The organism is Flavobacterium sp. FlaQc-48 (assembly GCF_044007335.1).
GTDB lineage: Bacteria > Bacteroidota > Bacteroidia > Flavobacteriales > Flavobacteriaceae > Flavobacterium.
Genome location: NZ_JBIPCR010000005.1, coordinates 173,014 through 230,684 on the forward strand (window position 1 = coordinate 173,014; position 57,671 = coordinate 230,684).

At 34.9% G+C, this 57,671-nt stretch carries 35 protein-coding genes and 1 tRNA gene (1 of these 36 running past the window's edge); 24 read left to right on the forward strand and 12 right to left on the reverse strand.

Going from position 1 to position 57,671, the window contains the following annotated elements; all coding sequences use genetic code 11:
• Nucleotides 1–206: 206 nt before the first annotated feature.
• Nucleotides 207–440, reverse strand: a complete 234-nt coding sequence (locus ACHRWY_RS10225) for a DUF2007 domain-containing protein (protein ID WP_395354310.1) — start codon at nucleotides 438–440, stop codon at nucleotides 207–209.
• Nucleotides 441–589: 149 nt separating this feature from the next.
• Between ACHRWY_RS10225 and rnr the strand changes: the two genes are divergently transcribed.
• Genes rnr through ACHRWY_RS10240 form a run of 3 tightly spaced genes read left to right on the forward strand, consistent with a single transcriptional unit; the run spans nucleotide 590 to nucleotide 4,155 of the window.
• The gene (gene rnr / locus ACHRWY_RS10230; protein ID WP_395354312.1) at nucleotides 590–2,770 is read left to right on the forward strand and encodes a ribonuclease R; all 2,181 of its coding nucleotides are present in this window, start codon (nucleotides 590–592) and stop codon (nucleotides 2,768–2,770) included.
• 24 nt (nucleotides 2,771–2,794) lie between these two features.
• Complete coding sequence (locus ACHRWY_RS10235; RefSeq protein WP_395354314.1) at nucleotides 2,795–3,463, forward strand: head GIN domain-containing protein; 669 nt, start codon at nucleotides 2,795–2,797, stop codon at nucleotides 3,461–3,463.
• A gap of 14 nt (nucleotides 3,464–3,477) precedes the next feature.
• Nucleotides 3,478–4,155, forward strand: coding sequence for a LysE family translocator (locus ACHRWY_RS10240; protein ID WP_395354316.1), 678 nt, complete (start codon nucleotides 3,478–3,480; stop codon nucleotides 4,153–4,155).
• A gap of 199 nt (nucleotides 4,156–4,354) precedes the next feature.
• On the opposite strand, the gene ACHRWY_RS10245 is transcribed toward ACHRWY_RS10240, so the two are convergent.
• A tRNA-Cys gene (locus tag ACHRWY_RS10245) sits at nucleotides 4,355–4,425 on the reverse strand.
• Nucleotides 4,426–4,518: 93 nt separating this feature from the next.
• Nucleotides 4,519–4,878 carry a dihydroneopterin aldolase gene (gene folB / locus ACHRWY_RS10250; RefSeq protein ID WP_395354318.1) on the reverse strand — a complete coding sequence of 120 codons (360 nt, stop codon included), beginning with the start codon at nucleotides 4,876–4,878 and terminating at the stop codon, nucleotides 4,519–4,521.
• Between the two features lie 107 nt (nucleotides 4,879–4,985).
• On the opposite strand from folB, the gene ACHRWY_RS10255 reads away from it, so the two are divergent.
• The 5 genes from ACHRWY_RS10255 (at nucleotide 4,986) to ACHRWY_RS10275 (ending at nucleotide 9,961) form a co-directional block, all read left to right on the forward strand.
• Entirely contained in the window at nucleotides 4,986–7,103 is a 2,118-nt protein-coding gene (locus ACHRWY_RS10255) for a glutamine--tRNA ligase/YqeY domain fusion protein (RefSeq protein WP_395354319.1), read from the forward strand.
• 1,225 nt (nucleotides 7,104–8,328) lie between these two features.
• The gene (locus ACHRWY_RS10260; protein WP_395354321.1) at nucleotides 8,329–8,808 is read left to right on the forward strand and encodes a hypothetical protein; all 480 of its coding nucleotides are present in this window, start codon (nucleotides 8,329–8,331) and stop codon (nucleotides 8,806–8,808) included.
• A gap of 91 nt (nucleotides 8,809–8,899) precedes the next feature.
• Nucleotides 8,900–9,226 carry a YtxH domain-containing protein gene (locus ACHRWY_RS10265; protein WP_395354323.1) on the forward strand — a complete coding sequence of 109 codons (327 nt, stop codon included), beginning with the start codon at nucleotides 8,900–8,902 and terminating at the stop codon, nucleotides 9,224–9,226.
• A 127-nt stretch (nucleotides 9,227–9,353) separates the two neighbouring features.
• Nucleotides 9,354–9,704, forward strand: a complete 351-nt coding sequence (locus ACHRWY_RS10270) for a competence protein (RefSeq protein ID WP_395354325.1) — start codon at nucleotides 9,354–9,356, stop codon at nucleotides 9,702–9,704.
• A gap of 2 nt (nucleotides 9,705–9,706) precedes the next feature.
• Complete coding sequence (locus ACHRWY_RS10275; protein ID WP_395354327.1) at nucleotides 9,707–9,961, forward strand: DUF6327 family protein; 255 nt, start codon at nucleotides 9,707–9,709, stop codon at nucleotides 9,959–9,961.
• A 20-nt stretch (nucleotides 9,962–9,981) separates the two neighbouring features.
• Here the strand turns inward: ACHRWY_RS10275 and ACHRWY_RS10280 are convergent, their stop codons facing one another.
• Nucleotides 9,982–10,962 carry an SPFH domain-containing protein gene (locus ACHRWY_RS10280; RefSeq protein ID WP_395354329.1) on the reverse strand — a complete coding sequence of 327 codons (981 nt, stop codon included), beginning with the start codon at nucleotides 10,960–10,962 and terminating at the stop codon, nucleotides 9,982–9,984.
• Between the two features lie 204 nt (nucleotides 10,963–11,166).
• The gene (gene gltX / locus ACHRWY_RS10285; RefSeq protein ID WP_395354330.1) at nucleotides 11,167–12,672 is read right to left on the reverse strand and encodes a glutamate--tRNA ligase; all 1,506 of its coding nucleotides are present in this window, start codon (nucleotides 12,670–12,672) and stop codon (nucleotides 11,167–11,169) included.
• A 163-nt stretch (nucleotides 12,673–12,835) separates the two neighbouring features.
• Here gltX and ACHRWY_RS10290 point away from each other — a divergent pair, with 163 nt between their 5' ends.
• The 8 genes from ACHRWY_RS10290 to ACHRWY_RS10325 all read left to right on the forward strand — a co-directional run bounded on the left by ACHRWY_RS10290 (nucleotide 12,836) and on the right by ACHRWY_RS10325 (nucleotide 24,869).
• Complete coding sequence (locus ACHRWY_RS10290; protein WP_395354331.1) at nucleotides 12,836–16,231, forward strand: hypothetical protein; 3,396 nt, start codon at nucleotides 12,836–12,838, stop codon at nucleotides 16,229–16,231.
• On the forward strand, nucleotides 16,228–16,647 hold the full coding sequence (gene ybeY / locus ACHRWY_RS10295; protein WP_395354333.1) for an rRNA maturation RNase YbeY: 420 nt from the start codon (nucleotides 16,228–16,230) through the stop codon (nucleotides 16,645–16,647). Before ACHRWY_RS10290 ends, ybeY begins: the two co-directional genes overlap by 4 nt.
• A gap of 546 nt (nucleotides 16,648–17,193) precedes the next feature.
• Nucleotides 17,194–19,065 (forward strand): tRNA uridine-5-carboxymethylaminomethyl(34) synthesis enzyme MnmG, encoded by a 1,872-nt coding sequence (gene mnmG / locus ACHRWY_RS10300; RefSeq protein ID WP_395354335.1) that lies wholly within the window; start codon nucleotides 17,194–17,196, stop codon nucleotides 19,063–19,065.
• A gap of 341 nt (nucleotides 19,066–19,406) precedes the next feature.
• Nucleotides 19,407–19,877, forward strand: a complete 471-nt coding sequence (locus ACHRWY_RS10305) for a GNAT family N-acetyltransferase (protein WP_395354337.1) — start codon at nucleotides 19,407–19,409, stop codon at nucleotides 19,875–19,877.
• Nucleotides 19,878–19,961: 84 nt separating this feature from the next.
• Nucleotides 19,962–20,810 carry a class I SAM-dependent methyltransferase gene (locus ACHRWY_RS10310; RefSeq protein WP_395354625.1) on the forward strand — a complete coding sequence of 283 codons (849 nt, stop codon included), beginning with the start codon at nucleotides 19,962–19,964 and terminating at the stop codon, nucleotides 20,808–20,810.
• Nucleotides 20,811–21,057: 247 nt separating this feature from the next.
• Nucleotides 21,058–21,639, forward strand: a complete 582-nt coding sequence (locus ACHRWY_RS10315) for an OmpH family outer membrane protein (protein WP_395354338.1) — start codon at nucleotides 21,058–21,060, stop codon at nucleotides 21,637–21,639.
• Nucleotides 21,640–21,739: 100 nt separating this feature from the next.
• Entirely contained in the window at nucleotides 21,740–24,019 is a 2,280-nt protein-coding gene (locus ACHRWY_RS10320; protein ID WP_395354339.1) for a helix-turn-helix domain-containing protein, read from the forward strand.
• Between the two features lie 91 nt (nucleotides 24,020–24,110).
• The gene (locus ACHRWY_RS10325) at nucleotides 24,111–24,869 is read left to right on the forward strand and encodes a hypothetical protein (protein ID WP_395354340.1); all 759 of its coding nucleotides are present in this window, start codon (nucleotides 24,111–24,113) and stop codon (nucleotides 24,867–24,869) included.
• A gap of 72 nt (nucleotides 24,870–24,941) precedes the next feature.
• Here the strand turns inward: ACHRWY_RS10325 and ACHRWY_RS10330 are convergent, their stop codons facing one another.
• The gene (locus tag ACHRWY_RS10330; protein WP_395354341.1) at nucleotides 24,942–25,910 is read right to left on the reverse strand and encodes an SPOR domain-containing protein; all 969 of its coding nucleotides are present in this window, start codon (nucleotides 25,908–25,910) and stop codon (nucleotides 24,942–24,944) included.
• 256 nt (nucleotides 25,911–26,166) lie between these two features.
• Here ACHRWY_RS10330 and dprA point away from each other — a divergent pair, with 256 nt between their 5' ends.
• Nucleotides 26,167–27,267, forward strand: a complete 1,101-nt coding sequence (gene dprA / locus ACHRWY_RS10335) for a DNA-processing protein DprA (protein WP_395354342.1) — start codon at nucleotides 26,167–26,169, stop codon at nucleotides 27,265–27,267.
• A 154-nt stretch (nucleotides 27,268–27,421) separates the two neighbouring features.
• Here dprA and ACHRWY_RS10340 read toward each other — a convergent pair whose 3' ends face one another.
• The gene (locus ACHRWY_RS10340; protein WP_395354344.1) at nucleotides 27,422–27,829 is read right to left on the reverse strand and encodes a hypothetical protein; all 408 of its coding nucleotides are present in this window, start codon (nucleotides 27,827–27,829) and stop codon (nucleotides 27,422–27,424) included.
• A 30-nt stretch (nucleotides 27,830–27,859) separates the two neighbouring features.
• Nucleotides 27,860–28,834: a tryptophan--tRNA ligase gene (trpS, locus tag ACHRWY_RS10345; RefSeq protein WP_395354345.1), complete on the reverse strand. Its 975-nt coding sequence runs from the start codon at nucleotides 28,832–28,834 to the stop codon at nucleotides 27,860–27,862.
• 229 nt (nucleotides 28,835–29,063) lie between these two features.
• Here trpS and ACHRWY_RS10350 point away from each other — a divergent pair, with 229 nt between their 5' ends.
• Entirely contained in the window at nucleotides 29,064–29,810 is a 747-nt protein-coding gene (locus ACHRWY_RS10350) for a lysophospholipid acyltransferase family protein (RefSeq protein ID WP_395354346.1), read from the forward strand.
• A 564-nt stretch (nucleotides 29,811–30,374) separates the two neighbouring features.
• Here ACHRWY_RS10350 and recA read toward each other — a convergent pair.
• The 4 genes from recA to ACHRWY_RS10370 form a co-directional block, all read right to left on the reverse strand.
• Nucleotides 30,375–31,382: a recombinase RecA gene (gene recA / locus ACHRWY_RS10355; RefSeq protein ID WP_395354627.1), complete on the reverse strand. Its 1,008-nt coding sequence runs from the start codon at nucleotides 31,380–31,382 to the stop codon at nucleotides 30,375–30,377.
• A 176-nt stretch (nucleotides 31,383–31,558) separates the two neighbouring features.
• Nucleotides 31,559–32,068, reverse strand: coding sequence for an acyl-CoA thioesterase (locus ACHRWY_RS10360; protein WP_065451819.1), 510 nt, complete (start codon nucleotides 32,066–32,068; stop codon nucleotides 31,559–31,561).
• A 121-nt stretch (nucleotides 32,069–32,189) separates the two neighbouring features.
• Entirely contained in the window at nucleotides 32,190–32,573 is a 384-nt protein-coding gene (locus tag ACHRWY_RS10365; protein WP_395354347.1) for a DoxX family protein, read from the reverse strand.
• Between the two features lie 7 nt (nucleotides 32,574–32,580).
• Nucleotides 32,581–33,729 carry an ATP-binding protein gene (locus tag ACHRWY_RS10370; protein ID WP_395354349.1) on the reverse strand — a complete coding sequence of 383 codons (1,149 nt, stop codon included), beginning with the start codon at nucleotides 33,727–33,729 and terminating at the stop codon, nucleotides 32,581–32,583.
• A 434-nt stretch (nucleotides 33,730–34,163) separates the two neighbouring features.
• Here ACHRWY_RS10370 and ACHRWY_RS10375 point away from each other — a divergent pair, with 434 nt between their 5' ends.
• From ACHRWY_RS10375 to ACHRWY_RS10400, 6 genes are all read left to right on the forward strand, one after another.
• Entirely contained in the window at nucleotides 34,164–34,616 is a 453-nt protein-coding gene (locus tag ACHRWY_RS10375; RefSeq protein WP_395354350.1) for a hypothetical protein, read from the forward strand.
• A gap of 192 nt (nucleotides 34,617–34,808) precedes the next feature.
• Nucleotides 34,809–36,101, forward strand: a complete 1,293-nt coding sequence (locus tag ACHRWY_RS10380) for a hypothetical protein (protein ID WP_395354352.1) — start codon at nucleotides 34,809–34,811, stop codon at nucleotides 36,099–36,101.
• 102 nt (nucleotides 36,102–36,203) lie between these two features.
• Nucleotides 36,204–36,614: a hypothetical protein gene (locus ACHRWY_RS10385; RefSeq protein ID WP_395354353.1), complete on the forward strand. Its 411-nt coding sequence runs from the start codon at nucleotides 36,204–36,206 to the stop codon at nucleotides 36,612–36,614.
• Nucleotides 36,611–38,038 carry a gliding motility protein SprC gene (sprC, locus tag ACHRWY_RS10390; RefSeq protein ID WP_395354355.1) on the forward strand — a complete coding sequence of 476 codons (1,428 nt, stop codon included), beginning with the start codon at nucleotides 36,611–36,613 and terminating at the stop codon, nucleotides 38,036–38,038. The genes ACHRWY_RS10385 and sprC overlap by 4 nt, the downstream gene beginning before the upstream one ends.
• Before the next feature lies 1 nt (nucleotide 38,039).
• Nucleotides 38,040–42,578, forward strand: coding sequence for a PorP/SprF family type IX secretion system membrane protein (locus ACHRWY_RS10395; protein WP_395354357.1), 4,539 nt, complete (start codon nucleotides 38,040–38,042; stop codon nucleotides 42,576–42,578).
• A gap of 127 nt (nucleotides 42,579–42,705) precedes the next feature.
• On the forward strand, nucleotides 42,706–57,671 hold the 5' portion of the coding sequence (locus ACHRWY_RS10400; RefSeq protein ID WP_395354359.1) for a T9SS type B sorting domain-containing protein. It continues 1,681 nt past the right edge of the window; only the first 14,966 of its 16,647 coding nucleotides appear in the window; it begins with the start codon at nucleotides 42,706–42,708; its stop codon lies off the right edge, out of view.

Here is a 57,671-nt window from a genome sequence, read left to right on the forward strand (position 1 = left end):
ATAAGTATGTTGATAACTCACGATAACTAAGAGAAACTTCATTTCAATACATTTAAAAATAAATTTATAGCACATATTAACAAGCTATAATAACAACCAAAAATTAATTTAATTTAAATTTTTCTTTTTGTTGTATTTAATATATGTTGACAACTTTGAAAGTTTAAAAGAAAAATAATTTTTTGAAATTGAAAAAACAGATGAGTTTAAACAATTTTAAGTGGGTTATTAAGATTGTCCAGAATTTGCTGAACTTCATCGAAATCGTTTGGATGAACTTTGAGTTTGATTCCACCCAGTGCTGTCGTGTACATTGGCACGACAGATAAGGTCATTTCGTTCTCAAAGTAATACGGAATCTGTTCTTGCTCTAGTAAGTGCTTTAGAACGACTGTTTCGTGCTGATAATTGAATATTGCAATGGTTTTAAAGCTTTCCATAAAGGGTCTTTTTGTAAATATACGAATTACAAACGACCTTTGGAAATCAATAAATAGCTCTCTTTGAAAGTTATATTTTTAATAATTTATTTGTTAAAATCTATAATCTGATATCTTATTCGTAATTTTAACTTTTTAAGAAAAGATATATGAATAAGAAAATTAGAAAACCGATAAAAAATGAGAAAGATTTCTCAAGTAAAATAATAAAAATTTTATCGCAAAGTCCTAATAAAGCATTTAATTACAAACAGATAGGAGCAAAGCTCGAACTTGATGATACAAAAAGCAGAAACCAGATTATAAAAGATTTAAAAATTCTGGCTGCTTCAAAGAAAATTATAGAATCTGAACCTGGCAAATATTTAGTAAAAGCAGAAAGTCAGGATTATTACGAAGGAACGATTGATATGACCAGCAGAAAAACGGCGTATTTTATTTGTCCTGATTTCAGCGAAGATGTTTTTATCCCGACTAACAATTTGAATCGTGCCTTAGACAAAGACAAAGTAAAAGTTTATGTTTATAACCGAAGAAAAGGGAAAAGACCTGAAGGTGAAGTAATTGAAGTTGTAGAAAGAAATAAAACAGAGTTCGTAGGAGTAATAGACATTCAGGCCAATTTTGCTTTTGTATCTACCGCCAATCCTAAAATGTATACGGATATTTTTATTCCAAAAGATAAAATAGGAGAAGCAGAAAACGGTGATGTTGTTTTAGTTACGATTGAAGACTGGCCAAAAAGAGCTGATAGTCCGTTTGGATCTGTGATCAGAGTTCTAGGAAAACCGGGAGAACACAATACCGAGATTCATGCTATTTTGGCTGAATATGGTTTACCATCAGATTTTCCGGTAGAAGTAGAGGTGTTTGCACAAAAGATTGATACCTCAATTCAGGAATCTGAGATTGCAAAACGTCGTGATATGCGTGATACCCTTACGTTTACGATAGATCCAAAAGATGCAAAAGATTTCGATGATGCTTTGTCTTTCAAAAAGTTAGAGAACGGAAATTACGAAATTGGTATTCATATTGCCGATGTTTCGTATTATCTTGAAGAAGGAACAATCCTGGATGATGAAGCGTATCAAAGAGCAACTTCGGTTTATTTGGTCGATAGAGTAGTGCCAATGCTTCCGGAAGTTTTATCTAATTTTGCATGTTCGTTACGTCCGAATGAAGAGAAATATACCTTCTCGGCTATTTTTGAAGTTTCAGAAAATGCACAAGTTATCAACCAATGGTTTGGCAGAACAGTAATTTATTCAGATCAGCGATTTGCTTATGAAGAAGCACAATATATCATTGAAACAAAAGATAATACGATTCCGGTTGATATTTCAATCACAGGAGAATCTTATGTTGTTTCGGATGAAATTACTCAGGCGACTTTAAAATTAGATGAATTAGCTAAAATTCTAAGAAAGAAAAGAATGGCCAATGGTGCTATTTCTTTTGATAAAGTAGAAGTAAAATTTAACTTAGATGAGCAAGGAGAACCTGAGGGGGTGTATTTCAAAGTATCTAAAGATGCCAATCATCTGATCGAAGAATTTATGCTTTTAGCCAACAGAAAAGTAGCGGAATACATTGGTAAACAGAAGAAAACATTTATTTACAGGATTCATGATGAACCAAATGAAGACAAATTGATTGCGATGCAAACCGTAATTGCTAAATTTGGTTATAAAATTGATTTCCGTAACAAAGGCGATATTTCTAAGTCTTTAAATGCATTGATGGAAGAAGTAAACGGTAAAAAAGAGCAAAATCTAATTGATACTCTTGCCATTAGAAGTATGAGTAAAGCCAAGTATTCGACAGAAAACATTGGCCATTACGGTTTAGCTTTTGATTATTACAGCCATTTTACTTCGCCAATTCGTCGTTATCCGGACGTTATGGTACATCGTTTGCTGCAATATTATTTAGATAATGGCGCTTCTGTAGATGAAGAAGTTTATGAAACAAAGTGTTTACATTGTTCAAATATGGAAAGTTTAGCAACCAATGCTGAACGTGATAGTATCAAATACATGCAGGTTAAATACATGCAGGATCATCAGGATGAAGAATTCCTTGGAGTTATTTCCGGTGTTACAGAGTGGGGAATTTATGTTGAAATTGTTTCAAACAAATGTGAAGGAATGGTAAGAATCAGAGAAATCAAAGATGATTATTATACATTCGATGAAAAGCAATATGCCTTAGTTGGAGCTACTTCAAATAGTATTTTACAGCTGGGAGATGAAATATATGTAAAAGTTAAAAATGCAGATTTAGTTAAAAAACAACTGGATTTTCATTTTTTACGACGAGCAGAATAGAAGTTTAATTTAAAAAATAAAAGTATGAAAAAGTTAATTATAGGAGCTGCAATTTTATTTATTCAAATGTCTTTTGGTCAGGTTACCAAAGATATAGGTGATTTTGATTCGGTTAAAGTATTTGATAAGTTAAGTGTAAAATTGGTACAATCTTCAGAAAATAAGATTGTGATCAAAGGGGCACGTGAATCAGAAGTTGAAGTTGTTAACAAGAAAGGTTTATTAAAATTAAGAATGCCTTTTCCGAAATTATTATCCGGAAATGATTTAGATATTACTGTTTATTATAAACATTTAGAACTGATAGATGTTAATGAAGGTGCAGAAGTAACCAGTAAAGAAGCTATTAAAGCTACTGTTTTTAAAGTAAGTGCTCAGGAAGGCGGCAAAATTAATGTTGCCTTGGATGTTGATAAACTTAATGTAAGTTCAGTTTCAGGTGGCGAAATCACATTATCTGGTAAAGCTTCTAACCAGGATGCAAGTCTTGGAGCAGGCGGATATCTTCTGGCAAGTAAATTAGCCACGTCTCAGACTAAAGTAAGCGTTTCTGCGGGAGGAAAAGCAGATGTGAATGCTTCTACCCTTGTAGATGCAAAAGTAAGCGCAGGAGGCTCTATTTACATTTATGGAAAACCGAAACAAATTAATCAAAAAACGGTTTTTGGAGGTAAAATAGAAGAGGTAAAATAAGAAATCGTATTTGAATGATAAATGATATTTTGGCTGGACTGCCATGGGGACTTTTTTTAAGTTTTATGGTAGGTCCGGTATTTTTTATACTACTTGAAACCAGTATTACAAAAGGATTCAGAGCTGCAATAGTTTTTGATTTTGGAGTAGTATTAGGTGATATTTTTTTTATAGCAATTGCTTATTTAGGAAGTTACAGATTAATTCAGAGTTTAAAAGATAAACCGGCACTTTTTATATTTGGAGGAATTATTATGCTCGCTTATGGTATTATTTCTTTCGTGAAATTAAGAAACGAGGAAAAAATTGATGATGAAGAAATAGATCGCGATATTATAAAAAGAAACTATGGCAGTTTGTTTATAAAAGGCTTTTTATTGAACGTTATTAACATTGGCGTTTTGGGTTTTTGGTTAGCGGTGATTATTTCTGTAGGACCAAAATTAGAAATGCAAAACTCCAGAATGTTTACTTTTTTTACCTCTGTAATTATTACTTACTTATTGGTTGATTGTCTTAAAATACTATTAGCCAAACAATTAAAGTCAAAAATGACACCAACTAATATCTTAAAAATAAAAAAAGGAATTAGTATTGTTTTAATGGTTTTTGGAGTTGTGTTAATAACTCAGGGATGGTTTCCAAAAGAAAAAGAAATGGTTAAGCATGCTTTCGATAAAATTGATAAGTAGTTGTTAATAACTCAAAATTATAAAATTAAACCTCTGAATTTCAGAGGTTTTTTTTGTTCATAATGTTCATGTAGAACTTTGTCATTTTGATTTTTTTGGAGGTTTTAGAGACATCGTCCGGATTTGAACATAAATCTTTATCTAATTTTTTCTAAAAATTAACCATAAAAAAACCTCTAAATTTCTTTAGAGGTTTTAGAGGCATCGTCCGGATTCGAACCGGAGTAGGAGCTTTTGCAGAGCCCAGCCTAGCCGCTCGGCCACGACGCCGTAGTTGAACGGATGGCAAAAGTAACTAAAATCTTTAAATTTCAAAAGTTTAAAATGAAGTATTTTAAAAAAATACTTTTTTTATGGAAAGAATTACTTTTTAATTTCCGTCATTTTTATAGTAACTGATTCAACATCACCACCAATAGGAGGATTTATTTTAGAAACCCAAACTGTAGTTTTTTCTGCAGTTTCTATCTCAGCAAGTACTCTAATATTGATTCTTTTGGCTACATGCTCTAATAAATGCGAACGAATGGCCATTTCTTCAGTCACAATTTTGTTCAAATGTACATAATCAACCGTATCTGCAAGATGATCTGTGTTGGCTGATTTTTGCAAATTGGTTTTAATTTTCAGATCAACAGTGTAGTCAGATCCAATTTTTCCTTCTTCAATCATGCATCCGTGGTAGGAAAAAGTACGAATGTTTTTTAATTTTATAACTCCCATTTTCTTGTTGTTTCAAGTTTAAAGTTTCAGGTTTAACGCCAGTTAAGTAACTTTAAACCTGAAACCTGAAACCTTTTTTTTATCTTTGCTAAAATTACTATAAAATAATGGCATCAGAAGAGAAATCACTCAATTTTATTGAACAAATCATAGAAGAAGATCTTAAATCTGGTCTTTCGCAAAGCAAACTTCATTTTCGTTTTCCACCGGAACCAAATGGTTATTTACACATTGGTCATGCAAGTTCTATTGCATTAAATTTTGGTTTAGGAATTGATTATCAATCTCCTGTGAATTTACGTTTTGACGATACAAACCCTGAAAAAGAAGAACAGGAATTTGTTGACGCTATTAAAAAAGATGTAGAATGGTTAGGGTATACCTGGGCAGAAGAACGTTATGCTTCAGATTATTTTCAACAATTGTATGATTGGGCAGTTTTATTAATTAAAAAAGATAAAGCTTATGTGGATAGTCAGTCTTCTGAAGATATGGCGATTCAAAAAGGAGCTCCGTCTACAATTGGAACCGATAGTCCATACAGAAACCGTTCTGTTGAAGAAAATTTAGGTTTATTTGAAAGAATGAAAAACGGTGAATTTGAGGCTGGAACTCATATTCTTCGTGCAAAAATAGACATGAAATCAACCAATATGCTGATGCGTGATCCTATTATGTACAGGATTTTACACAAAGAACATCATAGAACAGGAGATAGTTGGAAAATCTATCCAATGTACGATTGGGCACACGGACAAAGTGATTATTTAGAAGGAATTTCACACTCATTTTGTACGCTTGAATTCCTGCCTCACCGTGAATTATACGATTGGTTTTTAGATCAGATTTTAGAAGAAAACAAACTGCGTCCAAAGCAAAGAGAATTTGCAAGACGTAATTTATCGCATACCGTTGTTAGTAAAAGAAAATTACAGCAACTGGTTAAAGAAAAGCATGTTAACGGTTGGGATGATCCCAGAATGTCAACTATTTCAGGATTAAGAAGACGTGGTTATACAGCTGCTTCATTACGTAATTTTGCTAATACAACCGGAATTGCAAAACGCGATAATTTGATCAATGTATCGGTTTTAGAGTTTTGTATTCGTGAAGATTTAAACAAAATTGCACCCCGTGTAATGGCGGTTTTAGATCCTGTAAAATTGGTAATTACCAATTATCCTGAAGGAAAAGAAGAGTGGTTGGAAGCTGAAAATAATCAGGAAGATGAAAATGCTGGTTTTAGGAAAGTACCTTTTTCGCGTGAATTATATATCGAAAGAGAAGACTTTCTTGAAGAAGCTCCGGCTAAGTTTTTCCGTTTGACTTTAGGTAAAGAAGTGCGTCTTAAAAATGCCTATATCATTAAAGGAGAAAGTGTTATAAAAGATGCTGAAGGAAATATTACAGAGATTCATGTAAGGTATGATACTGATTCTTTAAGCGGAAGCGGAACAGAAGCAAGCCAAAGAAAAGTATCCGGAACCTTACATTGGGTTTCAATTCAACATGCAATTGAGGCAGAAGTTCGTATGTATGATCGTTTGTTTACAGATGAGGCTCCGGACAGTTATAAAGACAAAAATTTCTTAGATTTTGTGAATCCAAATTCGTTAGAAATTATAAAAGGTTTTGTTGAACCAAGTTTAGCAACAGCTCAGAATGAAGATAAATTTCAGTTTCAACGTTTGGGTTATTTTACTGTTGATAAAGACTCAACTGCTTCAAAATTAGTATTTAACAAAACGGTTGGATTGAAAGATGCCTGGGAAGAAAAAGGTAAAAAAGAAGAAAACAGCATCAATAATTCTTTAAAAGACATTAATAAATATTTTAAAGTTGAAAGCAAACCGGAACGTATTGCAATTGAAAGTGCAATAGGGGAGAGTATCAAAAATGTTTCCAGTTTTTCTTTATTACAAAATTCATTGAAGAAGAATATCAACAATAACAAAGGTTCATTGTTGTTTGCTCAGTTTATTTTGAAATATTCTAATTTGAAATCAGCAGATTTTGAAGAAGAAGATATTAAAAAATTATATACGATGTCGCTTAGGAGTGAGTCAACTTATGTTCGATCTAAAGCTCTTTTAAATTTAAGAGATATAGAAGATTTAAGTTTGAGAAATCAGTTTCAAGATGATATTTTGAAGTTATATTCAAATCCACCAAAAAGTGCTTCTGAAAGAGAAATTGAAATCCTTAAGGAAATGGTAAAAATATAATATAATTATAATCTATTGAAAAGCGCTTTTTATAAGCGCTTTTTTTATTATTTATGTTTTCTATTAAAAAATAGAAAATTATAGTTTTAGTAAATTAAAAACGACCTTCATAAATTGATTTTAAGCTATTTTTTTATTTCTTTTAACTCATTAATCATCTTTCTAAAAAAGATTTAATGTGAGCTTTTATTTTGATTTTAGTGTTGATTGTACGTTGTTTTTCGCGTTGTTAACATACAATTGTTTATAAAGTTGGCGTATAATTATATTTTTCTAAGATCTTATATTTTTAAGTTTTTCATTCCGACAATTTTCAACTGTAAGTTTTTTAAAATCAATTTTTATGATAATCAAAGTATGATTTATAATTTTTTATTATAATATATTAAAACTATCATTTTTATATTTTTTATAATATTTATCAATTAAAATTAACTTTCATAAATTAATTTTAAGCTATTTTTTTTATTCTTTCAACTCATTAATCATCTTTTGAAATATAATCAAATAGAAGTCTTCATTTTAATTTTGGATTTTATTTTGCCCTATTTTATGGCTTTTTGACATAAAATTAATTGTTAAGATAAATCGATGATTATTTCAGTTGAGATTTTAAATTTTACTTTTTATCATATTTTTTTTTCAAATTGTGCTCTTTTGTATAATATATAAAAAATATTTAAATTATTTTTTTAATTGTTTTTATTTATTATTTATAAAAACTATATAATATTCTATTTTGATAGATGAATATAATTAAAATTGGCTTTCATAAATTGATTTTAAGCTATTTTTTAATTTCTTCCATGTCATTACTCATATTTTAAATTATTGTTTATTTTTAAGCTTTATTTAAGTTTTAGACCTCATTTTTCTTAGTTTAACGCGTTGTTAACATACAATTGTTTATAAAGTTGGTATTTTTATCCAAAGGTCAAATCTAAAGTGTCAAATTTCGAATTTCACTTAAGAATCGAATCTGAATTTTTCTAAAATCTAAAAATGAATAATTTTTGGTTTTAGAGTCAATTCTAAATCTGAATTCTGAAGATTGATTTTATGGTCAATTGTAATTGTGATTGTATTTTGATAATATTTCCAGCGTAAAAGTATTTTTCAGAGGGTAGTTCATAATTTAAAAATTTCATGAAATTAGTTTTATGGGTATTTGAAATTTTATCTTTCATTTTGACGGAAACAATTTTAATCCTTAAATTTTAATATTATGAAAATTCTATTTTTTACGCTATCTATTTTATTTGCAAATATGGCAATTTCTCAGACACACCAAATTATCAAACACAATGGTGAAGAACTGGATGTTAATTTTATAAAACTGGAAAATGATTTGGTTTATTATTCCTTCAACGGAAGTGCCGAAGAACATAAAATTAGCAAATATGCCGTTTCAAAAATTACCAATAAACAATCAAATCAGACTCAGAAAGTTTCGGATAAAGTTATAGTAGATTCAAAATCAGATTATAAATTCGTAACTGTTTTATCTCAGGATAAGACAATAGGTTTAAAACAAGTGGCTAATTTTTCAGGAGTCTCGACAAAGACAAAAGGTGAACCGCCAATTGCTAATAAAAACCAAACCACTATGAGAATCAAAACACAATCTGCCTCAAATGGATATCCGTTTGTGAGTATTATCGAAAAAGGAGATGGTAAATATGAGGCTGTAGCTTATGTGTATTAAATTTAGTGTTAATTTCTATTAAATTGTAATTATTCAATAATTTATAATTCAAAAAAAGTGTACCTTTAGTAATCATTAAAATTTTAATATTATGTCAAAAAATGTAAATACAGTTGCAGCAATTTTAGCTGGTGCTGCAGTAGGAGCAGCAATCGGAATTTTATTTGCTCCGGATAAAGGATCAAAAACCCGTGCTAAACTTAAAGAAGGTTTAGATGATGCTAAACATAATTTACAAGATTCACTCTCAGCAAGTTCTGAAGTTCTGCGTGAAAAATTTGCTCATGCAAAAGAAAACCTCGATGGAACTTATGGTGAATTACTTTCGAATATGAGTTATAAAACAGAAGAAGTAATCAGTTTTTTAGAATCTAAGTTAGCTGATTTAAAAACTCAGAACGCTAAACTTCAAAAATAATAATCCAGGAAGCACAAAGCTGAATGTGATTTTGATGATTGGAAAGGTTATTTTAATTTTAGAATAATCCGTATGCAATTGTTGGATCATGAGTTTTGTGCTTCTTTTTTTAATTAAAATTACAATTATGGCTTTTGAAGAATTAAAAGAAAACACCGAAAATATTCAGGACCAGGCTAAAGTTTATCTGGACAGTCATTTAGCTTACTATAAACTTTGGGGATTTAAGGTTGCCATGAAATCGACAACTTTAATTTTTAAGTTTACTTTGATTTTATTGTGTTTTAGTATGTTTATGATTTTTGGATCTTTTGCGGCAGCTTATGCTTTTGGATCTTTATTCGAAAGTACCGCACTTGGGTTTTTAACAGTAGGAGGGATCTATTTACTATTCACAATTTTACTTTTCTTCCTGAAAGATAAGGTTGTTGAAGGTCCTATATTGGAGAAATTTTCAGAAATCTTTTTTAATGATTAATTATGGAAACTAAAAAATACGCATCGTACGCAGAAATCGAAAGAGATTTAGAAATTCTTAAACTGGAGAAAGAGATTAATTATCAAAAATTAGTTTTAAGTTTTCAAAGAACCAAAGAATCTATTACGCCGCAAAGTATAGTTAGCGGAGTTTTTTCTTCTTATAAAGAATACTTCACCAACTCATATCCACGAATTTTACAATCCATTTTACCCTATATTATCAATTGGTTTATCAATAAAAAAAGAGGCAATTAAGCCTCTTTTCTTTTTGGTAATTATTTTATTTCAGGTTGAATGTCATCTTCATAACCAGATTGAGGTTCAATAGGTTTTGGTTTCTCTATTTTTTTATTGTTTTTCTTCATCATTTCGCCTACCTGATTCGATGCTGTGAATGATGCCACCATATTATTTAGCATATCGCTTCCGGCTTGTGGAGAATTTGGCAGCAAGATTAAATTCGAATTGGCATCGGCACCAATTGCTTGTAGTGTATCATAATGTTGCGTTACTACAATCAGGGCAGAAGCTTCCTGAGAATTAATTCCAACATTGTTCAAAACTTCGACACTTTCTACCAAACCTCTTGCAATCTCACGACGTTGATCTGCAATACCTTGTCCTTGTAAACGTTTACTTTCTGCCTCAGCTTTTGCTTTTGCCACGATTCTGATTCTTGAACTTTCAGCTTCAAATTCAGCAGCAGTTTTTTCTCTGTCGGCAGCGTTGATTCTGTTCATGGCATTTTTTACCTGAATGTCCGGATCAATATCGGTTACCAAAGTATTGATAATATCATATCCGTAAGTAGTCATGGCTTCGTTCAATTCTCTTTTTACTGCAATGGCGATATCATCTTTTCTTTCAAAAACATCATCCAGTTTTAGTTTAGGAACTTCGGCACGAACGACATCAAAAACATAAGCGGTAATCTGATCGTGTGGATATTCTAATTTATAAAAAGCATCGTATACTTTTTCCTGAATCACTTTAAACTGAACCGAAACTTTCATTTTGATAAAAACGTTGTCTTTGGTTTTGGTTTCGATGATAACATCTAATTGTTGAATTTTAAGATTTACACGTCCGGCCAATCTGTCAACTATCGGAATTTTTAATTGTAATCCTGAATTTCTCACGCTGTGAAATTTTCCAAATCTTTCTATAATTACCGATGATTGTTGTTTAACGGTAAAGAAGGAAGACATTAAAATAAATAATCCTAAGACTATAATGATAATAAATGCTGTACCCATGATGATATTGATTTAGTTTTTATGATCTGGTAAATTACGAATAATCTGCCAAATTCAATTTTTTTAAGCGTAAAAAAAACGCTAAGATCATTGATAAAATGATCTTAGCGTTTAATTAAAATTTAGAATTTTTCTTTTTACCATTAAGAGATTAAGAAAAATTAAGCCAAGCTTTATGAACTTAATATCTTAATGGTAAAATAATTATAGAGTTGCAATTGCTTTCTGGATTCTGGCAATAGTTTCTTCTTTTCCTATTATTTCAACAATGTCAAATAGGTGAGGACCTTTAAGTGCTCCAACCAAACTCAAACGGAAAGGCTGCATTACTTTACCCATTCCAATTTCATTTTTGGTCAGCCAGTCTTTAACGATTGCTTCAATATTTGCTGAATCAAAACCATCAATATATTCAAGAGTTGAAATCAACTCCTGCATTAAAGCCGGAGTTTCTTCCTTCCAGTTTTTGCTTGCTTTTTCATCGTATGATGTTGGTGCCTGGAAAAAGAAATCAGTCAAATCCCAAAATTCAGAAACGAAATGAGCTCTTTCTTTAATCAAAGAAACGATTCTTGTCACATCAAATTTAGATATATCGATGCCTTTTTCAGCCAAAATAGGAGTGAAGTCTTTCGCTAAATCAGCATCATTTTGTTTGATTAAATATTGATGATTGAACCATTTGTTTTTTTCCGGATCAAATTTAGCTCCGGATTTATGAACTCTGTTCAAGTCAAAAGCTTCTACTAATTCTTCTAAAGAAAATAATTCCTTGTCAGTTCCGTCATTCCAGCCTAACAAAGCCAGGAAGTTTATAACGGCTTCCGGGAAAAATCCTTTCTCTCTATACCCGGATGAAATGCTTTCTTCGGTTCTCCATTCAAGCGGAAACACAGGAAATCCTAATTTATCACCATCTCTTTTAGATAATTTTCCGTTTCCAACAGGTTTTAAAATCAAAGGTAAATGTGCAAATTCCGGAGCATCCCAACCAAAAGCTCTGTATAATAAAACGTGAAGCGGCATCGATGGCAACCATTCTTCACCACGGATTACATGTGAAGTTTCCATCAAATGATCATCCACAATATTGGCTAAATGGTAGGTTGGCATTCCGTCACTTTTAAACAATACTTTGTCATCAAGTAAACTGGTTTCGAATTTTACATCACCACGAATGATATCTTTTAAATGTAAAGTTTCATCAACCGGAGTTTTAAAACGGATCACATAATGTTCTCCGTTTGCAATTCTTTTAGCCACTTCTTCGGCGGAAATTACTAAAGATGTATCTAACTTTTCACGTATTGTGTGATTGTAAATAAATGTTTTTCCTTCTGCTTCTTGTTCTTTTCTCAAAGCATCTAAAGCTTCCGGAGTATCAAAAGCATAATAGGCCCAACCAGAATTGATCAGTTGATCAGCATAAGTTTGGTACAATGCCGCACGATCGCTTTGTCTGTACGGACCAAATTTTTCATTCTTCCCAACAGTTTCTTCAGGAGCAATTCCTAACCATTCCAGTGCTTCCATAATATAAGCTTCGGCACCCGGAACAAAACGGGTTTGATCTGTATCTTCAATTCTTAAATAAAAAACACCATTGTTTTTTTTGGCAAATAAATAATTAAATAGGGCAGTACGAACGCCGCCAATATGTAAAGGTCCTGTTGGACTTGGTGCAAAACGCACACGAACTTGCTTTGACATTTGTTTAAATTTTGATGCAAAGATACAACATTCGTTAAAAGTCAAAAGTCGAAAGTCTGAAAGGTTTTACCTCAAAGGTGTAACTTTTGACTTTCTACTTTTGACTTTCAAACTTATACTTATAATTAGTACTTTTATAGGTTATAAATAAAAGAGATTCAACTTGAAAACAACATCTGCGATATACCAAAAGCTAGAAGCATTTATAAAGAAATATTATACCAATGAATTGATAAAAGGAGGGCTTCTTTTTATTGGTTTCGGATTATTGTATTTTCTGTTCACGCTCTTTATTGAGTATTTTCTTTGGTTGAAACCCTTAGGAAGAACATTATTATTCTGGATGTTTATAGGAGTAGAAGTGTTTCTTTTGTTCCGTTTTATTTTGTTTCCGATTTTCAAGTTGTTCAAGCTTCAAAAAGGAATCGATTATAATCAGGCTTCTACTATTATTGGGAATCATTTTACAGAGGTAAGTGATAAGTTGACGAACTTTTTACAATTGTCAGCTTCTGAGAATTCGACAGAAAGTTCAGAGTTGATGTTGGCTTCTATAGAACAAAAAGCAAATTCATTACAGCCAATTCCATTTGGGAATGCCATCAATTTTAAAACAAATAAGAAGTATTTACCATTGGCAATCATTCCAATTTTACTTTTTATAGTGTTTTATATTTCAGGAAACAGTAATATTATTTCTCAAAGTTTTAATAGAGTAGTACACTTTAATGCTACGTTTTTACCTCCGGCACCTTTTAAATTTGTAGTGCTGAATGCTAATTTGCAGACGGAACAAAACAAAGATTTCGTGATCAAAATGGAATCTGTCGGGAATGTAGTTCCGGAAAATGTAATGATTCATATTGGTAACGAAAGTTATTTTATGGAATCATCCCAGCCTGGAAAGTTTGAATTCAAGATTGAAAAACCGGTATCAAACATTGCCTTTTCTTTTGAAGGAAATTCAGTTTCATCTGAAGAATATGAGTTGAAAGTAATCACAGTTCCATCCATTGCGAACTTCGAAATGGTGTTGAATTTTCCATCTTATCTAAAGAAAAAATCTGAAACGATTCAGGGAACAGGAAATGCAATAGTTCCGGAAGGAACATTGGTAACCTGGAAAATGAATACACAATCGACTCAGGAAATTGTTTGGAAGGATGAGAACGCAATTTTTAAGTTTGTAAAGGCAGAAAATGAGTTTAAATTGGCTAAAAATATCAGTCAAAATACAGAATATCAAATTCTTACTTCGAATAATAAGGTTAAAAACTACGAAAAACTTGATTATCAGCTGTCAGTTATCAAAGATCAGCATCCAACAATCACGGTAAGTCCGGCTCCTGATAGTTTAAAATTAGATAAGAATTATGTTCTGGGAAGATTGGGGGATGATTATGGTTTATCAAAACTACAGGTTGTGTATTACGAACATAATAAACCAAACACAGCAAAGCGCGGAACCATACCTGTGAAATCAGGAGTATTCGATCAGTTTGTTTTTAATTTCCCGAGTAATCTGGCAGTTCAGGAAGGGGTATCTTACGAGTACTATTTTGAAGTTTTTGATAATGATGCACCTCATGGATTTAAGAGTACAAAGTCTTCTGTTTTTTCTGATCGTGTTTCAACTACAGACGAAGTTCATGATTTAGAATTACAACAACAAAATCAGAATATAAATAGTTTATCTAAATCTTTAAAGAATCAGGAAAAGCAATTTTCTGAAATGGATAAAATTCAAAAAGCAGGAAAAGAGAAGGATAATTTAGAGTTTAAAGACCAGCAAAAAGTAAATGATTTTATCAAGCGTCAGAAACAGCAAGACGAATTGATGAAACAGTTTGCTGAGAAAATGAATAAGAATCTGGATAAATTTCAATCTGAAAAGAAAGATAAAACAGCCGATGATTTACAAAAACGTTTAGATAATGCAGAGAAAGATTTAGAAAAGAATCAGAAGTTGATGGATGAATTGAAGAACCTAAACGATAAATTAAATAGTGAAGATTTGTTTGATAAGATGGAAAAATTCAAACAGATCAGCAAGAACCAATCTCGTAACCTGGAACAATTAGTTGAACTTACGAAGCGTTTTTATGTTTCTAAGAAAGCAGAACAAGTTGCTGATAAACTTAAAAAATTAGCAGAGCAACAAGAACAACTTTCTAATAAAGAAAAAGAAAACACACAGGACAAACAAGAAGATATTAATAAAGTTTTTGATAAAATTCAGGAAGATTTAAAAGATCTGAAAGAAGAAAATAAAACATTAAAAGCTCCTTTGGAGATTCCATCTGACGCTTCAAAAGAGAAAGATGTTAAGGAAGATTTAAAGAAAGCTTCTGAAGAATTGAGTAAAAAGAATTCCTCTTCGGCTAAACCAAAACAAAAAAGCGCAGCTAAGAAAATGAAAAGTATGGCGGAGCAAATGGATTCAAGTATGGAAGGTGGAGAACAAGAACAACTGGAAGAAGATGTTGCAATGCTTCGTCAGGTTCTGGATAATCTTTTAGCTTATTCTTTATCTCAGGAAGATGTGATGAAACAATTTAAATCTATGAAATTGGGTTCTTCTGCTTTTACGAAAAATATAAAAGTGCAACAGAATTTGAAACAACAGTTTAAACATGTCGATGATAGTTTGTTTGCATTGTCTTTACGTAACCCAAAAGTGGCAGAAGATGTAACCAGGGAAATTGGAAATGTACAGTATAATGTAGATAAAGCTATAGAAAGTTTAAGCGATGTTCAGGTTCCAAAAGGTGTTTCCCATCAACAATATGCTGTTTCATCTGCAAATAAATTAGCAGATTTTTTAAGTGATTTATTAAATAACATGCAAATGTCAATGTCTAAACCAGGATCGGGAAAACCAAAACCGGGTGATGGGCAAGGAATGCAATTGCCGGACATTATACAAAAGCAAAAGGGTTTGGCTGATAAAATGAAAGCAGGAATGAAACCTGGGGATAAGTCCGGCGACAAAGCGGGAGATAAACCTGGCGAGGGTCAAGATGGAAAATCTGGGCAAGGTAAGCAAGGACAAGGTAAGGAAGGTCAGGGCAAAAGTGGAGATGGGAAGAATGGAGAAGGAAATAAAAATGGAGGAAAAGGTAATGAAAGTAAAGATGGAAATGATGGAGAAGGAGATGCTGAAGCTATCATGGAAATATATAAAGAACAAGTTAAACTTCGTGAAGCATTACAAAAGGAGTTAGCAAAACAAGGTTTAGATTCTCAGGGTAAAGCTGTCATAGATCAAATGAAAGCTTCTGAAAAGCAACTTTTAAATAAAGGTTTTAAAAATGAGAACTTGCAGCGTATACTTAATATTCAGCAAGAATTATTAAAATTAAACAATGCAGTTCAGCAACAAGGGCAAGATACAAAGCGACAATCTGAAACTAATAAGGCTGAATTTACGAATAAAACAAATGCGTTGCCAAGTTCGTTATTGGATTATTTAAACAGTGTAGAGATATTAAACAGACAATCACTACCTTTGCGCTCGAATTTTAATCAAAAGGTTCAAGAATATTTTAATACAAAATGATCAATTTTAATTACGAAACCGAATTTACTTTAGACAACGAACAAGCCTTTACAGATTGGTTGAGTGCTGTAATCGTTTCTGAAAATAAAAACGAAGGAGAGATAAATTACATTTTTTGTGATGATGAATATCTTCATAAGATAAATGTAGAATATCTAAATCATGATACGCTAACAGATATTATCAGTTTTGATTACACGGTGGGTAACGAACTAAACGGAGATATTTTCGTTTCTGTTGAAAGGGTAGAGGATAACGCAAAAGATTTTAATGTTTCTTTTGAAGAAGAATTAAAACGTGTTCTTGCTCACGGTATATTACATTACTGTGGATATAAAGATAAATCAGATAAAGATGCTGATTTAATGCGTTCAAAAGAAGATGAGAAAATTGCAATGTTTCACGTGGAACAGTAAAGACAATTAATCTCAATTTTTAAATCCGAAAGACTAATGTTTCACGTGAAACAATTGATAGTAAATTCAGAGCATATATATTAATGTTTCACGTGGAACGTTGGATTAAAATTTTAATTGTAGATCTACAAGTATAGTGTTTCACGTGGAACATAAAATGAAGATTATAATTTTGAAAGTGATACAAATGTTTCACGTGGAACATAAAATTTGCAAGAGTTTCTAATTGATAAGTTGTAGAATAAGCATGTTTTTAATCTGTTCCACGTGGAACAGTTTTTTATGATTTACGTCAGAAGTTAAAATTTTACGATTGTAATTTGAATTTAGATTCTGTGAAACTGATGTTCCACGTGAAACAAGTTTTGCGATTTAGTTGGAATTTGAAGTCTGGAATTTGAAGTCTGGAATTTGAAGTCTGGAATTTTTAAATTGTGATTTGAATTTTAATTTTGCGCGTAAGCGCCGTTCCACGTGGAACAAAAATGAATATGAAGTTAATTCTGAGAACTGCCTTAAACGGTTTCCAGAGAATAATAAAACAAAATGTTTTTAGAAGAATACGATGTTATTGTAGTTGGTGCAGGTCATGCTGGATCTGAAGCCGCGGCAGCGGCCGCAAATTTGGGATCAAAAACTTTGTTGGTTACCATGAGCCTGCAGAACATTGCACAGATGTCTTGCAACCCAGCGATGGGAGGAATTGCAAAAGGACAGATCGTGCGTGAGATTGATGCGTTGGGAGGATACTCAGGAATTGTTTCTGACCGAACTGCAATTCAATTTAAGATGTTGAACAAATCAAAAGGACCTGCAATGTGGTCGCCGAGAGTTCAAAGTGACCGAATGCGTTTTGCCGAAGAATGGAGAATGATGCTGGAGGGAACTCCAAATTTGGATTTCTACCAGGAGATGGTAAAAGGTTTGATTATCGAGGATGGAAAAATAAAAGGAATCAAAACTTCGCTGGGAGTAGAGATTCGATCTAAGTCGGTTGTTTTGACAAACGGAACTTTCCTGAATGGTTTGATTCATATCGGAGAAAAACAATTTGGTGGAGGAAGAGCAGGCGAAAGTGCTGCAACCGGAATTACCGAAGATTTAGTAAAAGTAGGTTTTGAATCGGGAAGAATGAAGACAGGAACGCCACCACGAGTTGATGGACGTTCTTTGGATTATTCTAAAATGAACGAAGAAAAGGGAGATGCGAAACCGGATAAGTTTTCTTATTCGGATTTGACATCTCCGTTGACGCATCAGAGATCTTGTCATATGACGTACACGTCATTGGATGTTCATGATATTTTGAGAGAAGGTTTTGATCGTTCGCCAATGTTCAACGGGAGAATCAAAAGTCTAGGTCCAAGGTATTGCCCTTCGATAGAAGATAAGATAAATCGATTTGCTGATAAAGAGCGTCACCAATTATTTGTAGAACCGGAAGGTTGGAATACTTGTGAGGTTTATGTAAACGGATTTTCAACTTCGCTTCCGGAAGATATCCAGTTTAAAGCGTTGCGTTCTGTGGTAGGTTTTGAAAAGGTGAAATTCTTTCGTCCTGGATATGCAATCGAATATGACTATTTTCCTCCCACACAATTGAAACATACTTTGGAAACGAAGTTAGTGGAAGGTTTATATTTTGCCGGACAAATTAACGGAACAACAGGATATGAAGAAGCAGCTTCGCAAGGTTTGATGGCTGGAATAAATGCGCATTTAAAAGTGCATGAAAAAGCGCCGTTAATTTTGAAACGTGATGAAGCGTATATTGGAGTTTTGATTGACGATCTGATTACGAAAGGGACAGAAGAACCGTATCGTATGTTTACATCAAGAGCAGAGTATAGAACATTGTTGCGTCAGGATAATGCTGATTTTAGATTGACTCCAATGTCTCACGAAATTGGTTTGGCTTCAGAAGCTCGTTTACGCCGAATGGAAAAGAAATTAAACGAATCTGAAAAGATGGTGGCTTTCTTTAAAGAAACAAGTGTTTCGGTTGCAGAGACGAATCCAATTTTGGAATCGAAAGAAACTGCTCCGATTACGCAGGGTGATAAAATGTTTAAAGTTTTCTCGCGTCCGCAAATCGATTTAGAGGATATGATGAAATTCGAGAAAGTAAAAGAATATATAGAAGCTAATGATGTGGATCAGGAAATTTTAGAACAAGCCGAAATTCAGGTAAAATATTCCGGTTATATCGAAAAGGAAAGAAACAACGCCGATAAGCTAACTCGTTTAGAAGAAGTGAAAATTCCGGAAAATTTCGATTACAATAAAATTAAATCAATGTCGATTGAAGCAAAACAAAAACTGAGCAAGATTCGTCCTGTGACGATTTCTCAGGCTTCAAGAATAAGCGGAGTATCACCAAGTGATATTTCGGTTTTGTTGATTTATATGGGGAGGTAAGAAAGTTTATTTATTTCAGGTTTCACGTTGTTCGAATGTGAAACCTGAAACTATTATACCTGAACAGAAAGTGAATTGTTCCACGTGAAACTTTTTTTAGTTCAAATAAGTGGATTTACAATTAGTAATTAATTTTGAATTGTTCCACGTGAAACGAATTTGAAATAAAGTTGCGTTTTAATTTGTTGTGATAAGGAATAAGAAATCTTCGTTGAAAAGTTGATAAAAAAGAATTCTTTTTAATTGTAGCGCTATTCTGGAGATTGCCTTGCTAATTTGCTATTGCTTTTGTCGTTTTTATTCTGAGTGACAAAAAAACTAAAATCTGGAATTTTAAGATTATGAGAATTGTTCAAAAAGAAGTTTTATCTCTGGAAGAGAAAAAATCCTTAATGCTGCTTTGGAATGATGAATATCCGGCAAGATTAAATTTGAAAACTATTGAAGATTTCGAACTATATCTAAACGGACTTTCAAATACAAAACATTTTTTATTGCTTGATGAGTCAGATAAAATTAATGGTTGGGCATTTATCTTTTTAAGAGAGAATGAAGATTGGTTTGCTGTGATTTTGAAAAATGAAATACAAGGAAAAGGAATTGGATCACTTTTGATGAATGAAATAAAAAAGAATAACAATAGTTTGAATGGTTGGGTTATTGATCATGAAAATGAAATAAAACAAAATGCAACATTGTACAAATCTCCAATTCCATTTTATCTTAAAAACGGTTTTGCTATTTGTTCTGAAATAAGAATTGAAAATGAGAAGATGTCAGGTGTTAAAATTAACTGGAGACGTGAAAAATAATATATAAAAAATAAAACCCTAAAAGTGATATTTTCACTTTTAGGGTTTGCTATGAAATTAAACCCAAAATCACTAAAATTAAAAATGGACGTTTTAAATAAAAAACATTTTCTTACTGTAAAAGACCATTCTGTATCTAAAGAAATTTTTGAATTGTATTACGATGAAAGTTTAGACATGCTAATTACATCTCCGCAACCCGATTTAGAAAATCTTGGAAAATATTACGAAAGCGAAGATTATATTTCTCATACGGATAACAAACGTTCGTTGTTTGAAAAAGCCTATCACTTTGTCAAAAATATTGCTTTAAAGAATAAATTAAATCTGATCAATTCACAACAATCGCATAAAGGAAGAATTTTAGATATTGGTGCCGGAACCGGAGATTTTTTGTTGACTGCAAAAAATGATGGTTGGGAAACTGTTGGAGTAGAACCCAGCGAAAGAGCAAAAAATATTGCGATTCAAAAAGGAATTTCTTTTGTGAATGAAATTGGTGATCTTCAAAATAATTCTTTTGATGTCATTACCATGTGGCACGTTTTAGAACATGTTCCAAATTTAGAATTCCAAATTCAGGAATTAAAGCGTTTGCTAAAACCAACTGGAACATTAATTGTTGCGGTTCCAAATTTTAAATCTTACGACGCGCAGCATTACAAAACTTTTTGGGCCGCTTATGATGTGCCAATTCACTTTTGGCATTTCTCAAAAAAAGCCATTCAGTCGCTTTTCGAAAAAGTAGATATGAAATTAGAAAAAGTACTTCCCATGAAATTTGATTCTTTTTATGTGAGTTTATTATCCGAAAAATACAAAACCGGAAAAATGAATTACATCAGTGCTTTTTTTGTTGGTTTGAAGTCAAATTTGAAAGCGGGCAGTACAAAAGAGTATTCATCGCACATTTATGTCTTAAAAAACAAGTAAAACGCAATTTAAGCCTGTTTCTGGCGTTTTCTCCTTATAAGTGAGGTCTAAATACGTCTTTTTTGAGAAAGTGTTTCTAATAAAAGCTATGAAAGTCACTTTTGATAGGGTAGAATTATTGACAATTTTCTTTCGATAAATAAAAACAATATGATAAAATTCTAGCATTTTTTAAACTTTATGTTGATGCTATTTATTTTTTTATATTTTTGTCTTCAATACATTAAAAAAAATAGAAATTCAAAAAATGAAAAAAGCATTAGTAATTATCGCACTTTCAATTTTCGCCGTTTCATGTAATAAAACTGCAGAAGTTAAGGAAGTAAAAACAGCTTACGTAGATACTTCGGTTTTAATGAAAGAGTACACTGAAGCAAAAGACCTTGAAGCAAAATACAAAGGGCAAGCCGAAGAAAAAGGAAGACAACTACAAGCCGAGATTACACGTTTTAAACAAGACGCTGCTAATTTTCAAAGTCAGGCACAGGCAAATGGTCAGGCTTGGGCTCAACAAAGAGGAGCTGAATTGCAAAAAAGAGAACAACAATTGGGGTATGCTCAACAAGCTTTGTCTCAACAATTGCAACAAGAAAGTGGTGTTGAAATGGATTCCTTGGTAAGTGGAGTTAAAAAATTCATCAAAGAGTACGGTAAGAAAAACGGTTATGCTTATATCTATGGAACTGGTGATGCAGCCTCAATTTTATACGCTGAAGAGAAATATGATATTACAAAAGATATCATTAAAGCTTTGAACGACAAGTATAAGTCGGCTCCTAAAACAGATGAAAAACCTGCTGTAAAAGAAGGAGAAGAAGCTAAAAAATAATACCAAACTAACTAACTAAATGTAAAAACCTAAATCTGTCAAGATTTAGGTTTTTTCTTTTATAAAAATGCGATACTTTTAGTTTTTCAATACACGCCCAATGCAAAACGTTACAGAAGCAGCTGCTTATACCTTACAATTCATCAATCAAACGCAAAAATCAATCTTCCTGACCGGTAAAGCAGGAACAGGAAAAACTACGCTCTTACGCGAAATTATTTCTACAACCCATAAAAGTACCGTAGTGGTGGCCCCAACGGGAATTGCGGCGCTAAATGCGGGCGGAGTTACGATTCATTCGATGTTTCAGCTGCCATTTTCAGCCTTTATTCCGTCTTATGAAGAGGCTTCTCAGTTTACGGAAACAGTTAAATTCGAGAACAAAGAAACCTTGCGGAGACACTTTAAAATGAACAACGTCAAGCGTAATGTGATCAAAAACATGGAGCTTTTGATCATTGATGAAGTCAGTATGCTTCGGGCTGATTTACTGGATGCTATCGATTTTATGATGCAGACCGTTCGCAAAATTTCACGTCCTTTTGGTGGTGTTCAGGTACTTTTCATAGGCGATTTATTGCAGCTTCCACCTGTAATCAGGGACGAAGAATGGAGAACTTTACGCAATTATTACAAAGGAAAATTCTTTTTCCATTCGCATGTCATTCAGCAATTTCCGCCTTTATATATCGAATTATCAAAGATTTATCGTCAGTCTGATGATACTTTTATCTCGGTTTTGAACAATCTTCGCAACAATCAGATTACACCTCAGGACATTCAGGTTTTAAACGAGTATGTTAGACCGGATTTTGATTTAAAAAACAATCCGGGATATATTACACTTACCACGCATAATGCTAAAGCCGATTCTATTAACGAACAGGCAATTGGTGATTTAGCCGGAAATGAGTTCGCTTATCAGCCCTTTATTGTGGGGGATTTTCCGGAGAAAATTTTTCCCGTTGAGGAAAATTTAAAACTCAAAGTGGGTGCTCAGGTGATGTTTGTAAAAAACGATTTGTCTTTTGAAAAACGTTATTTCAACGGAAAAATGGGTGTGGTAAAATCACTTTCGCCAGAAGAAATTTTTATACATTTTCCGGAAGAGAATAAAACCATTGAAGTAGAGAAATACGAGTGGAAAAATATCCGTTACAAAGTAAACGATCTCACAAAAGAAGTCGAAGAGGAAGTTTTAGGCACATTTGCGCATTATCCGCTTAAACTGGCATGGGCGATTACCGTGCATAAAAGCCAGGGCTTAACTTTTGAGAAAGCTGCGCTCGATGTATCGCAGGTTTTTTTGCCCGGACAGGCATATGTTGCCTTATCGCGTTTAACGTCCTTAAACGGTCTTATTTTGCTGTCTCCGCTGCAAATGAATGGTATTTCGAACGATCAGGATGTCATGGATTATGCTTTGAACAAAGCGACAGAAGAAGTTTTAAAACATTCGCTTCATTTTGAAACAAAGAACTTTATTCATAACTATCTGATTAACAGTTTTAATTGGGCCGATTTGGCTCAGGAATGGCGCAATCATCGTTTTAGTTATAACGAAAATGCTGCAGGATCCGAAAAATCGAAACATGCTGTCTGGGCACATAAACGTTTAGAAATAATTGACGGGCTAACAGATCCTGCGCAGAAATTCGTTCATCAGCTTAATAAAATTTTCAATAAAGAAACCGTCGATATGTTTTTCGTACAGGAAAGGGTAGTGGCCGCTTATGATTATTTTTTCAAGCCAATGGATAAGCTGGTGACGGATCTTTTGAACAAAATGGCCGAAATTCAGAAATTTAAAAAAGTAAAAGAGTTTTATGAAGAACTGGCTTTTCTGGATGATTTGCAAACCAAAGCCGTTTTGCGCTTAATGAAGGCCAAATTACTCATAGAAATTGTCGTGGCAGGCGAAACCATCTGCAAGGAGAAATTGTCGTCTACAGCGATTAAAAACTACAAATTAGACAAGGTTGCAAAGATTCGCGAGGAATTAAATATGTCGAACACTGATATTTTTAAATCAGAAGAACCTGTAGTGCGCTACACGGCACGCAAATTGGATAAAAGTGTACCAAAAGCTGACAAGAAAACAACTATTGAAGAAACGCATGATTTATGGCTGGAAAAAAATTCAATAGAAGATATTGCCCGAATTCGAAAACTCACCGTGCAAACTATTGAAATGCATTTGGTTAAATTGATTCAGGCCAAAAAAGTAGAGATTTCAGATGTTTTACCCTATGATAAAATCCTGGCCCTGCGTGAAGCATTTGAATTTTATCAGGAAGAATCTTTGAGTCCGCTAAAGGAAAAACATGGCGATGAATTTACCTGGGATGAGCTTAAAATGTTCAAAGCCAGTATCAATTGATTTTAGATTTTGTAACTTAGGGTTTTAGATTTTGGTTCCAAGCCTCGAAAATTTGGAATAAATTATAAAAACATTATGTAAAATAGAAATTATGAAGAAACTACTATATATCCTATTCATCGGTATTTGCATTCAAAATGTATCAGGACAGGATTTGAAACCGGAATACCAGAAGTTCGTTAAAAGCTTTATTGATAATGTGAAAAACGATAGGAAAGAGGCTGTCGCTGCGGCGATTAAATATCCTTTGAGAAGGGAAAACCCAATTCCGTCTATAAAAAATAAGACTGAGTTTGTAAAAAGATATGCTGAAATTTTTGATGCTAAACTGAAAACTGAAATTTCAAAATCAAATCCTGCAAAAGACTGGTCAGAAGTAGGCTGGCGAGGTATAATGTTAAATCAGGGTACTTTGTGGATGGATACAGATGGAAAAGTTTTCTCGATTAATTATCAGTCAAAAGTTGAAAGCGATCTCAAAAACAAGTTAATAGCTGCTGAAAAAAACAAACTTCACCCATCGATTGCAAAGTTTAAAGCGCCGGAAGTAATACTGGAAACATCTAAATTCAGAGTCCGAATTGATGATTTAGGAAATGATAATTACAGATATGCGTCTTGGTCGATAAAGCAATCAATGAGTGAAAAGCCGGATTTAGTTATTACTAACGGAAAATGGTTTCAGGATGGAACGGGTGGCAACCATCATTACGATTTCAAAAAAGGCAATTTCCTTTACCAGTGTTACATTACTGTTTTGGGTACAAAAGATTCAGCACCAGCTAATTTAACGATTTTTCAGAACGGAAAAGAAATTCTCAATCAGGACGCGAAAATTGTTCCACGTTAAACAAAATTCTATCCGGTTTCAAATAAAAAAAATTTAAAAAAAACCTATTCGGAAAGAATAGGTTTGAGCGTTTTATAAATTTTCAACAAGGATCCAGGCATCTGGATTTTCTCCTTTTTGAATTTCTTTTCGTGCTTTTTCAGCTTCAGCCATTGTGGGATAACTTCCGTATAGAACAGGAAATAAGCCATGTTTGTTTTCACCTAGCATTCTGGCTTTAAAACCATCTTTAACCAATTGGTTGTAAGCTTTTCGGGCATTTTGTTCGCTTCTAAATGCACCTGCCATAATGTGATAAGGCATGGTTTTTACTTCAATTTCTTCTACTTTTGCAGAATCAACGGAAAGTGTAACAGCTGGTAAAGGACTTTGAATGAAAAAAGTGGCTTCCTGTATCTTATTTTGAACTTTTTTCTGAACCGCACTTTCAACAATTAATGTTTTGGTCGCAATTTGATTTTGGTATAAAGGATATCCAATACTGCCCGTAATTCCAAGACCTAAAACAAGAATTGCAGCATATCGTAAGAAAGGATTTGATGATTTTCCTTCCTCTTCATTTGCATGTAAAGTTATAGTTTCTCTTTCTGAAATGGCTTCGATTTTTTTCTCGAATATTTCTTTTTTAACCAAAGGAGAAACAAAAGGGCTTAATCCAAAGGATGATGCCAGGTAATTCGTTTGATCGTTTGGTGTAAAGATTATGTTGTTCTCAGCATTTAAACGGATTTCGCCTATGTTTTTAAGGCTGATAACGCCATTTTCTTCTAAAGTTTTTTTCCAGTTTACAACTTCAAAAGCAATAGCACTTACAGCAAAACCGTAAGATGTTTTTTCCGCGTTAGCGATATGATTGGCCAATAGTCCGTCATTGTTTTTCAAACGGCTATTAAAAGAGATCATTTTTTTGGGAGGAAAAAACGAATTTGTACTTTCATTCAGCTGCGCTGATTGAATTTCTGTTAAAAATGCTCCAAATCCTGGAACCGTTACACACTGATAACGATACAATAACTGTGCTATATAGTTTTCGATTTTCATAGTAACAAAGTTATGCAACGAATATAGTTATCAAAATTTTATTCACAATTTTTATTAACAATTCAGATATTTTTATAGATAATTATTTTTCAATTAGTTAGACTTTTTTTGTCTCTTTCAAAAAAGGATTGCCTAATCTTTAAGTAATAATTTTTGAAAGAATTTACATCTAATTTATATCTTTGCTGCTCTTGAATTTATTTTAAGATTTGTTTTTTAAAAGATTTTTGTCTCCGCCTTTAAACTATATTCACTCATGTCAGATCAAAATTTATTTTATTTATTAGCCTTATTAAAAATTGAAGGGGTGGGGGATATAATGGCAAAAAAACTACTCAGTCATTTTGGTAGTGCAGAGACTATTTTTAAAACGAAAATAAATCAAATTGCTGCTGTTGACGGAGTTGGAACAGTCTTACTGAAGAATTTAAAAGATAAATCAGTGTTTGAAAAAGCAGAAAGGGAACTTGAATTTATCAAATCAAATGATATAAAAGTATCTTTTTTTCAGGATGACAATTATCCGGAGCGCTTGAAACATTGCTTTGATGCTCCTGTTTTAATTTTTTCATCCGGAAACATAAATTTAAAAAACAAGAAAATAATCAGTATTGTTGGAACGCGTCAGATTACGTCGTACGGAACAGAGTTTTGTAAAAAGCTAATCGAAGATTTAATGCCGCTTGATCCTGTAATTGTTAGTGGTTTTGCTTATGGTGTTGATATTGTAGCGCATCAGCTGGCCATGGATTTTAATTTACAAACCATTGGCGTACTCGCTCATGGCCTGAACCAGATTTATCCCAAATCCCACAAAAAATTTGTTGCCAATATAGAAGAAAATGGAGGATTTATAACGGAGTTCTGGAGTTCGTCAAATCCTGATAAAGAAAATTTTGTACGCAGAAATCGTATTGTGGCTGGAATGGCCGAAGCTACAATTGTTATAGAATCGGCAGATAGGGGCGGTTCCCTTATTACAGCCAACCTGGCCAATGATTATAACCGGGATGTTTTTGCAGTTCCGGGTCGTGTTACAGATAAATATAGTCAGGGTTGTAATGATCTCATTAAAACTCAAAAGGCAAACGTACTGACAAGTGCCGCAGATTTGGTTTATATACTCAATTGGGACATCGAAAATAAAGAAAAAACTATCCAGAAACAGCTGTTCGTCGAGCTGGAGCCTGATGAACAAAAAGTGTATGATTTCTTGCTTAAAGATGGCAAAGAGTTGCTGGATATCATAGCATTACAATGCGATTTTCCTATTTATAAAATATCAGGATTGCTTTTAAATATGGAATTGAAGGGAGTTATCAGGCCACTTCCGGGGAAATTGTTTGAGGCAATTTAGAAATCAAAAAAGTGCCACAAATTACGCTAATTTTTACCAAGTTAATTCGTGAAAATTAGTGTAATTCGCAGCAGATATTTTATTTCCCACACCAAAGTAATTCGCTAAGTTTAGATAAAGTAGCTATGAAGAATAGCTGATACTTTCGTTTTGCTTATTTTTTATTATCGTAATCCCAGAAAGCTTCTTTTGTACCTGTACCATCAAGTAAACAAAAAGCAGTGTAAGACAGGTTTACAATCCAATCATCAATTTGTTCTATTTGCGGGTCATTAATTAGTTTATTACTTTGTAGCATTCCTTCGGGATACAAAGCCCACATTCGACCTAAATGGCAAATTCCCCACACAGAAGCTATTATTCTTTTGTCAATAAATTCTTTTTCAAATTCCGGAGCAAGAACTTTTAAAGCTTGCATAATTAGATGATAGTTTTTTTCGTGTAAAATACCCTTAAAAGGGCGCAATTGTCCAAGAAAACCATTTTTCCATCTTTCATTCTCAAAATTTTCATGTCGTCCGCTTTGGTACATTAATTCTTCTATGGCATCTTCTTTGGTCATAAGTTCAATGTAAAATTTTAGAAGATTGGTTTATTTACCAAACCCAAGTACTTCGCGAACTTTTGCCAGAACGCCATCAGCAACTACAGAAGCTTTTGCTGCACCTTTTTTCAATAATGCATCTACTTCATCAAGGTTATTGATATAGTAATTGTATTTTTCTCTTTCGGTTTTAAATTTTTCGGTAATCAATTCAAACAAAGCTTGTTTGGCATGGCCATAACCGTAATTTCCGCCTAAATAATTGGTTCTCATTTCGGCAATTTGAGCTTCAGTTCCTAACAATGAATAAATTGCAAAAGCATTGCAGGTATCCGGATTTTTAGGATCTTCAAGCGGCGTACTATCCGTTTCTATGCTCATAACCTGCTTGCGCAATGTTTTGTCATCGAGGAAAATATTGATAATATTATTGGCCGATTTACTCATTTTTCCGCCGTTTGTTCCGGGAATCAACTTACTGTCTTCCTGAATTTTAGCTTCCGGAATTACAAAAGTTTCGCCCATTTGGTGATTGAAACGGGAAGCTACATCACGGGTAATTTCTAAATGTTGTAACTGGTCTTTTCCAACTGGTACAAATTCAGCATCGTAAAGTAGAATATCTGCTGCCATTAACATCGGATAAGAGAACAAACCTGCGTTTACGTCATCTAAACGATCCGCTTTATCTTTGAAAGAATGTGCTAAAGTCAGTCTTTGAAATGGGAAAAAGCAACTTAAATACCAGGTCAATTCAGTGGTTTGAGTCACATCTGATTGTCTGTAAAACGTAACACGATCAATATCTAATCCAAAAGCAAGCCATGCCGCCGCTACACTAAAAGTGTTTTCGCGCAAGGTTTTACCATTTTTAATTTGTGTAATCGAATGTAAATCAGCAATAAACAAAAAAGATTCGTTTGCAGGATTGTTTGATAATTCGATCGCTGGAATAATTGCTCCCAATAAATTGCCTAAGTGTGGCGTTCCAGTACTCTGAACACCAGTAAGTATTTTTGCCATTCTAGTTTTTTTCTTAACCGCAAAGATTGCAAGTTTATTTTTTTTAACCGCAAAGTTCGCAAAGTTTTTCGCAAAGTCTGCAAAGTTTATTTTTCTTTAACCCCAAAATGGACCAACTTTTTTATAGTTAATAACAGTTTGGTGTTTCCAGATCATCAAAAATCTAATAATGTAAAAATCTCACGGTCTAAAAATCTAAATTCACTTCTCTTTTCTTACATTTGGAACCATGAAAGGATTAAAAATTGTTTTTTGGGTTATATGGCGCATTTGGTTCTACATTTTAATGGCCATTCCGATATTGATTATGCTGCCGTTTTTGTTGATTTCTATCATCTCAGAAAGGGGTTATCCCTATTTCTTTAAAATGGCCCGCATTTGGGCTAAATTTATCCTTTTCGGGATGGGTTTTTATTACAAAGTCGAACGCGAGCAAAAGCTCATTAAAAATAAAAGTTACATGATTGTGGCCAATCATACATCGATGAGCGATATTATGCTTATGCTGGCTGTGGTTAGAAATCCGTTTGTTTTTGTTGGGAAAAAAGAGCTTTCGAAGATTCCTTTATTTGGATTTTTCTATAAAAGAACTTGTATTTTGGTAGATCGAAATTCTTCAAGAAGTAAAAATGAAGTTTTTAAAAGAGCACAAAACAGGCTTAGTCAGGGACTTAGTATTTGTATTTTTCCTGAAGGTGGAGTTCCTGATGATGAAAGCATCTTACTGGATGAATTTAAGGATGGTGCTTTTCGTTTGGCAATTGATCACCAAATTCCAATTGTGCCTATCGTTTTTGCTGATAACAAGGAGCGCTTTTCATATACTTTTTTAAGTGGAAGTCCCGGAAAAATGCGCGTAAAAATATTGCCCTTTGTAACAACCAACGGCTTAACAAGTGATCATAGAAAAGAACTTCGGGACCAGGTTAGGCAATTGATATACAAAGGATTGATTGCTTTTGGAAAGAAAGAATAGTCAAAACAAAAAGCCCGACAAATTTTCCGAAATTGTCGGGTTTTCTTTTGAATTAAAAATCCCCCATTTATATTCAAAAAGACTATCGGTGAATTATTTTTTCAGAAATAAAACGCAATACTTTTTTAAATTTCAATTTGGTTTTTCTGCGGTTTTTATTGTACAACACTTCTATTTTTTCTTTCATGGTTAAAAATATTAAGGATTGATAATAAAGAGTTTGTATTAAACTCAAGTTAATGTCACATTTATATAGAGAGCAAAAAATGAAAAAGGTTGCGTAAAAAGTAAAAAAAACGTAAAAAAATAATGATAAAAACCCGTTAGCACCAAAAAACTAACGGGTTTTTGTAGAACAAACCAATCTAAATTTATTATAAAAAAAACCGTTGAATTGGGTATTATGGCAAATACCAGTCAAATTCTTGTGTTTATTTATAAGATGCCATAGTTTTAGAATGGTTGCGTCATTTTTTATTTATTTTTTAAAAATAAAAAACCCGACTCGTTTTAGTACTGTCGGGTTTGAATAAAAAAACCTGCAACTTGCAGGTTTTTAATATTTTAAGCGTTTGCTAATTCTTTGATGTGCGCTTTAATTTTTGCTTCTAATTCATCAGCTAATTCCGGATTATCTTTGATTAAAGATTTTACAGCATCACGACCTTGTCCTAATTTTGTATCTCCGTAGCTAAACCATGATCCTGCTTTTTTAACGATTTCAAATTCAACCGCTAAGTCAAGAATTTCTCCTGTTTTAGAAACTCCTTCTCCGTACATGATGTCGAATTCGGCAGTTTTAAAAGGCGGAGCTACTTTGTTTTTTACGATTTTTACTTTAGTCCTGTTTCCAATTACATTCTCACCATCTTTAATTTGAGAAGAACGACGAATATCTAAACGAACTGAAGCGTAGAATTTTAAGGCGTTACCACCAGTTGTAGTTTCAGGATTTCCAAACATAACCCCAATTTTCTCTCTTAACTGGTTGATGAAGAAAACAGTACAATTTGTTTTGCTGATCGTTCCAGTTAGTTTTCTTAATGCCTGTGACATCAAACGAGCGTGAAGACCCATTTTAGAATCTCCCATTTCACCTTCGATTTCACTTTTTGGAGTCAATGCAGCAACAGAGTCAATAACCACAATATCAATTGCTCCTGAACGAATTAAGTTTTCAGCAATTTCTAAAGCCTGCTCTCCGTTATCCGGTTGTGAGATGATTAAGTTTTCGATATCTACACCTAATTTTTCGGCATAATTTCTATCAAAAGCATGTTCAGCATCGATAAAAGCAGCAATTCCGCCGGCTTTTTGAGCTTCGGCAATTGCGTGTAATGTTAAAGTAGTCTTTCCTGAAGATTCCGGTCCGTAAATTTCTATAATTCTTCCTCTCGGGTAACCATTAACTCCAAGAGCTAAATCAACCCCAAGGGATCCTGAAGAAATTGTTTCAACTTCTACGATGGCTTTATCTCCCATCTTCATTACAGTTCCTTTACCGTAAGTTTTATCTAGTTTGTCAAGCGTAAGTTGTAGCGCTTTTAATTTGGCTTCTTTCTCTGAACTCATCTCTTTTTTTTCTTTTTCTTTTTCTTTCATGTAAATTTTTATAATTTATTCTCAAAAACAAACCAGAAATGATAACTTACTGATTTAGATTTGTATCAGGCTTGTAATTTTGTAAAAATAGTTCTTTTTTTTGAAGTTTGATTCTCTCAGATTGTTCCAAATTGTCACAAATTTCACTATAAAAATAAAGCCTTTAATTCTGTGGCATCAGAAGGTTTTATTTTCCCGGCTAATAGTAAACTCAATTGTTTACGACGCAAAGCAGCATCAAAACGTTGTATTTCAAGTTCTGTTTCCGGCGCAATTGGCGGAACTTCAACTGGTCTTCCGCTATCATCCACTGCAACAAAAGTATAGATGGCTTCGTTGGCTTTGGTTCTGCTTCCGGATTCACGGTCTTCTACCCAAACATCGATAAAAACTTCCATAGAACTTTTAAAAGATCTGGAAACCTTTGCTTCTATTGTAACTACGGCTCCAAGGGGAATGGCCCTGTTAAAAGCCACGTGATTTACAGATGCCGTTACTACAATTCGGCGTGAATGTCTGCGGGCGGCAATACTTGCTGCGCGATCCATACGGGCCAATAATTCACCTCCAAAAAGGTTATTTAAAGGATTTGTTTCGCTCGGTAAAACTAAATCGGTTAATATCGTTAAGGATTCTGAAGGGTGTTTTGGATTCATTTTTTTAATAATAAAATTTTATTTTGATGTCCGCTATACAGACGGTTTTTTTGCCACAGATTCAAAAGACAGGAATGATTTCTTCTTATTTTTTTACTCTGTGAAATCTGTGGTTTATATTTTAATTTAACCAATAAACAGCCATTACGGCTGGAATAAAATAGATGACAATGGTTCTTGCACCATCGTAATCTTTGGCTAGTCGTTGTCCGAAAAGCATCATTAACAAAGAGATACAAGAAAATACGGCGCCATAAAAACCAAATTCCCGGCCGCTGTTTGTTACCAATTGTATGGCGCCAACTACGCATAAAATACCGGAAATTAATTCTAAAATTAAAAGGTGAAGTAATGCAAGGGGCACTTGATTTTTCAATGGTGTTTTGGCAAAATGCCCTTTGAGCCAGTCGACATTATCTTTCCAGTAAAATATTTTTTCATATCCTGACTGTAAGAAGGTTAAGGCTAAAAAGGCTAATAGTAAAATAGAGGCAACATTATTCATTTGAAAACTATTTTTTATGAATTAAACGAGTCAGTTTTATTGATAAATCGGTCAAAATTATTTTTGCATTTCCGTTTCTTTCAATGTGATACATCGCATCCGAAAGTTCCTTGAAAATTTCATGAATATTATTTCCGTTTACAAAAGGGGCAAAATTTTCGAGTTTAAATTTGTCGACTTTTGGTTCAATATAAACCAAATCCGGCGCCTGATAATTAAGCAAAAGTGCCTGACGAAACATTTCGATACAAAACTGAATGAATTTTTTCTGGCTTTCACGTCCCAGTGCAGCAATTTCTTCACTCCAGGAAATCAAATCCTGAATAGCAGCCGCGTTTCCTTTGGCCCTGAAAGCGGCACGAACCCAATTGACAAACCATTGTTCAAAAGGATATTCTGAATCGTCTTCTTTTAAAAGATGTAAAGCTTTACTGAAATTTCCCTGCGCCTGATGTGCAATTTTGAAGGCCAGTTTTTCTTCGATATTTTCTTTGGAAATTAAAGCTTGTGCGATAACCTTTTCCGGCAGTCCATTAAAGTGAATCACCTGACAGCGAGAACGTATGGTTTGAATTATATCTTCTTCGTTTTCTGAAATCAGAATAAAAATAGTTTTATCCGAAGGTTCTTCCAGAAGTTTCAGTAGTTTATTTGATGCGGCGATATTCATTTTATCCGCCATCCAGATAATCATGATTTTATATCCTCCTTCGTAAGATTTTAACGAAAGTGATTTTAAAACTTCCTGAGCATCTTCGACCCGAATTTCACCCTGTTTGTTTTGAACGCCCAGTATTTTATACCAGTCAAATAAACCTCCGTAAGGCATTTCCTGAATAAAATTTCGCCAATCCTGAATAAAGTCTAAACTTTTGGGTTTAGTTTTAACATCTTCAGTTGTTACCGTTGGATAAATAAAATGTAAATCAGGATGTGAGATGTTTTGAAACTTCAGATTGCAGGAATCATTTCCGTTTTCATTTTCATTTCCTGAGTTGTTGCACAAAATATATTGCGCATAGGCGATAGCGGTGGATAGTGTACCACTTCCTTCTGGTCCAATGAATAATTGTGCGTGCGGAATTCGTCCGGAAGCTGCACTTTTTATCAAGTGACTTTTGATGTAATCTTGACCTAAAATTTGAGAAAATTGCATGAAGCAAAGATAGAAGAAAATGATGTAGTCAAAAATTTTCAAACAAAAGTTTATCGACTTGATTTAATTTCTGTGGTTAATGAAGTTTTGACTTCGGTTTTTTAGAGTTTATTAACCAACTTTTGTTAATAAAGAGATGATTTGAAGGAGATATTAAGACTTTTTTGTTAATAGTTTTTTGCTCTATACGACAAACGTAAGGTTTTTTTGGTTATTAATTTAAAGAATATTTTCTTTTTAATAGCTTATATCTTACCTTTTTTCTTTTAACAAATTTAACAAAAACTCCGCTAAAACGCAGATTATCTCGCCATAAGGTTGATATTTAAGCTTTTTTTAAGCTTTTTTTTCGAAAAAAAAAATCAATAAAGTTGCAATTTAAGTTAATTTATATATTTTTGTTTTCATCAACAACCAATTATATTTAAGAATCTATGAAAGGGAAAATTATTTTATTTAGTGCACTTTTTATATTTACAACTGGAGCTATTTCGGCCCAGGCAAAAAATGCACCAAGAAGTATTATTAGTACAACAGCTCTTATTCGTAAATATCATGATCAAAAGGAATTGAGTGGTATGCAAAAAGGAGAACTTTTGGAACTTTACATCGAGCGTATAAAAGTTTTAGTAAAAACGCTCCCTTACATTGCGTTGGTTACAAAACCTGGTGTTACGATGGCAGACTTAGGTATTCCGGACGATAACGAACACAAAAAGGTATTAGATGCTCAGGCAGTTGGTACAACAGCATTTTTAGATACGACAGTAGAGTTTCAAAGAAAAATGATGCCGTATTCAGACAAAGGAAACTTAATTGCTGCAATTTTGTTCTATGAAAGTACATTGAAATCTTTACATGAGTTCAACGAATTGAATGAAATGTAATGTTTAATTATATTTTTTAAAACCTATTTCGAATTGTTTACGTAGATGAGTTAAATTTTTTGCGCCATTTCGAAAAAGAGATAAAAAAACAACTCGTTCTCGATCTATCTGAATTAATCCCAGAAAAGTCGAGATGAGTTTTTTCATTTACGCATACCCAAATTTATTATTAACCGTAATACCCCCCTTATCATGAAAAAAATTACTCAAATGATCTGCGTTCTTTTGACAGTTACGAGTATGAGTGCTCAACAAGAGAAAGGAATTATGGGCTACACCAATTGGTTAAACAACTGGACCGAATTCAAGCCTAACAAAGTAGAGTATGGAGAAGCAAACCAAATTTTAGCAGGAAACATATCTGTTAATACTAAATTGCTGAAGAGGAATATTTATGTTTTGCAAGGCAATGTTTATGTTACTAACAATGCTGTTTTAACAATCGAACCAGGAACTTTGATTATTGGTGATTTTGAAACAAAAGGTACCTTAGTAGTGACTAAAGGCGCACAACTTGTTGCTGATGGATTAGAGACTGATCCAATTGTGTTTACTTCAAACCGTAGCCAGAAAAAAGCTGGAGACTGGGGTGGAGTTGTAATTTTAGGTGACGCTCCAATCAATAAATTTGGAAATGTTGGTTCTTATAACTTAGATCTTGATCCTACATTAACTACTTATGGTGGTGATAATGCTGCAGGAAATTCAGGAATTTTAAGATATGTAAGAATCGAGTTTGCAGGTAAAAAAGTTAAAGGAGTGGATACTTTCAATGGTTTAACTATTGCTGGTGTCGGATCTAAAACAATTCTTGAAAACGTTATGGTAAGCTACTCCGGTGGTGATGCATTTGCCTTTTTTGGAGGTGATATAAACGCTACTAAATTAGTTTCTTATAAATCTATCAATGACGACTTTAAATTTACACAAGGTGTTCAATGTCGTTTATATAACTCATTAGCCGTAAGATCTTCTTATTTATCTAGTAATAAAGACGGGTCTCGTTGCATGGAAGTAAAATCATTCGAAAAGAAAAATGAAACTGATTTTACTAAAAAACAAACTTTAGTTGTTGCAACTAATATTACAATGCTTAATGATAGTGAAAACATTAAAGCTGATATTCAGTCAGGTTTAGTGAAAGAGGCTGTATATGTAGCTGAAAGTGCTTCACTTGAAATGAAACGTAGCGTAATCTCTGGATTCAATCCAGCTGTTTTATTAGATAGTAAAACAGAAATTAATGATGCTAACCTTAAGAAAATCAAATTTGAAGAAATGTACTTCAACCTATGTAACGGAAACATCTTTACAGAGTACAATTCTAACAATGAAGACCTGGAGAGCTGGTATGGAAATAGCGTGTTTTTTAACGTTTACTCACAAAGTAACAACAGAGAAACATTTATCGATATTTTCAATGCTAAAAAACCGGATTTCAGATTACAATTAGGAAAAATCACAGCGTCTAGCAGCAACAGATAAATAGATTTCGATTTTTATTTCAAAGCGTAAATTTTATTAATAAAGTCCCCAGACACAATTTATGTATTCGTCTTAAGCGGACCAAATAAAGATCAAGACATAATGGCTCTATCTAGAAAAAAATATTTGATATATATAATATTTTTGGTTTCACCTGTTACATTAAGTCTATATGCCCAAAATTCAGTAGAAAAGCCTACCGTTTCTATTGACGCGAATAGCAGTACAACGGCGTGTGATAATCAAAAGAAAGACACAGCTGATATTATCAGCAAATTAGATAATTCTAATCAGTTTTTAGTAGGGCTATCCAACCCCAAGGATAGCCTTGCTAAGGCAACTGAGATGAAAGATCAGACCAATTCAAAGTGTGAAGAAAATTCATTTATAACAGCTTCTTATTCCGTTCTTGCAAAAGATATTATTGAGAACTATAAATATGATTTTTCCGAAACATTTATTGATATTTTATTTTTTGAAAACATAGACCTAGCAAGAACGCGCACTATATGATTCAAAAAATTACCCCAAATAATACCACATTTTTTTTATTACTTTGCATATTATTCATTACTAAACCGAATGTAAATGCACAAACTATAGTTCCTCAGCCATTAGATGGCCTTGAGAAACTTTGTGCGGGACCTACGTTTAATGAATTTTATGCTTCCTTTAGTTATGTTAATTTTCCAGCAGGAACGACATTTGCAGTAGAGCTTTTAGATAATTCAAACAATCCAATTGCTACTACTTTACTGGCGCCTGCCGTGGACGTTTCTGCCACGCAAAAAACCTTAAAATTTGCAGTACCAACTAATCTGGTTGGTGCTGATACCTACGGAATACGAGTTAAAAGCTCAACTGGTGCTACTAGTGTCAGATTCAAAAACTCGTTAGGAGCTACTTCTTTTCCCGCATATTATAAAACTTACGAATCTACATTTTCGATTAATAATAAAGCTACTAATGCAACTATTTGTACTGGTAGTACTTTAACGCTTTCTGTAGATGACGGAGACAACTCTCCTTTAAAAATAGTTCCAAGTCTTAATTACAGATGGTATAAAGATGGTGCAATTGTTTCAGGACAAAGTGCTAAAACGTTAGTTGTAAATTCAGTAGGCGAATATTATGCCGTAGTAGAATACGGTGCCTGTACTGAGCCAAATATTAGTTCCAATCTTATTAAGGTTGGAAGTTCAACATCAGGAGGAGCCGTTGTTATTAGTTCCAGTTTAGGAAACCCTTTTTGTTCGAATGGAACAGGAACCGTTTTAACAGCAACTCAGGGTAATCATTATGTATGGAAGAAAGATGGTGTTCCTTTTGGAGGGGATACCCGTAGCGTTACAACAAATGAATCTGGAACTTATACAGTCGATGTAGATTTTGGAGGTTGTAGTGCAACAGGAAATCTATCACTTAGCAGTAACGGTTTCAATGCCAGTATTGATGTGGCAGATGAGTTTGAACTTAGCGAAGGAGAAACTATTAATGTAAGTATTACAACAGATGCTACCAATCCAACATATGAATGGTATTTAAACGGAAACCTTATTACTGGAGCAACAACGAACAGTTATCTAGTAGCTGCTATTGGTACTTATAAAGTAAAAATATCACAAGCTTCAGGTTGCATAGCTTCTAAAGAATTTACATTTAAAGCTACTGGGCCAAGAGGGCCAGCCACTGTTATTCCTAATGTTATAAAATTAACCGGAACAAACCCATATTGGAACATTCCCGATGAATACAAAAATGCAAGCACCAAAGTTATGATTATAAGTTCCAATGGTGATATGGTTCTGGATGTTGTTGATTACCAAGGTGATTGGCCTCAGACTTCAATAGATTTTAAAAATGTAAATCCAGTATATTACTATGTCATTCAATCCGACACAGGTGAAAAAAAAGGATCAATAACGGTGCTAAAATAATATGAAGAAAATTTTACTATTCATAACTTTATTTTACGGTTTTTCAAATACACTCTATTCTCAAGAAACTAAATCTGAGGATGGAGTTGTTTCGTTTTCGTTACCTATAAGAAATTCTTTAAAGTTTAATAGATACTTAATTAACCCTGCATTCAGTTTTGTTCGTGAAACAAATGCCTATGCCAGTTTTTATAATAAAAGACAATGGGTACAATTTGAAAATGCACCAAATACTTATTTAGCCAATTATTCAGGTCGTTTCAGAGAAAATGAAGCATTTGCTTTTGGCCTGTTTCAACAAAATTATGGTTTAATGACCGTTTTTGGCGGAATAGGAAACTTTGCCCATAACATCGTTTTAGAACAAGACAGCAACTTAACTTTTGGTATGAACGTTGGTGTTTATCAAAGCGGTTTAAACAAAGGCAAAATAATATCTGATGATACAAATCTTTTAGCAGGTGATTATCCTTCAAATACAATGCTTACTGTTAACCCTGGTGTAAACTACGGAACAGCATTTCTTGATTTTGGGGTTTCTGTAAATAATCTGATACTTTATAATTTTGGGGCCGGAGTCGTAAAAGAAGATCCGGAAAGAGCAATCGAATTGCACGCCATGTACACAGGTTACATTGACAGTTATGGTTTTTTTGACAGAAGTAAATTTTCTGCAATTGTAAAAACAGAAGTAAAAAAAGACAAAACAATTCTATCGGGCCTTGCCATGATTGCAATCCCAAAAGGAGTTTGGGCACAAGCCGGATATAATACTTTATACGGAGTTTCTGCCGGTTTAGGATTTAATATTTCTCCTAGTATTGCAATTGAATACAACTACGAGAGAGGGATGGGGAATTTTACCAATCTTGGAGGTTCTCATGAATTTGCTATAGCCTATAAATTCAAAAACAAAAATTACTATTATGGTGATGACGAAGAAGGTTCCTTAATAGATCCGTCTAAACCAAAACCGGTAATGGCTAAACCATCTACTGCTACAACAGCAGCAAGAACTGATGGTGCAGAAAAAGCAAGACTGGCAGCCGAAGCAAAAGCTAAAGCGGATGCCGAAGCCAAACAAGCAAGACTTGCTGCTTCAGAAAAAGTCAAGGCAGATGCCGAAGCTGCTGCAAAAGCAAAACTAGAAGCAGACAATAAAGCGAAGGCAGATGCCGAAGCGATTAAAATAAAATTAGCTGCAGACGCTAAAGCAAAAGCCGATGCCGCAGCTGCAGCGAGAGCGCAAACGGCAACTACAAACAGAGCAACTGGCGCAGAGCAAAGATCACAAGCGCAATTGGCTGCAGATAAAGTAAGAGCTGATGCTGAAGCCCGAAGAATAAAATTAGCTGCTGATAATAAAGCCAGAGTAGATGCTGCTGCTGCAGCAAGAGCACAAGCTGCCAGTACAAATAAACCTGCAACGGCTACACAAAAAACACAAGCGCAATTAGCCGCAGATAAAGCCAAAGCTGATGCTGAAGCGTTGAAAATAAAATTAGCTGCCGATGCGAAAGCCAAAGCTGATGCCGAAGCTGCCGCTAAAGCAAAAGCCGCTGCTGCTGCTCCGGGCACTGCTACACCGCAAAAAACACAAGCTCAATTAGCTGCTGATAAAGCCAAAGCTGATGCCGAAGCCGCTGCCAAAGCAAGATTAGCCGCAGAAGCTAAAGCTAAAGCCGATGCCGAAGCTGCTGCTAAAGCAAAATTAGCTGCTGATACAAAAGCCGCTGCTGATGCTGAAGCATTAAAAATAAAACTGGCTGCCGATGCCAAAGCGAAAGCCGATGCTGCCGAGGCAAAACGTAAAGCAGATGCCAAAGCCAAAGCAGAAGCTGCTGATCTACAGTCTATCTTAGCTGCTGATGCCAAGGCAAAAGCAGATTCAGATGCTTATCAGGCAAGATTAGCTGCTGAAGCAAAAGCTGCTGCTGCTGCTGCTGCAAAAACAAAAACAAATATTGATGCTGCAAATAAAGCGAAGTTAGCTGCTGATGCTAAGGCTAAAGCTGCAGAAGATGCTGCATTAAAAGAAAAATTAGCTGCAGATGCTAAAGCGAAAGCGGACGCAGAAGCAAGACAGGCATTAATTGCTGCCGAAGCTAAGGCTAAAGCCGATGCAGATGCCTTGAAAATTAAATTAGCTGCTGATAAAGCGAAAGCGGATGCTGATGCTCTTCAGGCGAAACTAGCCGCTGATGCTAAAGCTAAAGCTGATGCAGAAGCACTTCAGGCAAAATTAGTTGCTGATGCCAAAGCGAAAGCTGACGCAGATGCCTTAAAAGAAAAACTAGCCGCTGATGCTAAAGCGAAAGCGGATGCAGATGCTCTTCAGGCAAAACTGGCTGCCGATGCTAAAGCGAAAGCGGATGCAGAAGCCCTACAGGCAAAACTAGCTGCTGATGCCAAAGCGAAAGCGGATGCACAAGCTTTACAGGCAAAATTAGCTGCAGATGCCAAAGCAAAAGCCGATGCCGATGCTCTTCAGGCAAAATTAGCTGCCGATGCTAAAGCGAAAGCGGATGCAGAAGCCCTACAGGCAAAACTAGCTGCTGATGCCAAAGCGAAAGCGGATGCACAAGCCTTACAGGCAAAATTAGCTGCTGATGCCAAAGCAAAAGCCGATGCCGATGCTCTTCAGGCAAAATTAGCTGCCGATGCTAAAGCGAAAGCGGATGCAGAAGCCCTACAGGCAAAATTAGCTGCTGATGCCAAAGCGAAAGCGGATATGGAAGCTTTACAAGCAAAATTAATTGCTGATGCCCGAGTAAAAGCCGATGCCGAAGCAACTGCAAAGGCCAAAGCGGATGCTGAAGCAAAACAATTGCAAGAAGCAGAAGAAGCACGTTTGGCAAAACTAGCTGCTGATGCCAAAGCGAAAGCGGATGCAGACGCCTTACAAGCAAAATTAGCTGCTGATGCCAAAGCAAAAGCCGATGCCGATGCTCTTCAGGCAAAACTGGCAGCTGACGCTAAAGCGAAAGCTGACGCAGATGCCTTAAAAGCAAAATTAGCTGCTGATGCCAAAGCGAAAGCGGATGCAGACGCTTTACAAGCAAAATTAGCTGCTGATGCCAAAGCAAAAGCGGATGCCGATGCTCTTCAGGCAAAACTGGCAGCTGATGCTAAAGCGAAAGCTGACGCAGATGCTTTAAAAGCAAAATTAGCTGCTGATGCCAAAGCGAAAGCAGATGCAGACGCCTTACAAGCAAAATTAGCTGCTGATGCCAAAGCAAAAGCGGATGCCGATGCTCTTCAGGCAAAACTGGCAGCTGATGCTAAAGCGAAAGCTGACGCAGATGCCTTAAAAGCAAAATTAGCTGCTGATGCCAAAGCGAAAGCAGATGCTGATGCTCTTCAGGCAAAACTGGCTGCCGACGCTAAAGCGAAAGCTGATGCAGAAGCGCAACAAGCTAAAATAGCTGCAGATGCTAAAGCTAAAGCGGATATGGAAGCTGCTCAGGCCAAATTATTAGCCGATCAAAAAGCGAAAGCGGATGCAGAAACATCAGAAAAATTAAAAGCTGAAGAAGAAACAAGACAACTGAGACTAGCAGAGGAAGCACGTGAAGCAAAATTACTTGCTGATGCCAAAGCGAAAGCCGATGCCGATACACTTCAGGCTAAGCTGGCTGCAGATGCACTTGCTAAAGCGGCTTCAGCACCAAAAGATGATACGGCAAAAGCGATTGAGGATTTAACTCAGTCTATTGAAAATGCCACTAAAAATCAAAAAGATTTATTATCACAGTTTAATACAACTGTGGCAAATAAACAAAGAGATCTTAATGATTTAAGAGAAGAGAATGACTTAAGTGAAAAAGGAATTTATAAAGAACCAAAACCTTTTAAAAGTGTTGCGGCTGAAAATAGTCAGTTAGAAGCTTTAAAATTACAACTTGCTGAAGCCAATAAAGCTCAAAAAGATGAAATCGCGAAGCTGACCAATTTATACAACGAGAGACTTAAAAAAGTTCCTAATAAAAATGATGCTTTAAACAAGGCTTATCTTGAAAAGATCAACCAGTTGAAAGCAGCACAGTTAAAAATGGAAGAAGATAGTGCCACTTTACTTTCGAATTTAGAGCGTATTAAAGCGGAGACTGAAATTGAGAAAAAACGTAGAATTAAACGTGCCGCTTATGAGAATGATCAGGGAAGATATGCACAGGACGTTGCGGCTCTTAAACGTATAAAAGAGACAACAAAAGTAAGTAGTACACCATTAACGGCAAGTGATTTTGATTTTGGTGAAGACCAGTCGAATATGCAAATTATCAAGAACATTAAAAATGCTGATAGTGGTTATTATATGATCATTGCAGTTCACAGCAGTGTTGAAAAACGTGACCAATTCCTGGCTAAGGCTGTTGCCGCAGGACGTACAGATGTTAATTTCTTTTACAATGTAACAACAAGTAAATATTACATCTATTACGAGAAGTTTGATGGATTACCGGAAGCAACTAAAGCATTAGAAGCAAAAGGAAACAAACCATACAACGGTAAAATGGCAATCGTTAAGGTGGAGAATTAATAAAAAAAGTTTAAGTCGGTCCTTCTTACTACTAAGAAGGACAAAGTAATAAATGTTATAGAATACTAATTGTTTTATTCACTAATGCCCCTTAGAGGATAAGATGTAAGTAAACAAAAAAATGATTATGAGAAAACCTACTATTTTAAGAACGCTGATTTTTGTTTTAGCCATGTTGTTCAATTTTGCGTCCTACGCGCAAGATGGAATCGCATATAACTCCAAGTTTCCTGAAAACTTGAATGAGAATATATTCTTAAAAGCAAATAATCAGCCGATCAATCCAATTAGTTTAAATGCTAATGAGGAGCCGTCGAAAAATGGAGTTGCTGCCGCACTTACAAATCCTGTAATTCCGTACGCACAATTACCTTATGCAGGACAAGTTACACAGTGTCCTAATGATGGTAAGATGTTACCAAAACTATTTTTGTGCGGAGGAAATGATTCCCGGCTTATCGATACAAAAATAACAGACGCACAATCTATTATTTGGGAGAGATTTGTTTCCGGAGGAACTTGTATTACAGTTTCTAATAGCGATTGTGCTAATGAAACAGCAGCATCAACTTGCTGGAACCAGGTGGGTACAGGAAAAGATTACCTGGCAAGTTCTGCCGGGCAATTCCGTGTTAAAATAGTAGACAATACAGGAACTCCTTATACTTTCTATTTCAATGTTTATCAAAACACCTTAATTCCTACAGCTACAACAAAAAGCAATATTATTAGAAATACTGCCGGAACCTGTGTAGTTAACGGAAAAATTACTGTTGGCGGATTTGGGAATGGTTACGAGTATAGCTTTACAACAACAGGTGCTTCTGGTGCATGGCAGGACAGTAATGTATTTACTACTGCAACACCTGGTACATACACCGCTTTTATCAGAATAAAAGGTGTTGTAGGATCTTGTGAATTTAAAGTTATTAATCTTGAAATTAAAAATGTAACTTTTGCTATCACAACTTCAGTTGTTTTACCTAAATGTAGTAGCGCTACGGGAAGTATACAAGTGATAACAAATGATATTAAACTACCGTATACTTATAATCTCTATAATAGCGCTGGTACTAAAATAAGCAATTCTAATTCTATAGATGATCCTGATTTTACTTTTAGCGGTTTAAATCCTGGTACCTATAAGGTCGAAGCAGTTGTGGCAGGAGCTCCTCTTCCTGCTTGTCAGGTGCTGGATTTTAAGAATATTGTTATTACAAGTCCTCCTACTGCATTATCATTTACAGCAACTGAAACCACAAAATTAAATGCTTGCGGAACGGGTGTTATTACAGTGACGCCAAAAGATGGGGTTACGCCATATAAATATTTTATAAATATTGACAATACGGGATTTGTAGAAGTTCCAACGTATTCTATTACCACTTCTAAAGCAGGAACTTATGTAATTCGTGTTGTAGATGTAAACGGTTGTGCTGCCACTGACAGGACAATTGTGGTTGCCGATCCTAAGAAGCCAGTGTACACTGTTGCTAAAACAGACGGTGATTGTATTAGTGAACTTGGAAAAATAACAATAAATGTTACTGACACCAATAGTTATGTTTTAAGTTATAATCTTACCCCGGTTAATACAGCTACACAATTTGTTACTGGTACGGTTACAGGTACTACGACAAGTTATGTCTATAATAATTTAGCAGCAGGAATTTATAATTTAAAAGTCAGATATGTCAAAAATGGTGTGACATGTGATGACCCTGTTCAAAAAATTACAATTGGTGCATCGAATGTTTTAACAGCATCTGCGGGTGTTGCAGAATTGTCAGGTTGCGGACCAGCTGGAAAAGAAGTACAAGGTAAAGTTAGAATTGCCAATGCTCAGGGAGGCGTACCGCCTTATCTGTACAGTTTTGATGATAAAAAAACCTGGATAACATCCAATGAAGCGTATGTAGATCCTCGCGGACCAAGTTTACCTTATACTTTTTATGTAAAAGATGCACTTGGTTGCGAATATAAAATGACAGGGATCATCATGGATTTCAGACCAGATCCACCTACCATTAGTGTTAAGGATCCTGTTTTTAATTGTGACGGATCGGCAACCAGTACAGTAATTGTAACCAATAGCGGAAGTGGAAATCCTAATTTTAGTTATGATTATTTTATGGATGGTGTGGCTAACACAAATACTCCTTCAAACGTTTTTGTAAACGTAACACAGGGAGACCATACTATCACGGTTAATTATAATGTATTAAGCGTTTCAACCTATAGTAACCTGCTACAGGAAGATTTTGGGATTGGTGGATTTACCACGACTCCCGGAATTAACCCGGCGTATTGTTTTGAAGACGAAACAACTCCACACCCTATAGGGTATACTTGTGGTGGTTTTAATGATTACCAGATTAATGATGGAAAATATGCTGTTGCAAGTAAGATCACAACTACTTTTGGAGGAACCTGGCTGGTAGCCAAAGACCATACGACACCTACTAATGCAAACGGAAGGTTTTTATGCGTAAACGTTGGGGGAACTGCTGGTATTGGAGGTATTTTATATAGTAAACCAATTAAAGATGTTATTGCGAACCAACCCGTAATTATTTCATTATGGGCAGAGAATTTAATTAAGAAAGCAAATCCGGGTTACGATGACCCAAAATTAACGATTCAGTTAGTAAATAACCTGAATGGAGTGGGTGGTTCTGAAACGATTGTAGCTACAACTCCGGTAGCAAGCCCTTGGGTTGTTCCAAAATCTGATAAATGGGAATACAAAGAATTGTTATTAAATCCGGGTGCTTACACTAATTTAAGTTTTGTAATCAGATCTTATAATAACGCTTTTAATGGTAATGACGTTCTTATAGATGATATCTGGGTACGTCAAATACCAAAATCATGTAATACAGTAGTTGATTTTCCTGTTTATGTTGACGGAAGTAAAGCATTTTCTGCTGGTATTACCGGATATAAAGATGTACAATGTAGTGGAGATAACAATGGAGAAATTACGTTGTCTGCTAAGAATTTTGATCCGGCAAAAGGATTTCAATATTCTGTAGATGGTGGTGCATGGCAAACGGTAATACCAGTTCCGGCTGCTACCAGTGGCAGTAAAACGTTAACAGGATTATCGGGAAAAATTTATAATATAAAAATTCGCTACGATAGTTCAGCTAACAGCTGTACTTTTCCATTAGCGCAGGAAATCAAAATACCAAAAGCTTTAAAAGTTAATGCTACGGTTACCAAATTGCTAACATGTATTGAAGGTGCAACGATAACCGCTGTGGCGACTGATGGAACTCCGGGTTATCAATATCAATTAAGAGAAGCTGATGGTGTAACAGCCATAACTGCTTTTCAAGATTCAGGCGTATTTCCTGATATTAAAAAAACCGGAACTTATAAAGTTGTAGCGAAAGATTTAAACTCCTGTCAAACGGCTGTTTTAGCTTCTGTAGAAGTTGTTGATGCAATACATCCAACAGCAACATTTGACCCTTCGGCGTTGTGTTTTGTCAATAGTGCAGAAATTATTATTAGAGTAGCTAATGGAGTTGGACCTTATACCTATACAACGAAATTTAATGGTGGTCCGGAAAGTAGCCCTAGTGCTAGTTTTGCAGGGCCAACTGTTACCTTTACTGCACCTGCAGAAGGAAGTTATACTTTTGTAATTACAGATGTTAGTACCGGTTGTACATCAGCTCCGATTACTAAGGTCATAAATACAAAATTAACGACAGTTACTCCGGTTACAACTCCTTTAGATTGTGACCCGGCACCAAATAACAGAGCAGTAATTACCGGAACAATTTCAGGAGGTAATGGTCCATTTGTGGTAACGCGTACTGCAGGAGATAATACTGGCGTTTTGGTACAGCCTATCACAACAGGAAATACCTTTACCTATACTACAGCAGTTGCAGGTAATTATACTTTTCAAATTAAAGATGCCAGTGGTTGTGTCATTACAAGTGATGCTACTATAGATGCTTTGGTTCCAGTTACTTTAGGATCTGACAATGTTAATCCAAAATGTAATGGTTCTTCTGATGGAACAATACAGTTAAAACCAGGTGGAGGAGCAGGCGGATTTACATACAGTAAAGATGGAATTACATACAACAATACTTCATTTTTTACAGGACTAGGTGCAGGAAACTATACTTATTATGTAAAAGATACCAATAGATGTACGAAAAGTATAACTGTTACTTTAGTAGCACCAGACGCAATTAGTGGTACTGCGAGTATAACGACACCTTATACCTGTGATAATCCTGCAACAATTACGGTAGGTGCAACAGTTACAGGTGGAAATGGTATTTACAAATACACTTTAAATAGAAATGGAGTTCCATTAGTAACTCAGGACACAAAAGTTTTTGGAAATATTACCGCAGCCGGAAATTACACAGTGACGATTAGTGACAGTAATTTATGTACGTTTACAACGACACCGGCATTGACTATTGTAGCATTGAATGGTCCAAAATCAATGACTATAAATAAATCAGCACTTACTTGTCCAACTAATAAAGTAGATTTTTCGATTACAGATGTAAAAGATGCTGCAGGAGTTATTCTGACAGGTCCGTTTAAATATGCTATTATTGCTCCAGCAGCAGCAATAGCAAATAACACTACCGGAATCTTTAACAATTTGGATCCCGGAGTTAAATATACTTTTGAAGTTAGAGACGCTAATAATTGTGTTTATTCTCAAACAGATGAGATCGATCCATTACCTGTTTTCTCTATTTCAAGTACAGTAGTAAGTGATGTAAATTGTTTGGGAGATTCAAAAGGAGAAGTAACTTTTACAGTTTCAGGTTTAGGGAATGGTGTTGTTTATAGTTATCAAATCGATGCTTTAGCTGTTCAAACCAAAACTTCACCTGCAACCGGAACTTCTTTTACTATTGCTGCGCCAAATTTAAATGCCGGTTTACATAAAATTACAGTAACCAATACAATAACAAAATGTTCACAATCTGATACTGAAACTATTGCAGCTCCGGCAGCAGTATTAGCTTTAGATCCAACAACAATTAAAGATGTTACTTGTAATGCTAAAGGTTCTGCAGTTATTAATGCAAAAGGTGGTTGGGGAACTTACAGTTATGCCGTAACACCAACATTGCCTGCTGGTGCAACAACTACGCAAAGTATTAAAACATTTTCAAATCTAACGGCAGGTGATTATTCATTTACAGTTACAGATTTAAAAGGTTGTCAAATATCAGGAACTTTTACCATTAAACCTGAAGTATATCCAACAGCAAGTATTGATGCAACATCTGCGTATTGTGCAGGTGGAGCGGGAGCAACTTTAAAAGTAATTCCAAATACGCAAACCAATTATAATTATAGCATTAACGCAGGAGTTACTACACAAAATAATGGAACTTTCTCAGGATTAACGCCTGGAAAATATACAATTAGAGTTACAGATACTTCGACGGGATGTTATATCGATTTAGCAGAACAAACTATAGCTTCGCCAATATCGGCTTCAACTAAATTATTAGCTGATCTGGATTGTGATGTAACACCAGCTTCTCCGGATGCTACAATTGAAGTAACGATTTCAAATGGATATCCGGATTTTAAATACAGACATAATACAACAGGTGCTCCATTTACAGGAGGATATACTAACGTTGCCGCAGGTTCAAGTGTATTTACTTATGACACCTCAGTATCAGGAACTCATTATTTTGAAATTACCGATAAGAACGGTTGTACAACTGTTGTTTCGAGAGTAATTAATGCAAAAGTATTCCCGACAGCAGTTACAATTCCAACAAACCCTACTTGTTACAATGGAACAAATGGTGCAATTGAAGTAACGGCAAGTTTAGGTTTAGCACCCTATACGTATGAAGTTTCAACTACTTCTGCTGCAACAGGATTTAGTGGTATGGGTTCAAACAAGCTTACTGGCGTTGGTGCGGGGACCTATTGGTTTAGAGTTACAGATTCTAAAAAATGTCCGGTTGTAGTATCAAGAACATTAACTAATCCAACTCAATTAACAGCTCATGCAGATGTTACAACACAAATAACTTGTGGGGCTTTAAATGCAGCACAATCTGCAACGATTACGGTTACTGTAGATTTACCGGGAACACCATTTACAGGTCCTAATAAATACTTATACAGTTATAATGGAGTATTACCGGCGGTAACTTCAAATACTTACACGACCACTACTTCAGGACCGGTTTCTGTTGTGGTATACGATGGAAACGGCTGTTCTTATACCGTTCCTGTATCACCGGTTGTTAAGACATTAAATCCGCCAACAAATATGACATTTGGTACACCGGCGGCAATTACTTGTGCAACGGGTCAGGATAAAACGAATTTAACTGTAAAAGTAGATAACGGTGTTGCACCGTTTAAATTTGAAATAACAAGTACAGATGCTGTTGTAGCTCCACCAATTACGGTAGCAACAGGTATTCTTACACAAGATTATACATTTAACAACTTAGCGCCGGGAACCTATCACTTTAAAGTGACAGATGATAATAAATGTACCACTATTGGCGATTTTACAATTGATAAGGTCTTACCTGTTATTGTAAATGGCTCATTAGTATCGAATGTTATTTGTAAAGGATCATCAGATGGTAAAATTACGTTTACTGTTTCTGGTAATGCGGGTACTTTTTCATATGAGTTAAGAAACGCTGCCAATGTACTTATTCCTATCGGTCAATCGGTACGCACAGGAAATGTTATTGATTATACAGGTTTGAAAGCAGACACGTATACAATAACAATTACGAACCCAACAACACAGTGTACTGCTGCAAAAGCTATTGAAGTAAAAGAGCCAGCAATAGCATTTGCATTTACAGCACCAACAATAACTCCTATAACTTGTTCTCCTAATAATGGTAAAGTAGTGATTAACACAGTTGGCGGATGGGGTAATAACAGATACACACTTACGTTACCGGATGCTACAGTAGTTGGACCACAATCTAACGCTACATTTAGCAATTTAACCCAATCTGGAACTTATGGTATTTCTGTTGCTGATTTGAGTGGAAATGGATGTACTATCACAGATACATTTAATGTTGCTGCACCGGTACAACCAAGTGCCAGCATCGATTTGACAGCTTCAGATTTGTGTTTTGATACAGCTGGTCTGGCAAAAATTGTTGTAACTCCTACAGTTGCTTCGCCAACGTATATGTATAATATCAATGATGGAACATATCAGGCGACCGGAACTTTTAATAATTTAAATCCAGGAAGCTATATTGTTAAAGTAAAAGATATGAGCACAGGCTGTATTTTAACTTTAGCAGCGCAAACTATCGAAACGGAACTAAAATTCAATGCTGCATTGAATGTGTCAGCTAATTGTATTGGTCAGGATACTGAAATTAAAGGTACTATTTCAGGAGGAAAAGCACCTTACACTTATACAGTAACAATAAATGGCGTATTAGATCCTACGGTTAGAAATTCACCAACTACAACATTTATCTATACAGATCCAACGGCAACTACTGCAACTGGAAGTACAACATATTTGTTTACTTTAAGTGATACTTCTACAACTAAATGTAGCCTTACTTCAACAGTAATTGTAGCTCCTAAAACAAATCCGGAATTTACAGCTACTCCAAATTCAACTATTTTATGTAATGGACAGGCTACAGGTTCTATAACGGTAACAATTGATCCAAATAAAGGAGTAAGTCCTTATGTCATCAATGTTATAAAAGACAATTCAGTTTTAGCTGTACCGGCACCTAATGTTAATTATAATACGCAGACTTCAGGACTTCCTGCAGGAACTTATATCGTTAGGGTTACAGATGCTAAAGGTTGTTTTACAGAAAAAACAGTTGTTATTACAGAACCTGCTAAAATCGATTTTAAATTAGTTGATGTTCAAATTAAATGTGTTGGAGGTGGTTCAGGTACTACTTATGGTTCTATTGCTGTAACAGCTTTAACAGGTGGTTCAATCAATGCAACTCCTGCAGCATCAGGTTATATTTATACTTTAACAAGCAATACTTCTGCTACACAAACTTATATTCCTACAGGAAATGAAGATCACATTTTTAATGTCTTAAATTTTGGTATTTATGAATTAACTGTTTCGGATAAGAACGGATGTTCACTTACTAAAAAAATCAACATGGCATCTCCGCCGGAAGATTTAGATATTAAAGTTACACCTGGACCAGCATCTTGTACAACGGCAAGTCTAATTGTAACAGCAACACCGACAATTGCTGGTGGGCCGTACCATTTTGCTAAATATCCAATAGATCCGGCTAATCCAACTAATTACGATTATGCGACTTATTCTGCTTCTTATCAAAATGCAGATGCAGTTTCTCCACCGGCGTTACCTGGGGATCCGCTTTTATTGCAATCGACTTTTAATAGTTTACTGCCAGGAGTGACATATTCATTTATTGTGTATGATGAAACAACACAATGTTACTATTTCAAGCAAGCAGATGCTCCTACTAAAACATCCTCTACTTTAACCAGTACGGTTACAGAAGCAAATGTAACTTGTACAGGAGCGGGTGATGGAAAGGTTTCATTTACTTTTGCAAACCCACAACCCACTACAACTCAGGTTAAATATGAAATTTATAATTCGCAATCGAATACACTGGTTTCACCTTTAGTTGCAGGAACAGTAACGTTACCAACTACTTCTGCCAATAATGTAGGACCTCTTAAACCAGGTACTTATTATATCTTATTTACAGAACAGGATGGGTCCGGAACTACAGTTTGTTTGAATTCATCAAAAACATTTACTATAACTCAATCGGTTATTCCTTTATCATTAACAGCTAATTCTGTTAAAAATGATAATTGCGGATCAGCAAAAGGTATTATTGAAGCTTTTGCAAAAGGAGGAACTGTTAGAGATGCAGATATTGCAAACGGAATCACAGCCTTACCTTACTTGTATCAAATTTTCCCTGATACCGGAACCGTAGGAGTAATTGATGGTACTGATCATAATCCAAACCCTTTAGTAGAGCCAGGTTTTCCTGCAACATTTAATGTAGCAAGTCATACGGCCAGTACTTTTAATAAAGACAATGGTGACTATATCGTTTATACAAGAGATGCAAATGGTTGTGTTCAGGTAGCTTTTGTTAAAGTATTATTAGATCCTGCTCCGGTTATTACGGCTGTAGCAAATAGTTTATGTGCTACGGAAGGCTCCTTTGTCATCGATGTTAATTTAACGACATCTGGTATTGCGCCTCATTATTATAGTTTAGATGGTGCTGGTTTTATTTCAATGCCTTCAGCAACATTCTCTATTCCAAATCTTTCTTCAGGTAATCATACTGTTGAAGTTAAAGATTTTAACGGATGTGGTAATAAAGTAACATTACCTCTTATTTCTGAACCTCTTACCATTAAGGCAAGTTTTACAACAATGCCTGTATGTGAAGATACTGATGGTGTTATTACTGCTGTTGTAACAGGAGGATTTACTCCAAATAATTTTGAGTATACTTTAATAAATAATACAGTGCCTGCAAATCCAAATGTGGTGCAACTTAATGATCCTAAATTTGTGGGTCAGGCTGCTGGAAATTATACAGTAACCGTTAAAGATATAAATACAAATTGTTCTAGATCAGCAACTGTAGATTTAATACTTCCAACAGTTATTGATTTGTTAGCTACGGATATTTCAACTACTCCGGTAGATTGTAGTGCTCCACAAGGAACAAGCAACAACGGAACACTAACCGTTAATTTAAGAGCAGTTAATAACAATCCTGATTATAAATATATATTAACACCGGTTTTACCGGCAGGCCCTTCTAAAACGCAACTTAATAATAATGTATTTACAGGATTAAGTGCGGGAGATTATACGGTAAGTGTAACTTCAGCCAGAGGTTGTGAGAAAACAGTACTGGCAAATGTACCAGCACCACCTGCAGTTGTTGCAAGTGCAGATGCAGTACCATTTAGTTGTGCGGTAGATCCTACTGTAACAACAGTTGTTGTTAAAGGTTTGGGCGGTACCGGAAGTTATACGTTCAGTAAAGACGGAATTAACTATTTCACAAGTAATAGCATACCACCGGACAACCAATATACATTTGATATCGGTGATAATTTAACTACTCAAAATCCAACGTATTGGGTTAAAGATGCTAATGGTTGTATTGATACATCAACTTTGACTACAGCTTTAGAGCCATTGCCTAAATTAACTGCTGCAACTGCTGCAAGATCAGCTGCGCCAGGTTCTCAAATTGATTGCGTTAACGGCAAAGAGGTAATTCAAATAAATGTTGTAGGCGGTTCAATACCAACTAATTTAAAATATGAAGTATCAATAGATGGTAATCCTTATACAGTTATTGCAGCGGCAGCAACTACAACTTCTATTACTTATGATGCGCTAACAGCGGGTGCTACTTATCAGTTTAAAATAACGGACAATGTAACAGGTTGCGATATTCTAACAAACTTATATAATGTTCCATTATTCAATGCGATCAAGGTAACAGCAACTACCATTGCTGATGCACAATGTAAATTTGAGAAAAATGGAAGTATTCAGATTAATGTCGCAGGTTACTCAGGACCATATACTTATGCAATTTATGATGGTGCTGTTGCTCTAGGCGGAGCCGGAGCATCCGGATCTCATGATACCGCTACTTCTAATCCATTTACAATTCCATTCGGATTAGGTGAAGGAACAAATTATACAGTAAGAATTGTAGAAACAGCTTACCCTAGCTGTCCTGCGACTTCTAATGTTGTGACGATTAAAGAACCAGCAGCTCTTTTAACTTTAGACCCATTAAACGTTACACCACTAGGCTGTACTACAGATGGTGCGGTTACCATTACAACTCAGGGTGGATGGGGTAATAATGTATATACACTTACACCTCCGACAGGTCCGGCAGTAACGAACAATGATGGTATTTTTGGAGGGCTTAGATTAGCTGGTCTTTACGGCGTATCTGTAAAAGACGGTAATGGCTGTACACTTACGGATTCATTTAATTTAGTGACTCCAACGCCTCCAACAGCTACTATTGCAACGACATCTGATTATTGTTATGATGACACTGATTTTGCTACTTTGGTTGTCTCTCCTACAGGCGGGGCAGGCGGATATGAATACAGTATTGATAACGGCCAAAACTGGCAATTGAGCAATACATTTGATAAACTGACTCCAGGGACTTACGATATTACTGTAAAAGATGCTTATGGTTGTCAGGTAGTGGTATCAAGCAACGAAATTAAACCTCAGCTTCTTGCTTCAGCTGAAAATAACAAAGATATTTTCTGTTCAGGTGTTGTTGATGGAACAATTAAAATTTCTGCTGCAGGCGGTTATGGTTCTTATACCTATACTGTTACTAAAGATGCAGGTGTTACTTCTGCTCCAATCGCATTCCCGGCGGGATTAGATACAGCTTATTATACTGTTCCTGCTGCAGCTGGTTCAGGAAGTTACAAGTTTGTAGTGTATGATGCCAGAAATTGTTCTTATACCATTACAAATGCAATTGTTATGGTTCCTCCAACTCCGGTAGATTTGTTAGTATCTGATATTGATATAACACCGGTAGATTGTAATGCTCCACAGGGAACAAATAATAACGGAACCATTACTGTAAATTTAAGAGCAGTAAATAACAACCCTGATTATACTTATGTATTAACACCGGTTCTACCAGCAGGTACTGCGATAACACAGCCTAATAATAATGTGTTTACAGGATTAACTCCGGGACAATATGATGTAACGGTTACTTCAGGAAGAGGTTGTCCTGCTACTGTATCGGTTACTATAGCAGATCCGGTTGTTGTAACCGCTTCGGCTACAGCTACAGCATTTAGTTGTGCTGTTGACCCAACTAAAACAACTGCGGTTGTTACAGCTGGTGGTGGTACAGGAAAATATAGTTTCAGTATAGATGGTACCAATTACTTCGAAAGTAATAGTACACCGGCAGACAATAAATATACATTTGAGTTGGCAGATACCTCATTAGTTCAGGATCCGACATTCTATGTAAAAGATGCGAATGGTTGTCTTCAAACAACCAAATTGGCTACAGTATTAAATCCGTTGCCTCAGTTAATTTCAGCGACTGCAACAAGATCAGCTGTTCCAGGTTCTCAAATTGATTGTGAGAATGGTAAAGAAGAAATAGAAATAGTTGTGGTAGGCGGATCAACGCCAAGTAACTTCAAATACGAAGTTTCGATAGATGGTCTTGGTTACACTCTTCTTTCTGCTTCATCAGGTACTCCATTTACTTATTCAGCTATAACTGCCGGAAGTAATTATAGATTTAAAATAACCGATAATGTAACGGGTTGTAGCATTTTATCAAATGTTTACGATGTTCCGTTATTCGATAAAGCGATAGTAAATGCGTCTACTGCATCTAATGTAGATTGTAATGGAAATGCTTCCGGAGCAATTGAAATTAACATTGCAGACTATACAGGACCATATGATTATGCTGTTTATAATGGTACAAATCCAGTGGCTGTATTTTCAGGTTCTGGTAATACTACTGCGAACCCGTTTGTAATTCCTTTTGGATTTACCGCAGCTACAAATTATAGAGTAGTAGTTAAAGAAACGGCATATCCAAAATGTACTATAACTTCTGGGGATGTTAAAATTACAGAACCAGCAGTATTAAGCTTAATTGGATTTAAACCAAGTGTTAAAAACCAAAACTGTGGTAATCTGGCAGCAGTTATTACCATCGATCCTACAACAATAACAGGAGGTACAGGCGGATATACATATGCAGTTGTGCCAACAACAGTGCCACCAACAGTACCTGCAAATGGCGATTATAATGGATTTACTTCTATAGAAATTGCTACAGGTAAGATTGCACCGGCGTTTGATTCTTATGATGTGTATGTAAAAGATGCACTTGGATGTTCAGATTATGTTACAGTTCACATAGCGCAAGACCCGTTACCAGTTATTGTTTCTGCAATACCTGCACAATGTCCTAGTTCAACTGGATATGATATTACGGTAACAGCTATTGGATTTACTGCGAATCTTGAATACAGTTTAGATGGTAACAGCTGGAAACTTAATAACAACATTCTGACAGTTCAGACTCCGGGTGATCATATCGTATATGTTCGTGATGAAAATAAATGTGTTGTAAGTACTACTGTAAATATTTTAACACCATTACAATTGATTTATGAACTTACTGATTCTCCAGTTTGTAACGGAAATCAAGGTGTAGTTACATTGACTGCTTCTGGTGGTACACTAACACCAAGTTATGAGTATAGTAAAGACGGAATCAATTTTGTTCCTTCTAATATATTTACCGGTTTAGTTCCGGGTACTTATACGTTTACTGTTAGAGATACAGGAACGAACTGTACAAAAGACGTAAAAGTTGTTATTGAAACGCCAAATACTGCTATTAATTTTACATTAACGCCAACTGCAGCAATTTGTAACGGAGGAAGTACAGGTAGTATTACTGTAACGTTGGCAACTCCAACAACAACAGTAAACAATAATCCTGTTTATACGTACGCTATTAGCCCAAGTCCTGTTGGAATGGTTTTAGTTGGTAATGTATTCACAAATCTTCCTGCTGGTCTTTATACAGTTACGGTAACTTCAGGAAAAGGTTGTCCGGTTGATGATAAAGTAACGGTAAGTGAACCACAGCCTATTGTAGTTGCGGCTCCAATTGTATCAGACTATGGCTGTACAGAAGGAAATAAATCTAATTATGCAACAATTACAGTGCCTTTACCAACTGGTGGTTCTAATGAGTATACCGTTTATGAATTCTTAAGAAACGGGGACCCTGTTCCTGTTCAGAGAGGAGATAATCCTGTTTACACAGAAACTGATTTATTAGGTGGAAGTTATGTCATTAATGTATATGACAGCAAAGGATGTGTAGGAACAAGTACTGCAACAATCAATCCGTACATTGGAATTGATTTTGCTAATCCTGCAATAACTGTTACGAAGCCAATTACTTGTATTAACAAAGAAGATATTCAGGTTAATGTAACATTTACAGGTGGTCCGGCTGTTCCTTTAGTTTACACAATTGTAGCGACAGCGACTAACCCGGCACCTTATGCTTCAGTAAGTAATGGTTCTGGTTTATTTACCGATTTAACAGTTGGAACTTACACCATTACCGTTAAGAACACTGTTACAGGATGTATCTTAAAAACAATTCATTATGTCGATGAGCCAAACACATTTGACATCTTAGCGAAAAATATTAAAAATGTATCTTGTTTTGGAACGGCTACAGGAAGTGTTGATTTAACTTTTGTTGATAATAAAGTAATTCCAACTGATGATGCAGGAAGTTTTGATTACGTTATTACAGGGCCTGTTAATCTTTCAGGAAATGCGCCGGGAGCAGTAATAAATATTCCAAATTTACTTGTAGGTGTATATCATGTTACGGCTAAATTGGTTGGCACACCAACTTGTGAGGTTGAAACAGACTTCGTAATTGAGCAGCCGGTTTCTAAATTAGAAATTTCTGAAATACATACACCTATTACTTGTGATCCGGGTAATGATGGAACAATTGATGTATCTGCTAACGGCGGTTGGGGTACTTATGAATATGAATTGACAGGCCCTGTAAACGTGGCTTATTCAGATCAGTCTTATTTTGAAAACCTAACTGACGGAGTTTACACCATAAATGTCAGAGACCTGAATGGTTGTATTGAAACATTAAAAGTTACGTTAAAAATACCGGCTCCAATAACATTTACAGCTACTGCAACTGTAGGTTTATTAGTTTGTAACGGAGATACTAGCGGAGAAATTACAGTTAGTCTTCCAAAAGGAGGTCAGGAAAGTAATTATTCTTATATCTTAAATTACCTTTCTACTAATCCGCTTATGTCTTCTGCGCCTCAATCTAATCCTGTTTTCTCAGGTTTACCGGCAGGAAAATATTCGGTAACAGTTATTGATGGAATTAATTGTAGTTCACCGGCAAGTGCTGAGATCGAAATCAACGAGCCATCAAAAGTAGAGTCTACACTAGTTCTGGCAACCGGAATTACTTG

Bases quoted from the DNA above. Each gene is read 5' to 3' on its own strand.
- ACHRWY_RS10275 (WP_395354327.1), top strand. From the start codon at position 9,707: ATGGAAACTAAAAAATACGCATCGTACGCAGAAATCGAAAGAGATTTA.
- ACHRWY_RS10305 (WP_395354337.1), top strand. From the start codon at position 19,407: ATGAGAATTGTTCAAAAAGAAGTTTTATCTCTGGAAGAGAAAAAATCC.
- ACHRWY_RS10280 (WP_395354329.1), bottom strand. From the start codon at position 10,962: ATGGGTACAGCATTTATTATCATTATAGTCTTAGGATTATTTATTTTA.
- ACHRWY_RS10315 (WP_395354338.1), top strand. From the start codon at position 21,058: ATGAAAAAAGCATTAGTAATTATCGCACTTTCAATTTTCGCCGTTTCA.
- recA (WP_395354627.1), bottom strand. From the start codon at position 31,382: ATGAGTTCAGAGAAAGAAGCCAAATTAAAAGCGCTACAACTTACGCTT.
- ACHRWY_RS10325 (WP_395354340.1), top strand. From the start codon at position 24,111: ATGAAGAAACTACTATATATCCTATTCATCGGTATTTGCATTCAAAAT.
- ACHRWY_RS10380 (WP_395354352.1), top strand. From the start codon at position 34,809: ATGAAAAAAATTACTCAAATGATCTGCGTTCTTTTGACAGTTACGAGT.
- ACHRWY_RS10330 (WP_395354341.1), bottom strand. From the start codon at position 25,910: ATGAAAATCGAAAACTATATAGCACAGTTATTGTATCGTTATCAGTGT.
- ACHRWY_RS10320 (WP_395354339.1), top strand. From the start codon at position 21,740: ATGCAAAACGTTACAGAAGCAGCTGCTTATACCTTACAATTCATCAAT.
- ACHRWY_RS10340 (WP_395354344.1), bottom strand. From the start codon at position 27,829: ATGACCAAAGAAGATGCCATAGAAGAATTAATGTACCAAAGCGGACGA.
- ACHRWY_RS10225 (WP_395354310.1), bottom strand. From the start codon at position 440: ATGGAAAGCTTTAAAACCATTGCAATATTCAATTATCAGCACGAAACA.
- ACHRWY_RS10310 (WP_395354625.1), top strand. From the start codon at position 19,962: ATGGACGTTTTAAATAAAAAACATTTTCTTACTGTAAAAGACCATTCT.
- ACHRWY_RS10240 (WP_395354316.1), top strand. From the start codon at position 3,478: ATGATAAATGATATTTTGGCTGGACTGCCATGGGGACTTTTTTTAAGT.
- mnmG (WP_395354335.1), top strand. From the start codon at position 17,194: ATGTTTTTAGAAGAATACGATGTTATTGTAGTTGGTGCAGGTCATGCT.
- ACHRWY_RS10375 (WP_395354350.1), top strand. From the start codon at position 34,164: ATGAAAGGGAAAATTATTTTATTTAGTGCACTTTTTATATTTACAACT.
- ACHRWY_RS10350 (WP_395354346.1), top strand. From the start codon at position 29,064: ATGAAAGGATTAAAAATTGTTTTTTGGGTTATATGGCGCATTTGGTTC.
- folB (WP_395354318.1), bottom strand. From the start codon at position 4,878: ATGGGAGTTATAAAATTAAAAAACATTCGTACTTTTTCCTACCACGGA.
- gltX (WP_395354330.1), bottom strand. From the start codon at position 12,672: ATGTCAAAGCAAGTTCGTGTGCGTTTTGCACCAAGTCCAACAGGACCT.
- ACHRWY_RS10365 (WP_395354347.1), bottom strand. From the start codon at position 32,573: ATGAATAATGTTGCCTCTATTTTACTATTAGCCTTTTTAGCCTTAACC.
- ybeY (WP_395354333.1), top strand. From the start codon at position 16,228: ATGATCAATTTTAATTACGAAACCGAATTTACTTTAGACAACGAACAA.
- ACHRWY_RS10385 (WP_395354353.1), top strand. From the start codon at position 36,204: ATGGCTCTATCTAGAAAAAAATATTTGATATATATAATATTTTTGGTT.
- ACHRWY_RS10270 (WP_395354325.1), top strand. From the start codon at position 9,354: ATGGCTTTTGAAGAATTAAAAGAAAACACCGAAAATATTCAGGACCAG.
- dprA (WP_395354342.1), top strand. From the start codon at position 26,167: ATGTCAGATCAAAATTTATTTTATTTATTAGCCTTATTAAAAATTGAA.
- ACHRWY_RS10255 (WP_395354319.1), top strand. From the start codon at position 4,986: ATGGCATCAGAAGAGAAATCACTCAATTTTATTGAACAAATCATAGAA.
- sprC (WP_395354355.1), top strand. From the start codon at position 36,611: ATGATTCAAAAAATTACCCCAAATAATACCACATTTTTTTTATTACTT.
- ACHRWY_RS10260 (WP_395354321.1), top strand. From the start codon at position 8,329: ATGAAAATTCTATTTTTTACGCTATCTATTTTATTTGCAAATATGGCA.
- ACHRWY_RS10395 (WP_395354357.1), top strand. From the start codon at position 38,040: ATGAAGAAAATTTTACTATTCATAACTTTATTTTACGGTTTTTCAAAT.
- rnr (WP_395354312.1), top strand. From the start codon at position 590: ATGAATAAGAAAATTAGAAAACCGATAAAAAATGAGAAAGATTTCTCA.
- ACHRWY_RS10265 (WP_395354323.1), top strand. From the start codon at position 8,900: ATGTCAAAAAATGTAAATACAGTTGCAGCAATTTTAGCTGGTGCTGCA.
- ACHRWY_RS10235 (WP_395354314.1), top strand. From the start codon at position 2,795: ATGAAAAAGTTAATTATAGGAGCTGCAATTTTATTTATTCAAATGTCT.
- trpS (WP_395354345.1), bottom strand. From the start codon at position 28,834: ATGGCAAAAATACTTACTGGTGTTCAGAGTACTGGAACGCCACACTTA.
- ACHRWY_RS10370 (WP_395354349.1), bottom strand. From the start codon at position 33,729: ATGCAATTTTCTCAAATTTTAGGTCAAGATTACATCAAAAGTCACTTG.
- ACHRWY_RS10360 (WP_065451819.1), bottom strand. From the start codon at position 32,068: ATGAATCCAAAACACCCTTCAGAATCCTTAACGATATTAACCGATTTA.